Genomic DNA, 55,766 nt, shown 5'->3' on the forward strand with positions numbered 1-55,766 from the left:
CAAGGCCCGATTCTCCCGGAAATCGCCAAGGTGCTTCCGGAAGCGCACGCGGCACGGATCAAGCGTCCCGGTGTGGTCAATGCCTGGGAATATGCCGACTTCCACAAAGCAGTGCTGGCCACAGGGCGCAAACATCTGATCATGGCCGGTGTGACCACCGACGTTTGCCTTATCTTTCCGGCAATCGATGCCGCGCTCGAAGGCTTTGCCGTACAGGCCGTGATGGATGCTTCGGGTTCGCCGAGCGATCTTTCCGAGGAGTTTGCCCGTCAACGCATGCACGATGCCGGCGTCGTGCTCACCGCCACCAATACGCTCATGGCTGAAATCGGCCAGGATTGGTCCACACCTATCGGACAGCAGCTGATTGGCCTGTTGTTCACCGATGTATTCCCGGCCCTGGGTGCTGGCATCCAGTAAACCGCGATCCCGTCGCGCTGCTCGAAGCGCATGGCACTTCGGGCAACGCGAAGGTTCCCGGATCAGTTGGCTGTCGCATAGCGAAGATATTCGGCGCTGATCCGATTTGAATGGCTGACCAACCCGCGGACGAAGGGTAATCGTGCTTCTTCATAGCGGGCCAGCACTGCGGCAATGGATGCTTCTGCACCTCGCTCTGCGAGCTTTCCCGCCAGCATCGCGGCATCTTCCACTCCGGTCAAAAAGCCGCGCCCGGTCATCGGTGACACAACGTGGGCGGCGTCCCCGATGATGGCCAGTGCGCCACGTGCCAACCGCTGCGGCTTGTATTCGGCAATCGGAGCACCGCTCAATACATTCGCTGAGCGCACACCGACTGTCACCACCTCGGCCCACATCGCCGGCCAGACCCGTGGGACCTGGGCGACCAAGCCAGACCTGACGTCTTCATCGATCGTGCCGCGTCCGAGTGTGCCGACGATGTGGCCATCGGCGGTCAGGCAGCCGGTGCGCCGGAGCAAGGCTTCCTGATGCACATCGAACCAGGCGAAGGTGATTTGCCGCTGACCTGGCTCCAACGAGCCGTCGCGCCCCGGAAGTACAGCGGCGACCAGGCGATATCCGCCGACGAACTCAATCCATAGGCCGCCATCCGACGGCCAGGGTACGGGACGTGTCAGTGTTCGCTCCTCGACCAGCCCACGCCACACGAGATAACCGGCATAGCTGGCAAGCGGCGCATTCGGTGTGATCGCCTGGCGAACGATGCTGCGATAGCCGTCCGCCCCGATCACCGCGGCGGCGTCCCGCTGGGTTCCGTCGGCCAAGGCGATTTGTGCCCGATCGCCGAGGTCTGCGACCGAGGTGACGGTTTTGCCTTCTTCGAGGACGATGCCAGGTGTTGCGACAGCCCGCTCCCGTAGCCAGCTGTAAAGCGCTGGCCAGGTCGTCAGTTCGCGATAGGCGGGTACCACGGGCAAAATGGGCGCGGCACGCGGATCATGGCCAACCGTCGCCGCGAGCAGGTCAAGATCGATGCTCAGGCTATCGCCACCGTGCACGCGCCCGACAGAGCGCTCAACGACACGAACGGACACGCCCCTGGCCGCGCAGGCGAGCGCCAGCGTGAGGCCGGCAAGGGATCCGCCGACAATAATGATTTCCGGGGAGGTGGCGTTCATCGCGTGTCAGCACTCATGGCATCAAGGTTCGAGAAAGTATTCCGGTTTATTTGAAGGTCTTCTGCATGACCGAAATGATGAGCGCAATCAGCGCCACGCCGATCACGACCCAAAAGTATTCCAGGCTGGCGACCAGGGTCGATTGCTGCTGCAGCATTTGTGCGTGCATCGCTACCGAGATTTGATTGGCTGTCGTGGTGCCGACTTCGGATGACAAGGCTTGCGCCAGCTGTTGAGTCTGCTCCACATAGAGAGGGTCGCTGGCGCTGAAATGCACGTTGAGGTTGTTGTATTGCGTGGTGCTGCGCCATTGCAGAAACAGTGTGGCCGCCGTGGTGCCCATCGCCATGGCGATCTGCCCCATCATGCTTTTGATCTGGTAGGCATGCGCGAACAGCTTCTCCTCTTGCATCACGTCCCGAAAGGTTTGCATGGCGGCAGTCGGCAGGACCAACATCACAAAGCATCCATTGAGAATCAATGCCGGCAAAATGTTCAACCACATATTGGCGCTGGGCGTCAGCGAGGACAGCAGGCTGGCAGAGCCACCCAGGGTGACGAATCCGAGAATGAAGAACTTCTTCGGGGCAGGGTACTTTGGAATGATATTGGACACGATTGCCCAGGTGAACAGGGAGCCAGTCAGCCCGATGGCCTGGAAGGTACCAATGGTATCCCATGAATAGCCCAGTCCCGTTTGCAGCAGGTACGGCAAGATGTAGTTATTGGCGCCCAGTACAACGTAGGCATAGCAAAACAGCGCCACGCCCTGGAGGTAACGTGGCTGCATCAAGTCCCTGACGTTCAGGAAGGGCGTTACCTTGTTATGCTCGGCATGGAAGAAGCTGTACACACCCAGTGCTGCCAAGAGTGCGCAGCCGAAGAGGATGAAGGTTTCGTTATAAAAGTCGTAGTAGGACCGCTGTAATATGTAGAACAGAAAGAAACTGCTGACCGACAATAAAAGAATACTCGCCAGGCTTGAGGGGGTTCGGTCCCGCTCTGGGATAGGTGTGGTAGGCAGAAAGCGTACACAAAGTGCTGCGGCGACCAGAGCGCCGGCAATCAATATCCAGAAGATGGCGTGCCAGGTGTTTTCGGCAACGACCCACGATGAGATAAAAGGCGCCGCGGCCGTCCCGCCGGAGAGCCCGGTGGCAAATACCTTGATACCCGTGAACCGGCCAGGGCCAGGGGGGAGCAGGTTGATCATGAGGCGTGCCGAGGTCATGAATGAGGCCCCACCCAAGGCCATGACCACTCGGCCGACGGTGAAACTGGTCAAATCAATGCTCACGCCACAGACGAAGGCGCCCAGCACGTAAATGCTGATCGAGCCGAGCATGAAGTTGCGCCAGCCCAGGCGCTTTATCAGCCAATACTGTTTCGAGATCACCGCCACGGCAATACAGGCATACAGGGCGGTAACCAGACTGAACTCTTCAGGGCTGGCCTCGATTTCGCCGCGAATCGGTGCAGAGGCAAAAGCAATCATGCCCGCCTGCAAAAACTCCAGCGCACAGAGCAGGCCCACAGTGAACAACAGGGCGGCGTGTTTTCTGTACATGATCGCCCCGTCAAAATTTCAGGTTTTTGGGGTCATGGTCACTGCCTTCATTGGCACTGATCACGCGCTCCACCATTTCATTGGCGTCCTGCAGTTCGTTTTTGAAAATCTCGGTGCTGTAAATCGGTTGCTGTGCGACCGTCTTGTTCAGGACCGGGCCATGGCGATCGGAGGTATCGACCGTAACCCGCATGGACAACCCCAGGCGCAACGGGTTCTGTGCTATTTCCTGCGGGCGCAAGGCGATCCTTACTGGCACCCGTTGGGTCACCTTGATCCAGTTGCCGGTCGCGTTCTGGGCCGGCAGCAAGGAGAAAGCGCTGCCAGTCCCAGCATCCAGGCCGACAATGGTTCCGTGGAATATGACGCTGCGGCTGTAGGCATCCGCGCGCAGTTCAGCGGGTTGGCCAATGCGCAGGTGCTCTATCTGCGATTCCTTGAAATTGGCATTGACCCAGAGTTGATCCATGGGTACCACCGACATCAGCGCGACGCCCGGGTTGATTCTTTGTCCGACCTGGACACTGCGTTTGGTGATGACACCTGCAACCGGTGAATGGATTTGCGTGCGCTGCAAGGCGATGTAGGCGTCGCGCAGGTTGCTTGCCGCGACCAGGACATCCGGGTGAGTACGCAGCGTGGTGTTGTCGACCATCGCGAGCCGCACGGCGAGGGCGTGTTTGCTGCCTTCAAGTCCTGCGATTGAGTTTTTCAAGACCTCGGCGGTGTGACTGATCTCTTCCCGAGAGACGGCACCGCTGGCGGCGAGCTGGTTGCGTCGACGCGCATCGTCCTGGGCCTTGCGCACGTCGTTCTGACGCTGCTCGACTTCAGCCTGCAGCTGCTGGGCTTGATAGTATTGGGTACGGGCCTGACGAACCGCGCGGGCCAGGTTCGACTTGGCGCGCTCGTACTGGATTTCGGCATCCACGGCGTTCATGGTGACCAGTAGCGAGTTGCTGTCAACCTGATCGGTGTTGTCGCCGCCGATTGCCGTCACGGTACCGCTGACTTGTGAGGTCACCTGAACAACGTTGCCGTCGACATAAGCATCGTCCGTGGATTCGGAATCCAGTCTCAGCAGGTAGCCGACGCCCAGGGCAACGGCCAGCAGGACCATGGCCACGATCAGCAGCAATGTGGGACGGTACGACGTTCGTTGTTGAGGGGGCGTGGCCGGGGAAGGCGTATCTGTGGTCATAGCGTCATTTACCTGCCCAAGAGGAAGTGGTGTTGTCGGGAGCAGGGATTTCGGGTGTGTAGCCGCCTCCCAAAGCCAGGCTCAGGTTGGCTTGAAGGGATAGCGCTTTCGATTTCAGATCGACCAGTTGGCGTTTTTCAGTCAACGTCGAGTTTTGACTTGCCAGTACCTGCAGATAGGTTGCCAGCCCCGCTGCGTACCGTTTGTTCACCAGGTCGGCGGCGGCCTGAGCGGTGGCTACTGCTTCATGCTGCTGGGCCAGACGTTCTTTTATCCAGCGCAGGGAGGACAGCTGGTCGGCGATATCGCGCAGGGCATCGATGACCGTCTGGTTGTAGTTCTCGACGGCCAAGTCGTAAGCCGCGTCCTGGGCGCCCAGGTTCCCACGCAATCGACCGCCCTCGAAGATCGGCAGGCTGATCGCGGGGGCGAATCCCAGTATGCGGCTGCTGTGTTCGCTGAAGGTATCGAAGCCAAGACTTTGCAGGCCGATGAAAGCCGTCAGGTTAACGTCGGGATAGAAGCGAGCTTTTGCCACATCGATTTCATGACCCGAGGCTTCGACGCGCCAACGTTGCGCAACGACGTCCGGGCGATGCCCTATCAACTCGGCTGGAAGGTTGGTCGGCAGCGCCACGGTATCGCTGGAGTGAAGATGGGGCCTGGTAATCGTTCGTCCGCGGTCGGGTCCTCTGCCCAGCAAGGACGCCAGCTTGTTCTGGTTGAGTTCGATCAACTCCTTCAGCGCGGCAATGTTGGCCCTGCTGGCGGGCAGAGAGGCTTGGGACTGCTTGATGTCGATCTGGGTATCCAGTTCGGCGGCGAATCGCAGTCGGGTCAGTTTTTCGATGTGCTCTTGCTGCGCCAACAGTGTTTGCGCCACATCCATTTGTTCGTAGGTGTTCTGCAATGCAATGTAGGCTTGCACGATCGATGCAGTCAGCATCAGTGCCGCCGCATGCTCATCGACTTCAAGTGCATGTCGACGGCCTATGGCTGCCTCGACAGCCGAACGATTTTTGCCCCAGAAATCCAGCTCGTAACCCACATTCAGGGTGGCCTGATCGACGTTCTGCCAAGTGCCCCTCACCGGCGAAGGTGTGGTGCCGTTGGAGCTGAAGCGCTCGCGGGTCGTGCTCATCGCTGCGTCGACATGAGGCAGTAGCTGAGCCCCTTCGATCGTTTCCAGGGCGCTGGCTTGTCGTACTCGCGCGGCTGCTGATCGCAGGGTAGGGCTGCCCGTCAGGGCTTCCTTGATCAGAGCGTTGAGTTGCGGATCCTTGAAGCTGGCCCACCAGTTTTCAGCAGGCCAGGCTGCCGGGGACAGCGTGACTGTGCTGTCGGCGAGTGTCTCGTTGACATCGCTGGGCGCGAGCAGGCGCGACTGTGGCTTCAGGTCATTGAAAGAGCACCCGCCGAGCACGACCAGCAGCATCGCCAACGACGCTCGTGGGGTGAGCCAATGAGGGGATCGAACAACCGTTGTACCCTGTGGTTCTGGACTGTTCATGAACGATATTCTCTGGCTCAGAAACGCCCTGGACCTGGGGCTCTTTCGATCATTCAACGAGGTTGCAGCTTTCCGAACGCACCACGTCGGTAGCCTTCAACGGCCTCGGCCAATGCTTGTGGGGAGGCTAGCGCCAACGGCCCTTGCCAATACACGGGTTGAATCAGGTTGCGGTTGCCCAGCGCGTCGCGGTTATCAATGCCGGTCTCGGAATCAAGAAACAGATAGGACACGGCTGAGAAACCGGCATGTGGGTGTGGTGGAAAGGTGGGTCCGCTGATCCAGGCATGATCAACCGCGAGGAAGGGGTCGATAGGCTTGGCGAACTGATCTCCACGCAGATTGAAAGCTCGGAACTGACTGCCGTGATTCATGCGCTGCAAACGTGCGATGGATAACATCGTCAGGCTCCTCAGGAGTGATGGGACCATCATTGATCAATCCGGACCCGGGATAAACCCGGTAAAACTGAAATGACTAATCCACTGGTGGGATAATTCCTCTCCTGCCAAAGGGGGCTCCGCTGAGCCCTCTTCAGTTCATTTTGCGATTGGCCTCAGGTCGATAGACGCTTGTTGAACATCGAAACAAACGGCTCCACTTTTCCTGAGGGGCCGTTTAGAGTCGTTGGCTTTTGGGGAGGGTGACAGGCTTTCCCCTGACTGCTTAGGGAAGAGAGTCATGCAACGCTTTGATCGCAGTTCCGTGCCACCACCGAGTTTGTTGCAAGGTCCGGAGGCCAGGGCCAACAGGGAAGCGCTGGCCAAGTACTTTCAGGCGGCCCAGATGAAGAGGGCACAGACTCGGGCTCCAGAGTTGATCCTCGATCTGGATGATGCATCCGTTCACGCTAGCCTGAGCCGGTTGTTTCATGACAAGTGCGCGTTCTGTGAAAGCAAGGTCCCCACGCTTTCTTACCGATTTCGTCCTGGTACAGGTGTCAGTCCAGTCGAGCAAACGCCAGATGCCCATCTGTATTACGTCTGGCTGAGCAGCGTCTGGGAGAATATCTATCCCCTATGCAAGGATTGCAGGCCCGACCGGCCGGACTACTTCCCTGTTCGGGGCAAACGTGCGCCTTTGCCGACAGCGCTTCAGCTTAGAGGTTATGTGGCGGAGAGTTTGGGGACATGGCATGACTATCCGCTTAAGGAGCATCACCTCCTGCTCGATCCTTGTGAGCGAGTCAGTCTGGCCAATCACCTATCTGTCGATCTTTCGGGTGAGCTATTTGCGCTGACAGGGCGCGGACGTGAAACGATCTCCCACTTCAAGCTCAATCGCAGTCAGTTGGTTGAGCGGCGTAGAAGCAGACTGCAATTATATTTCGATGAGCTGTTCAACTTCGAGCTCCCTCAAGCGGAGGAGGATAAGGTGTCATTTCCGCCGGTCCTTGACTTTTCCACACTGGAGTTCGGAGGTCTTTGGTACTTGCTGTGCCGTCGTATCCTTTTGGCGCTTTCTCCGGAAAAACTCCAGCCGCTGGCACTTTCGCGTCGTCGTATTAACTGGACGTTTCACACCATTGCTCTAAATCCAGGTTTTGAATATTGGAGTGAAGGACTTGAAGCCAGACTGGCACTCGCGGTTGTGAAAACGTCCGCACAAACGCCGAAACGGCCGCAATCCTTGCCTCGGGAGCACTCACCCCTGGCATCGATTCACTTGAGTAACTTCAAGGGAATCGAGCAACTCGAACTGGTGATGCCACTTGCGCAGGAAGGACACGCGCCGAACTCGAAGCCCACTCGACCCGCCCTGCTGATCCTGGGTGAAAACGCCGCCGGCAAAAGCTCCATCCTCGAGGCCACGGCCCTGGCGCTCTGCACCGAAGAAGCACGCGCGCAACTACCGGTCGACATTGCCTCGCTGCCCCTCGATCCCGAGCTGTTGGGCGCGGGGCAGGTCCCGCGATGCACCTCGGCGACGGTGACCGTTACCTTCGAGGATGCCAGCCAACGAGAGCTGACCATCGCCGGCGCAGGCTACTGGCCCGCAGGTACGCCCATCGCGCCGCCGGTGTTTGCCTACGGCGCCTTCCGCCAATACCAGAAACAGGTGCGGCGCTACAGCCCGGGCAAATCGGTCATCAACCTTTTCGACGCCACGGCCCTGCTGTCCAACCCGGAGAAATGGCTGTTGGGTCTCAAGCAGGTCGAGTTCGACAGCGTGGTGCGCGCCTTGCGGGATATCCTCTCCATCGAGGGCGGGTTCGAGGTCATGGAACGCGATTTTGCCAACCAACGCTGCCTGATCGTCACGGCGGCTGCCGGTAGCCAGGCCCTGTGTCGAACCCCGCTGAGCCTGGCGTCATCAGGCTATCGCTCGGTACTGGCGATGGTCTGCGACATCATCCAGGGCCTGATGAACCGGCGCATCAATCCCTGCTTCGACAGCCTGGAAACTGCCCAGGCCGTGGTGCTGATCGACGAGGTCGAAGCCCATCTGCACCCGCGCTGGAAAATCCAGATCATGAGCGCGCTGCGCAGCGCCTTGCCGAACGTCACCTTCATTGCCACCACCCACGATCCGCTGTGCCTGCGCGGCATGCAGGACGGCGAGGTGATCGTCATGCAAAGGGTCGCCAGCGAGGCCAATCCCGACAGCGATTGGCCGGTGATGGTGGAGCAGGTGATCCGCCTGCCCAACGTCAGCCAGCTGACCATCGAGCAATTGTTGACCTCGGACTTTTTCAGCCTCACCTCCACCGACCAGCCGGACACCGAGCGCGAGCTGGCGATGTTCGCCGACCTGCTCGCCGCCCGGGAGCAGGGTCAGCCGCTGAGCGAGGCGCAGCAGCACGCCTGGAGCCGCTTCCAACGGGATATCAGCGACGCCTTGCCGGTGGGGGCCAGCGAAGTCCAGCGGCTGGTACAGGAAGCAGTGGTGGAATACCTGCGCAACCGCCGCCAGGCCAGTGCGCTCAAGCTCGGCGAGCTGCGCAAGGACGCCAAAAAACGGATCCTCGCGGTCCTGGAGGGGATCTGAAGCATGCGCGCCGTGACCCGCAACACTGCCAAGGCACCGGAGGCTCTGTCCGGAGCCGACTCGCCCGCCGCCAAGGAATTGCAAAAGTTCAAGGCCTGGTTCGCCGCGCCCAACGGCAGCCCACCGGCCTTCGCGGTGTACAAGGCCGACAGCGTCAAGCAGCAGCTCGACGCACTGTTCCACGGCAAATGCGCCTATTGCGAAAGCTTCTTCGCCTCGACCGCGCCGGTGGATGTCGAACACTACCGCCCCAAGGGCGCGGTGTCCGAAGACGCCAGCCATCCTGGCTATTGGTGGCTCGCCATGGACTGGGACAACCTGTTGCCCAGTTGCATCGACTGCAACCGCAAGCGCAAGCAGGTCAGCCCCAGGCTGTCGGCCAAGTTGCTGACCCTGCGGGACGACCGCCAGGGTTTCAACCAGGGCAGCCTGCTGCTTTCCGGCAAGAAAGACAGCTTCCCGATCCTCGGCCAGCGGGTCATGTCCGCCACGCAGGACTTTGCCGACGAGTACCCGCTGCTGCTCGACCCGTGTCGCGACAACCCGGACGAACACCTGAAATTTCATATCGACCGGAGCAATCTGATCGGCCTGGTGCTGCCCAGGCCGCACACGGGAGCCGACCTGCCACCCATGGCTGCCGCCCTGGATGGCAACGTCGAGGAAGCCTTGGCGGCCGGCTTGAGCCTCAAGGGCAGCGTCTCGATTCATGTCTACGGATTGAACCGGCTGGGCCTGGTGCAGGAGCGCACGCGACTGCTGCGCCAGTTGGAGTTCCTGGAAATGCTCGCGTTGGAAGTGGGGGCGATGGCGGACGAGCTTTTACCGGATCCCGAGGCGCCGCCCTCCGCCAAACTGGTCAGTATCGCCAAGCGCCTGTACTTCCTCCAGGACCAGATTCTCGGGGAAATGAAACGCATGGCCCGGCCCGAGGCGCCTTATTCCGCCATGGTCCGGGCCTGGATCGAGGACTTCAAGGTACGGCTCCAGGCCTGACTAGGGCGCTGTTTCGACGCTGCGCAGGCCCTGGTGCTCGGCCACCACGCGCAAGGTCCTGAGGCTGACCATCGGTGCATCGATCACAAACTGATTGGCCAGCCAGGACGGGATATCGCCGGCCGGCTCGGCTTGCAGCTCATAGGTCACGCGGGTTTGCGTGTCGCTTTCCGGGTGCAGGGTCCAGGTGCCTTTCATCTGCCTGACGCGGATCTGTCCCGGCACGCTGGGTACGAAGCCGGGCACCGCCTCCAGATGCCGGGTCAGGCTGCCGTCGTCGGCGCGCTCACTGTGTACGTGAATCACCATGTCGCGGGTCTGCGCCGGCCACGGCAACGCGGTGGTCAGATAGACCCAGGTGTCGTCGCCGTCATTTTTCAGCAGGCGCATATCGGCGCAGGCGTACAGCCATTTGCAGGCGACCCGGAGGTTTTCCTGCAGGTTGCTCAGGGTGCCGACATCGGCGTTGATCCGCGTCACGCCGCGAAAGCTCTGGTAGCGCGAGCCCGGGACGTGGCTCAGGTACACCTGGATGCCGTCTTCGTCCTTGGCCAGGCGCCAGTCCGGGGGCGCCGCCAGTGTCGAGGTGCAGAGGAGGGCACTGGCCAGCGCGGTCGCAGATAACAGGATGTTCATTCGGATCTCCGGGTTGCACGGCCGATTGTGCCTGGCTACCCGGATATAACACCCCTGGCCCGGGTTTTATTCAATGGGCGCCAGCGGCTTTATTCAAATCGCCTTCGCTCCATTGGGTATAGACGCAGGCATCGGCGCTGGCCCAGCGTACCCGCAGCGGATCGCCGGCCTTGAGTGGCATGCCGGTGGCCGACAGCGCCTTGACCGTCATCGCCGTGCCGCCGTCGGTGACCACGCTGCAGGTCTGGCTTTCGCCGAGGAAGAGCATTTCGCCGACCTTGGCCGGCACCTCGTTCCAGCCCGCCGGCAAGGGTTCGGCGGCGGCCTGTTCGAGGCTCAGTGCCAGGGCCTTCTCCGGACGCACCATCAGCAGCAGCGGCTGCTCGCTGGACACCCCGGAAGTCGGCCGGATCGCCAGGGCCTGGCCCTCGAAGTCCGCCACGGCGTTGCCGCGGGCCTTGAGCTTGAGGAAGTTCGAGTTGCCGAGGAACGAGGCGACAAAGGCGTTCGGCGGGTTCTGGTAGAGGTCGTAGCCGCTGCCCAGGCCGACGATCTTGCCATGGCTGAAAATCGCGATGCGCTGGGACAGGCGCATGGCTTCCTCCTGGTCATGGGTCACATAGACGATGGTGATGCCCAGCCGCCGATGCAGCTGGCGCAGCTCATCCTGCAAGTCTTCGCGCAGCTTCTTGTCCAGGGCACCGAGGGGTTCGTCCATCAGCAGGATGCGCGGTTCGTAGACCAGCGCCCGGGCAATCGCCACGCGCTGTTGCTGGCCGCCGGAAAGCTGCGAAGGGCGTCGATGGGCAAAGCTTTCCAACTGCACCAGCTTGAGCATGGCCTCGACCCGGCGCTCGCGTTCGGCGCTGCTGAGCTTGCGCAGGGTCAGCGGGAAGGCGATGTTGTCGCGTACCGACAGGTGGGGGAACAGCGAGTAACGCTGGAACACCATGCCGATATCGCGTTTGTGCGGCGGGACCTTGACCAGGGACTGTCCGCCCACCAGGATTTCGCCGCTGCTGGGCGTTTCGAAACCGGCCAGCATCGACAGGGTGGTGCTTTTGCCCGAGCCGCTGGAGCCGAGGAAGGTGAGGAATTCACCCTCCTGGATATCCAGGGAAATATTGTCCACGGCGGCGAAGTCACCGTAGTGCTTGTTCAGGTTGCGCAAGCTGACCAGGGGGCGGTCGTGGGACTGCGCGGGGTCTTTGATCACGGCACTCATGTTTTACTCCAGGGCGCTCAGGGGCGCAGTTCATTGCGCCGGCGCAGGGCGGCGGCGAGCACCATCACCAGCACCGACAGGGCGATCAGCAGCGTCGACGCGACGGCGATCACCGGGGTCAGGTCCTGGCGCAGGGTGGTCCACATTTTCACGGGCAAGGTTTGCAGGGTCGGGCTGGCCATCATCACGCTCAGCACCACTTCATCCCACGACACCAGGAAGGCGAACAGCGCGCCGGCGACCATGCCGGGACGAATCGCCGGGAAAGTCACTTTGAACACCGCCTGCAGGCGTGAAGCACCGCAGATCACCGCGGCATCCTCGATCGACTGGTCGAACAGCTTCAGCGAGTTGATGATCGAGATGATGGTGAAGGGCAAGGCGACGATCACGTGGCTGACCACGAAGGCGAACAGCGTCCCGGTGTAGCCGAGCTTGAGAAACAGCGCGTACACCGCCACGGCGATGATCACCAGCGGCACGATCATCGGCAGGGTGAACAGGCCGTAGAGCAATTCCCGGCCGGGGAAGCGCCCACGGACCAGGGCGAAGGCGGTCGGCAGGCCAAGGGCGACGGCGCAGAAGGTGGTCAGGATCGCCACCTTCAAACTGGCCAGGGCGGCATTCATCCAGTCCGGGTTGGAAAAGAACTGGGCGTACCATTTCAGGGTCCAGCCCGGCGGCGGAAACACCAGCCACTGCGAGGAGCCGAACGACAGCAGGACAATGAACACGATCGGCAGCAGCAGGAACAGGGCGATCAGTCCGGTGGTCAGGTAGAGGCCCAGGCGCAGGCGCCGGCTCATGGCATTGGGAGTCAGGAGCATGACGACTTACCTCGCGTTACTGGCGCCAACCGGGGATTCCGGCTGGAGTTTCAGGTAGAAGTAGAACAACACCAGGGTGATCAGCACCAGCAGGGCGGCACCGGCGCTGGCCAGGCCCCAGTTGAGGAACGACTGCACCTGTTGAATGATGAACTCCGGCAACATCATGTTCTGCGCGCCGCCCAGCAGGGCGGGAGTGACGTAGTAACCCAGGGACATGACGAAGACCATCAGCCCGCCGGAAAACAGCCCCGGCCGGCACAACGGCAGAAATACCCGCAGGAAGTTGCGCCAGGGACTGGCCCCGCAGATGGCGCCGGCCTGCAGGATCATCGGGTCGATGGCCTGCATGGTCGCCTGCAACGGCAGAACGATGAACGGGATCATGATGTAGCTCATGCCGATCACCACGCCGGTCAGGTTGTGCACCATCTCCAGTGGCTGGTCGATGATGCCCATGGCCATCAACGCCTTGTTGATCACCCCCGAGGCCTGCAGCAGCACCAGCCACGAATAGGTCCGCGCCAGCAGGCTGGTCCACATCGACAGCAGCACGATACTCAGCAGCCAGCGGCCCCAGCCACGCGGCACCAGGGTGATCGCCCAGGCCAGGGGAAAGCCCAGCAACAGGCTGAACAGCGTGACCAGCCCGGCCACCGAAAAGGTGTTGAGCAGGACCCGCGCGTAGGCCGAGTTGGCGAACAGTTGCTGATAGTTCTCAAGCCCGGGCGTGGGCTCCAGCACGCCGCGCAGCAACAGACCGATCAGCGGCGCGAGGAAAAACAGGCCGAGGAACAGCAGGGCGGGTAACAGGTTGCCCGCCCCCCGCCAGCGCTGCGCATACGTGGAAGACTGCTGCATGACCGCCGCCTTGCTGCTGGCCAGGCCGGCAGCACCAGGGGCGCTCCCGGTCGGACGGGTGTCAGGGGAAAGCGTGGCCGCCAATTTCATTTGACCAGCCATTCGTTCCACCGTGTCGCAATGGCCGGACCGTTCTTGGCCCAGTATGCGAAGTCGAGGGTGATCTGATCCTTAGCGTAGGCAGTCGGCAGGTTCGGTGCCAGTACCGAGTCCAGGCGCGCGACGCTGTCGACGTTGACCGGGGCATAGGCGGTGAGGTTGGAGAAATCGGCCTGGCCCTTGGCGCTGCTGGCGTTGGCCAGGAACTTCATGGCCGCCGCCTTGTTTTTGGAGCCTTTAGGCACGACCAGGATGTCGGCCATGACCAGGTTCTGTTTCCAGCTCACACCCACTGGTGCGCCGTCCTGCTGCAGGGCGTAGATCCGACCGTTCCAGAACTGGCCGAGACTGGCTTCACCGGAGGCCAGCAGTTGCTGAGATTGCGCGCCACCGCCCCACCAGACGATGTCTTTCTTGATGGTGTCGAGTTTCTTGAAGGCGCGATCCAGGTCCAGCGGGTAGAGCTTGTCGGAGGGGACGCCGTCGGCCAGCAGGGCCAGCTCCAGCACGCCGGGGCTCGGCCATTTGTACAGGGCACGTTTGCCCGGGTAGGTCTTGGTGTCGAACAGCGCGCTCCACTCCTGCGGCTTGCCGGCGCCCAGCTTGCCTTCGTTGTAGCCGAGTACGAAGGAGAAGTAGAACGAACCGACGCCGTGGTCGGAGACGAAGCGCGGGTCGATCTTGTCGCGTTGGATCTGGCTGAAGTCCAGCGGTTCGAGCAGGCCTTCGGCGGCGGCGCGCAGGGCGAAGTCGGCTTCGACGTCGACCACGTCCCACTGCACGTTACCGCTTTCGACCATGGCCTTGAGCTTGCCGTAGTCGGTCGGACCGTCCTGGACCACGGTGATGCCGCTGGCCTTGCTGAACGGGTCGGCCCAGGCCTGTTTCTGCGCGTCCTGGGTGCTGCCGCCCCAACTGACGAAGTTGACGCTGTCGGCGGCCATGGCGAAGGAACTGCCGATTGCCAGGAAACCCGCGAGCAATGTCGCGCTTGCAGCTTTGTTCAACACCATTTTCACGCCCTCATTTGTTGTGTTTTTGAGCGGGTTGTTGATGCCCGCCTATCGGGAGCAGTAGGTCCATCGGGGCCTGTTAAGGCGACCGTGCCAAGGGCATTTTCTTGTGCTTTCCCTGTCGGGGGCACTTGGCAAATATCTCCGGTCTACGGAATATCATATTATGGTATTCCAAACTTTCTGCAAGCACTTTGCCTTACCGGTGATCCGGCCTTGACGCTTTTTTGTGGGAGCCGGCTTGCCGGCGATGATGTCTGGACAGTCGATGCAAGACTCGCGGTCCTCATCGCTGGCAAGCCAGCTCCTACAGGGGGGGCGGGGGTGACGCTATCTTGCTGTGCACCAGGGCCTAATGTGGGAGCCGGCTTGCCGGCGATGACGTCTGGACAGTCAGTGCAAGACTCGCGGTCCTCATTGCTGGCAATCGAGCGTCGACCGGCGCTCCCACAGGGTGACGGTGGTCTCAGGGTTGCGGGAAGGGGATGCTCTCCACCACCTGCAGATCGTAGCCGGTCAGCCCGGCATATTTGAGCGGCGGCCCGAGGTGGCGCAGTTGGCCGACACCGAGGTCCTGCAGTATCTGTGCCCCGGTGCCGATCTCCGAATAGATCCGCGATTGCGAACGGCTGTATTGGCGCGGCGGCCGGGTCAGTTGCGGTACACGTTCAAGCAGGGCCTGGGACGATTCATGGTTGGCCAGCACCACCACGACGCCACAGCCTTCCTCGGCGACCCGTTGCAGCGCGGCCCACAGCGTCCAGTTGCTCGGCCCGTGGTACTCGGCGCCGACCAGGTCACGCAGCGGATCGATGACGTGAACCCGCACCAGCGTCGGGGTATCGCGGCGGATATCGCCCATCACCATGGCCATGTGCACGCCGCCTTCAATGCGGTCCTCGAAGGTGATCAGGCGGAAGGTGCCGTGCACCGTCGGCAGTTCCCGTTCACCGATCCGCAGCACTGTGTGTTCGGTGCTGAGGCGGTAGTGAATCAGGTCGGCGATGGTGCCGATCCGGAGGCCGTGTTGACGCGCAAACACTTCCAGGTCCGGACGTCGGGCCATGCTGCCGTCATCGTTCATCACTTCGACGATCACCGAGGCCGGGGTAAAGCCGGCCAGGCGCGCCAGGTCGCAGCCGGCCTCGGTGTGCCCGGCGCGAGTCAGCACGCCGCCTTCACGGGCACGCAGGGGGAAAATATGCCCGGGTTGTACCAGGTCTTCGGCGCGGGCATCGGCGGCCACCGCGGCTTCGACGGTGCGGGCGCGGTCGGCGGCGGAAATACCGGTGGTCACGCCGTGGGCGGCCTCGATGGACACGGTGAAGGCGGTGCTGAACGCACTGCCGTTACTCGGCACCATCTGTTCCAGGCCCAGGCGCCGGCAATGCTCGTCGGTCAGGGTCAGGCAGATCAGCCCGCGCGCCTCACGGGCCATGAAGCTGATAGCCTGGGCGTTGCAGCAGTCGGCGGCGATCAGCAGGTCGCCTTCGTTTTCGCGATCTTCGTCGTCCACCAGCAGGACCATCTTGCCCTGGCGGTAGTCGTCGATGATGTCCTGGATACGGTCAAAGGCCATGCCGGTGCTCGCTTTGTATGAAAGTGTGGATTATGGTATACCATAATACAAAATAAACCCGCAATGAGGTCATTGATGAAGGCTTACTGGATTGCCCATGTGGATGTCACGGACGCCGAGCAATACACCGAGTACACCCGCCGCGCGCCAGCGGTATTTGCCCTTTACGGCGGACGCCTGCTGGCACGGGGCGGACGCGCCGAGGCGTTGGAGGGGCGGGAAACGCCACAGCGCAATGTGGTGATCGAGTTCGATTCCTACGATCAGGCGCTGGCCTGCTATCGTTCGGCGCAATATCAGGAGGCGCGCGGACACCGCGAAGGCGCGGCGCGGGCTGAAGTGATCATTGTCGAGGGGATGGCGCCCTGAAGGCGCTCAGCGGATAAAGTGAATCTTGCCGCTGTCGTCGTTGCCGATGTAGATGCCGTAGACCCCGGCCTGGCGTTCCTCGATGTAGCGTTCGAGGATCTGCCGGATCGCCGGGTAGTAGATGCTGTCCCAAGGAATATCCTCGGGCGCGAAGAATTGGTAGTCCAGGGTTTCCGGCCCGAACTGGCCGGTGATCTCCAGCGCGATGGCGCGGAAGATGATGTACACCTCGCTGATTTTCGGCACGCTGAAGATCGAGTAGGGCGAGAGGATTTCCGCGCGCACGCCGCTCTCTTCCCAGACTTCGCGCAGGGCCGCCTGCTCGGTGGTCTCGCCCGCTTCCATGAAACCCGCCGGCAGGGTCCAGGTGCCGGGCCGTGGCGGGATCGCCCGTTGGCACAGCAGGTACTGGCCGTCGCGTTCGATGATGCAGCCGGCGATGATTTTCGGATTGACGTAGTGAATGTAGCCGCAGCCCCCGCACATCAGGCGTTCATGGCTGTCGCCCGGCGGCACTTGCCGGCCGAGGTCGGCAGCGCCGCACTGCGGGCAGAAGCGTGGGCTGGACATGTCAGCGGCCCATGCGTGGTTCTTTGAGGGCGATGGGGGCGGTGATCTCGGGGGCCGGACCGGCTTCGTCCTGCTTGCGCTTGAGGTACTCCAGCGCCACCTTGGCCGCCGCGCGCACGTGGTCAACCGAGGCCTGGTGGGCGGCCAGCGGGTCGCCGCTCTTGATCGCCTCGACGATGCGCTCCATTTCCTGGTTGCTCGCGCCGCGCCGGTTTTCCTGGGACACCGAGGTGGCCCGCAGGTAGCTGATCCGGGCCTGCAACTGGCGCAGCTGGGTGGCGGCAACATGGTTGCCCGAACCTTCGAGCAGCACGTCGTAGAAGCCTTGCACCGAATCGATTACCTGTTGCAGTTCGCCCTCCTTGAGGGTCTTGCGATTGACCTCCAGGGCCTTTTCCAGGGCCTTGATGTCCTTGGCCTTGGCTCGCAGGGTGAACAACTGGACGATCAGGCCTTCCAGCACGCAGCGCAGTTCGTAGATATCGACCGCATCCGCCAGGGTGATGACGGCGACGCTCGGGCCCTTGGCGTCGGCGAAGGCCACCAGGCCTTCGGACTCCAGGTGCCGCAGGGCTTCGCGCACGGACGTGCGGCTGACGCCGAGGCGTTCGCACAGATCGCGCTCGACCAGGCGGTCCCCCGGCATGAGTTGGAAGTTCATGATGGCGCTTCGCAGCTTGTCCAGCACGATTTCGCGCAGGGTAACGGGGTTGCGATTGACCTTGAAGCTGTCGTCGAGTGGCAGGCGTTTCATGGGATCCGCTCTAAAAGTTCGTGGGGCCGATCGAGGGCCGAAATCATCGGCAAGCTTATCATGCGGCGTTCATCCGCGTCGGCTCGCGCCAGGGCAAAAGCTCAGGCCAGCGCGGGCAACGGGCCGAGCTTGCCCTTGTGGTAGATCATCGGTGTCACCGGCTGCTCGGGCAGGATCAGGTGTTTGACCGCGCCGACGATGATGGCGTGATCGCCACCGTCGTATTCGCGCCACAGTTCGCACTCGATAATCGCCGTGGCGTTGCGCAGCAGTGGATTGCCCAGGGCGCTCAGGTGCCAGTCGATGCCGCGGGCCTTGTCCTTGCCTTTACCGGCGAACGCATAGGCTTCGGCGGTCTGCTCGGCGGACAGCAGATGAATCGCGAACTGCTTGCTGTTGCGCAGGATCGGGTAGGTGTCCGAGGCGTAGTTGGGGCAGAACAGCACCAGCGCCGGGTCGATGGACAGGGCGCTGAAGGCACTGGCGGTGATGCCGACGATGCCGCCCTCGGCGTCCAGGGTGGTGACCACCGTGACGCCTGACGGGAAGGAGCCCATGACTTCTTTGTAGATACCGGGTTCGATCATTTCGTCTGCCTCCTAGCGCATCACGAAGGGGTCGGGCATCGGCGCCGACGAGAGGTTGATCCACACGGTTTTCAGCTCGGTATAGGCCAGCACCGAATCGATGCCGCTCTCGCGACCGTAGCCGCTGTTCTTGAACCCGCCGATGGGCGCCATGGCCGAGACCGCGCGGTAGGTGTTGACCCAGATGATCCCGGAGCGGATGTCCCGGGCCAGGCGATGGGCACGGCCCAGGTCACGGGTCCAGATGCCAGCGGCGAGGCCGAACTGCGAGTCGTTGGCGATGGCCAGGGCCTCGGCTTCGTCCTTGAAGCGGATCACCGAGGCCACCGGGCCGAAGACTTCTTCCTGCATGATCTTCATCGAGTTGCGGTCGCACTCGAACAGGGTCGGCTCGTAGAACCAGCCTTCACCCAGGTTCTCCGGACGCTTGCCACCCAGGCGCAGGCGCGCGCCTTCGGCCAGGGCGTCGGCGACCAGGCCTTCGACCACCGCCAGTTGCTGCGCGGTGGCCATGGGGCCCATCTCGCTGCTGTCGTCCTGCGGGTTGCCGATGCGGATACGTTGGGCGCGGGTCACCAGGCGTTCGACGAACTCGTCATAGATCTCGTCCTGCACCAGCAGGCGCGAGCCGGAGACGCAGCTCTGCCCCGACGCGGCGTAAATCCCGGCGATGGCGCCGTTGATCGCGCTGTCCAGGTCGGCGTCGGCAAAGATGATGTTCGGCGACTTGCCACCCAGTTCCAGGGACAGCTTGGCGAAGTTCTCGGCGCTGCTGCGCACCACATGCCGCGCCGTGGCGGCGCCGCCGGTGAAGGCGATCTTGCGTACCAGTGGATGGCCGGTGAGGGCGGCGCCGGTGCTCGGGCCGTAACCGGTGACGACGTTGACCACGCCCGCTGGAATGCCGGCTTCCAGGGCCAGGCGGGCCAGCTCCAGAATAGTCGCCGAGGCGTGCTCGGATGGCTTGATCACGATGGTATTGCCGGCCGCGAGGGCCGGCGCCAGTTTGATCGCCGTCAGGTACAGCGGGCTGTTCCAGGGAATGATCGCCGCGACCACCCCCATGGCTTCGTGCACGGTATAGGCAAACAGGTCGGGCTTGTCGAGGGGCAGGGTACCGCCTTCGAGTTTGTCAGCCAGGCCCGCGGTGTAGTGGAAGAACTCCGGCAGGTAACCGACCTGGCCGCGGGTTTCGCGGATCAGTTTGCCATTGTCGCGGCTTTCCAGCTGGGCCAGTTGTTCTTTGTTTTCGGCAATCAAATCGCCCAGGCGGCGCAGCAGTTTGCCGCGAGCAGTGGCGCTCAGTCCACGCCAGGCCGGGCTGTCGAAGGCGGTCTGCGCGGCTTGCACGGCGCGTTCGACGTCGGCTTCGTCGGCGTCGGGCAGTTCCGCCCAGGCTTGGGCCAGGGCCGGGTTCAGGCTTTCAAAAGTCTTGCCGGACAGGGCATCGACCCATTCACCGTCGATGCACATCTGGAAGCGGGTGAGTGTCATGCAACGATCCCCTTTATCTGGTTTGGGCGGGCGTGGGCGCTGGCAAGAAAGTCCAGCAGCACCTGGTTGACCAGGCGCGGCGACTCCACGGGCATCATATGCCGTTGCTCGGCGAGCACGGCAACCTGGGCGTGGGGAATCCGTTCGGCGAGCTGCCGGGCCATCTGCGGGGTCGAGCCCGGGTCCAGTTCGCCGGTAGCGATCAGGGTCGGCGCCTGGATGTCGTGCAGATCGTCGGCACGGTACATGTCCTGGGTGGCGAACAGCTCGTAGGTGGTCAGGTAACCCTGGGGATCATTGCCGGCCAGGGTCTGGCGGATGGCGGCGATCTGCGCTGGGTTCGCCGCCTGGTACTCGCGGCTGAACCAGCGCGACAGGGCCGCCTCGGCATTGGCATCCGGACCATGTTGCGCCGCCTGGCTGGTGCGGGCGATCACCCCGGCCCGCTGTTCGGCGCTGCGGTTGAACACGCTGTTGAGCACCACCAGACTTTGCAGCTGTTGCGGGTAGTGCAGGGCGAAGGCCCGGGCCACCAGGCCGCCCATGGAAAAACCGATCACGTGGGCCGCCGGCAACTGCAGGTGTTCGAGCAACTCATGCAACTGCTCGGCATAGCCGGGCAGCCCGCAGTCCGGGTCGGGGCGCGGGCTGGCGCCGTGGCCGAGCATGTCGTAGGCGATCACCCGGTAGTGCGGTGCCAGACCGACGACCTGGCCGCCCCACATTTCTTTGTTCAGCCCTACGCCGTGGATCAGGACCACGGGTGGGCCGTCGCCGGTCGCCAGGTAACTGGTGCCGGCCGGGGTGCGTTCAGCGGTGTGCCGAATCATGGAGCGCTCCTGCCTTTCTTGTTGATTACCGGGCTTTCTCGGCGGCCAGTTCTTCCAGGTCGATATAACGGTTGCCGATGCGCGGGTGCAGGCGGCCACCGTCGGCGCAACCGAGGACGACGACGATCTCGTCGGCACGCGGGGCGTCTTCGATGCGCATTTCCAGGGTGATGTAGTGCGAGCGCAGGCCTTCGTCGTCCTTGTGCATCATCGGGATCTGGATCGAGGTGCCGGGACCGCCGCGCTTGTTGGTAAAGCTCAGGTAGCTCTTGGCCTGGACCGCTTCGCGGTAGTGGTTGCCGAAGCGCAGGGTGTGGATCACCGCCGAGGCGTGTTCGATTTCGCCGTCGGCGCCGACCACCGCGGCCTTGCCGTAGGCTTCGATGCGTTCGGCCCCGCCGATGGCCGCCACCAGGCGCTCGACCATCATGGCGCCGAGGTCGGAGCAGTTGGCGCGGATTTCCGGCTTCAGGTCTTCGACGAAACCGCGACCCAGCCAGGGGTTTTTCATCACCACGGCGAGGCCGATCATGGTCACCGGTTTGTCCGCGGCCTTGCCGCCTTCGATCAGGGTCTGTTCGGCATAGCTGACGATCTTGCGGATTTCGAAACTCATAAGGGGGCTCCTGGGTGCACGTTGATCAGATGGTATGATGGTATACCATAATATTGACTGTGCAAGCCCCCTCTGTAAGTTTGTGAGTCCTGTCTGCGTGTGGGATTTTGAAAATGCCCAGAAACCGGTAGGAGCCAGCTTGCTGGCGATGAGGCCTGTCAGTCTTGTACCGACTTCGGGGCCGTCATCGCCAGCAAGCTGGCTCCTACAGGGGGGGCGGTGTTTTTTAGCGACAGCCGGTCAGCGTGACCTTGCAGGTCGAGGGCGTTCCGCCCGATTCCGCGGCGTAGCGCTGGCAGTTACCCATCGCTTTGGCACTGGCGTTTTTCACGTTCGGTCCCCAGGCCAATCCGCCATCCCCCTGCGTCGGTACCGCCTTGGCGTAGCAGGCGTAACCTTCGACCGGGGTTTGCGAACCTCTCCCCGAGCAGCCGGCGATCATTGAACATCCGATCGCCAGCATCAGCAGGCAGAACAGGGGCGGGGCGCTTCGTGAAAGCTGTACGTTCATGTCTATTGTCGCTGTTGCAGAGTAAGTCCCGCTTATTGTCCCGCCTTATTGATGACTCGGATAGTCCCTTTGCAAAGCCAGGTTCAGGGTCAGCACGTTGACTCGCGATTCGCCGAACAGCCCCAGCGTCGGTGCCTGGGTATTGGCCTGGACCAGCGCCAGCACATTGTCCAGCGCGGTGCCACGTTGTTGCGCCACGCGGGTGGCCTGCAAGGCGGCATTGGCCGGGCTGATGTCCGGGTCCAGGCCGGAGGCCGAGGTGGTCAGCATATCGGCGGGCAGGGGCTGGCCGGCCAGTTCCGGCTGGGCCTGTTCCAGGGCATGCCGGTCGGCGCTCAATCGATCGCTCAGGGCCTGGCTGGTCGGCCCCAGGTTGGAGCCCGAGGAACTGGCCGCGTTATAGGGCGACGGCACGGTTTTCAGCGGGTCCTTGGGATCGGTGTCGGTAGTGGCCGATGGCCGCCCATGGAACCACTGCGGGGCATCCCATTGCTGGCCGATCAGTGCCGAGCCGATGACCTGGCCTTCGGCGCTTTTCACCAGGCTGCCGTTGGCCTGTGCGGGAAACAGCAGTTGCCCGATTCCGGTGACGGCGAAGGGGTAGATCAGGCCGCAGAGCACGAAGGTGACGGCGGTGACACGCAGCGCCGGTGACAAGAACTTGATCATGAGCCGATCCTCCTACAGGAAGGGTGCCAGGCACAGGTCGATCAGCTTGATGCCGATAAAGGGCGCAATCAGCCCGCCGACGCCGTACACCAGCAAGTTGCGATAGAACATGGTTTCCGCGCTTTTTGGCATGAAGTTGACGCCGCGCAGGGCCAGGGGAATCAGTGCCGGAATGATCAGCGCGTTGAAGATCAGCGCCGACAGGATGGCGCTTTGCGGCGTCGCCAGGTGCATCAGGTTCAATGCCGCGAGGCCCGGCAGGGCGACCATGAACAGCGCCGGCAGAATGGCGAAGTACTTGGCCACGTCGTTGGCGATGGAGAAGGTGGTCAGGGCACCGCGGGTGATCAGCATGCGCTTGCCGATGGTGACCAGGTCCAGCAGCTTGGTCGGGTCGGAGTCCAGGTCGATGATATTCGCCGCTTCCTTGGCCGGCATGGTCCCGGTGTACATGGCCAGGCCGACATCCGCCTGGGCCAGGGCCGGGGCGTCGTTGGTGCCGTCGCCGGTCATGGCCACCAGGTGCCCGGCCGCCTGTTCGCTGCGGATCAGCTTGAGCTTGTCCTCGGGGGTGGCCTGGGCGACGAAGTCGTCGAGGCCGGCCTGGGCGGCGATCACGCTGGCGGTGGTCGGGTTGTCACCGGTAACCATCACCGTGCGAATCCCCATGGCGCGCAATTGCGCGGCCCGTTCGCGGATCCCCGGCTTGAGCACATCGGACAGGTTGATGATGCCCAGGATTTGCCCGTCGATGGCCACCGCCAGGGGCGTCGCGCCTTGCTGGCTGACGCCGAGGGCAAGGCGCTCGAGGTCGGCGGGAATGGCGCTGCCATAGCTGTCCCTGACGTAGCTGACCAGGGAATCCACCGCGCCCTTGCGCACGACACGACCGTCGGCCAGGTCCGAACCACTCATGCGAGTTTGCGCCGAGAAGTCCATGCCCACGGCTTCTTCCAGACGGCTTTCCTCGTGGATGCCCTGGGCCTTGGCAAAGGCCGTGGTGGACTTGCCTTCCGGGGTGCTGTCGAACAGCGAGGCGAGGTAGGCCGCCTGTTGCAGTTCCTGGCGGGTAACGCCCCTGACCGGCAGGAACTCGGTGGCCTGGCGGTTGCCGATGGTGATGGTGCCGGTCTTGTCCAGCAGCAGGGTGTTGACGTCGCCGGCGGCTTCCACGGCCTTGCCGGACATCGCCAGCATATTGAAGTGCAAGGTGCGGTCGATACCGGCGATACCGATGGCCGAGAGCAGGGCACCGATGGTGGTGGGAATCAGCGCGACGATCAGCGCCACCAGGTCGGCGACGTTGATCTGCGCATTGAGGTAGCTCGCCACCGGGGCAATGGCGGTGACCACGATGACGAAGATCAGGGTCAGCACCGAGAGCAACACGGTGAGGGCGATCTCGTTCGGGGTTTTCTGTCGTTTGGCGCCTTCCACCAGGCTGATCATGCGGTCGAGAAAGGTGTTGCCCGGCGAGGCGGTGACCAGGATCACCAGTGAATCGGAGATCACCTTGGTACCCCCGGTCACGCTGGAGTTGACGTCCGAGCCGGACTCCTTGATCACTGGCGCGGATTCACCGGTGATCATCGACTCGTCGACATAAGCGGCGCCTTCCACCACTTCGCCGTCCATGGGAATCAGCTCGTCGCGGTTGACCTTGATCAGGTCATCCTTGCGCAGTGAAGCGGCGGACACCACTTCCATACGACCGCCGGGGAGCAGCCGCGTGGCACTGAGCTGCGTGGTGGTTTGGCGCAGCGACGCCGCCTTGGCCTTGCCGCGACCCTCGGCCATGGCTTCGGCGAGGTTGGCGAACCACACCGTGATAAACAGGATGAAGGTCACCACGCCGTTGTACAGCGAGGTCGCATTCGACGGCCCGAACAGTTGCGGGTTGAGGGTCAGCGCGGCGGTCACCAGGGTGCCGATCCAGACCACGAACATGACCGGGTTCTTGATTTGTACCCGCGGGTCGAGCTTTTTCAGCGGTTCGACCAGGATCAGCCGCAGACTTTCCTGGCGGTCGTCTGCGCGCGGCGCCTTGCGGGCTGCGACAGGGGGCGACAGCGGGGCCAGTGGCAATGCTTTTTCAACTTTCATCTCAGTCTCCTCACCCTTAGAACAGCAAGTGCTTGTTCATGGCGAAAAACTCGGCGATCGGTCCAAGGACCAGCGCCGGCAGGAAGGTCAGTGCGCCGACGATGACGATCGTCGCCAGCCACCAGATGCCGAACAGCGGGGTATCGGTACGCAGGGTGCCTATGCTGGGCTGCAGGGTCGGCTTGGCGGCCAATGAGCCGGCGACCGCCATCAGGAAGATGATCGAAGGGTAACGACCGATGATGATCACGCAGGCGATGGCCAGGTTGTACCAGGGCGTATTGGCGTTCAGGCCGCCAAAGGCCGAGCCGTTGTTGGCGGCGGCGGAGGTGAAGGCATAGAGCACTTCCGAATAGCCATGCACCCCGGCGTTGCCCAGCGCGGCCACACCGTAGGGCATCACCATCGACCAGGCCGAGGGCGCGAGGATCACCAGCGGGTGAATCAGCATGGCCAGCGAGACCAGGATAATTTCCCGTTTCTCGATCTTCTTGCCGAGAAACTCCGGGGTGCGCCCGACCATCAGGCCGGCGACGAAGATCCCGATCAGGCCGTAGATCAGGAAATTGAGAAAGCCCACGCCCTTACCGCCGAAGACGCATTGCAGCATCATCTGCACCAGGGTCGAGAGGCCGCCCAGCGGGGTGAAACTGTCGTGCATCGAGTTGATCGAACCGGTGGTGAACGCCGTGGTGTAGGCGGCGTACAGTCCGCTTTCGGCGATGCCGAAACGGACTTCCTTGCCTTCCATATTGCCGCCGGCCTGCAGGGCGCTGGCGTGGGTGTCGATACCCAGCTGGCTCAGCAGCGGCGTGCCGGCCTGTTCCGGAATCACGCAGAGCAGCAGGAAACCCACCATCATCAGGGCCATGACGCTGTAGATCAGCGTGCTCTGGCGACGGTTCTTGATCATGTGGCCGAACATCACCACCAGGGCGGCGGGCAGGCTGGCCATCAGCAGGAGCAGCACGAAGTTGGTCAGCGCGTTGGGGTTCTGGAACGGGTGTGCGGCATTGACGTTGAAGAAACCGCCGCCGTTGGTCCCCAGGTTTTCAATGGCTTCCTGTGTGGCGACCGGGCCCAGGGTCAGGGTCTGGTGGCCGCCTTGAAGGGTGTCGGTCACCACGCTGGCATCCAGGGTCTGCGGTACGCCTTGCCAGATCAGGAACAGGCTCAGCACCAGCACCACCGGTAGCAGCACCCGGGTGGTGAAGCGGATCAGGTCGCGGTAGAAGTTACCGAGATTGGCGCCACCGTCAGTGACCAGCAAGGCGCGAATAAAGGCAATCGCCACCACGAAGCCGGTCGCCGCCGAGGTGAACATCGGAAAGGTGATGGCCGCCATCTGGCTGAAGTTGGACAGGGTGCTTTCGCCGCCATAACTCTGCCAGTTGGTGTTGGTGATAAAACTGATGGCGGTGTTGAACGCCTGCATCGGTTCCATGCCGGCGAAATGCTGCGGGTTGAGCGGCAGCACATTTTGGAAGATCAGCACCAGGTAGATCAGCAGGGCCATTACCAGGTTGGTCGCCAGCATGTGCAGGGTGTAGCTTTTCCAGTTCATCGCCTGGCTGCAGGCCTGTTTGCCGATCAGCCGGTAGAGCAGGTTGTCCAGCGGATCGAGCGCCCGGTCGAGCACGGTTTTCTGATCAGTCACCACCCTGGCCAGATAACGTCCCAGCACCAGGCTCAATGCCAGGGTGGCGATCAAGGTAATAATGATTTGTTGCCAGAGGTGTGACATTGCATTAACTCCTGAATCAACGGACTTTTCTGGAGTGCTCCATCAGGCAGAAACAGGGCAGTCAGAACTTCTCCGGGTTGATAACGGCGTAGAACAGGTAGATCACTACGCCGACCACCAGCGCCAGTAACAGATCAATAGCCATATCGAGTCTTCCATGTTGTCGTGCTTGAGTGGGGCCGCGGGCGAAGAGCGCCCGCGGCGGTGCTTTAAATCGCTCGGCGAGCCGTTTTCAGGGTCAGTTTCGGCTGTGCCGGTTCTGCAGCACAGGCTTGATATCCGGGGCTTTCGAGGGCGTTATGACATTATCGGCAAAGTAGACGACCAGCCCGCACAACAGATAGAAGCCGATGATCGCTGCAAACAGGAGTGCGCTGAGTAACATGACGTTAGTCCTCGATACCTGTAGCGTTAGTGGGCACTTTCAATCGGCTTTGCCGATCTCGGTGGGTACAGTTCAAGTATAAGTAGAGGCTTATTCGGGTCTGATAAGGCCTGTGTCTTTTTAGGCTTTGGCGCTATCAATTTTCCGTAAAAAAACTTGGCGAATTGATACGTGGGGTCCTAACTGACATCAAGGCTATAAACAAAGCATTCAAGGTGGCGGTCATGCTCAAACTGGAACGGCTGGCACAGGGGGTTATCGGGCCCGCGCGTGATCCACTGGCCCCCGATACACGGGCCCATACGCTGCTGGTCGGTCTGCTGGCCTGGGCGGGCCTTGGCGCCAGCGGCCTGGCTTCGGTCAGTTATGGCCCGGAGAGGGCCTATCTGGCGCTGGGAGCCCATCCTGAGTTGGGGGTGTTCCTGGCCCTGGCGACGCTGCTGACCGTTTGGGTCCTGTCGCTGGCCTACCGTCAGGTCGTCGAACTGTTTCCTTCGGGCGGCGGCAACTACAAGATCGTCTCGAAACTGCTGGGCCCCAGGCTTGGCTTGGTGGCCGGTTGCGCTTTGCTGGTCGACTATGTGCTGACCGTTGCGGTTTGCCTGGCCAGCGGCACCGATGCGTTGTTCAGCCTGCTGCCCGTGGATTTCCAGAGCCACAAGCTGGTGGTGGAAATCGGTCTGGTGCTGCTGCTGATCCTATTGAACCTGCGCGGTATCGCCGACTCGATCCGCTTGTTGCTGCCCCTGACGCTGGGGTTTGTGTTGGTGCACGTGGGGCTGATCGTCTATGGCGTTGCCTCGAAAGCCGGTGACCTGACGGGTACGCTGGTCCGCAGCTCCGCTGACACCGTGGCATTGTCCGGGGATATCGGCTGGCCGCTGCTGGTGGCCCTGTTCCTGCGCGCCTATTCCCTGGGCGGCAGTACTTACGCGGGGTCCGAGGCGATTGCCAACAACGTCAACCTGCTGGCCGAACCCCGGATCAAGACCGGGCGTATCGCTTTGCTCTCGGTCGGTTTTTCCCTGGCGTTCATGGCCGGCGGCATGATTCTTTTGTACAGCCTCTGGGGCGCGCAACCGACCTATGGGCAGACCCTGAACGCGGTGGTGTTCAAGTCCGTTATCGAGCAACTCGGAGTCGCCCCGGGCGTCAGCCACGCACTGCTCCTGCTGACCCTGGCGCTGGAAGGCGCGATTGTGTTCGTGGCGGCCAATTCGATCCTGATCTTCGCCCCCTCGCTGCTCGGTCGCATGGCTGCCGATTCCTGGCTGCCTCACCGTTTCTGCAACTTGTCCAACCGCCTGGTCAAGCAGAACGGGGTGGTTTTCGTCGGGGCCTGCGCGCTGTTTATCCTGTTGTTGTCCCGGGGATCCCTCGGGTTGTTGGTGGTGCTCTACAGCATCAATGTGTTCCTCAGCCTGGCCCTGGCCAAGGCCGGGTTGTGCCGGCACTGGTGGCAGCATCGCCGCGAAGGGCCTTGGCTCGGGCGGATGCTGGTGGCGGTCACCGGCTTTTGCGTGGCCTCGGGCATTCTGCTGGTGACCCTGACGGAAAAATTCTTCGAAGGCGGCTGGGCGACCCTTTGCCTGACCCTGCTGGTGATCGGCGGTTGCGCCCTGGTTCGGCATCACTACGCCAAGGTGGAAACCCTGCGGACGCAGATGGATAGCGAATTCACTCTGCCGGCGCAGGTGCTGGCAACGGTCACCCGCATCGAGCCCTCGCCGGATGCACCGACGGCAGTGATCCTGGCCACCGAACATTGGGGCGCGGCGATCCATACCTTGCTCTGGGTGCAACGCCTGTTCCCGAATCGTTTCGCCAACGTGGTGTTTGTCGGTATCGTCAAGGTGGAGGGCCATGTGTGGGGGCGGATTGACGGTGTGCAACGGCGCAAGACCCGGCTCGACGAATCCATGGATCAGTTGGAGGCCTTCTGTGCCCAGGCCGGTATCAGCGCCACACGGCGGATCGGCTACGGCACCGACCCGGTCGCCGAACTGCAGAAGCTGCTGGGCGAGGCGACCCGGCACTACCCCGGCTGTGTGTGCTTCAGCAATAAGCTGATCCTGCAGGACAGTTGGGGCTTCAGCGAGTGGTTGCACAACCAGACGCCGCTGTTATTGCAACGCCGGCTGCACCTGGATGGCATTCCCTTGGTGATTTTGCCCCTCAGATTGAACGGGTCCGAGCATAAGAGTGTGATGGTCTGAGTGCTCCGGAATGTTTATTTTGCATTAAATGTAAAAAATAGACAGTTTGTATAATTCTGCGTATTCTCAGTCCAAGGCCTGTTGTCCCTGACACGAGGGCCGTGACTTGAATCGACCTGGGGAACAACGCATGGCCACACTTCCGGATTTTCGACTGGAGACCTACTTTTCCAAGTGGGAATTCTCCGCGCGCTACCATATGACCGCGTCCGATGCGCAAAGCCTGACCATCAAGGACCTGCTGGCGCTGGCCGACGCGCCGGACCGCGAAGCCTTCGAGACGCTGTCCCTGGGCTACACCCAGACATTCGGCGCGCCCGAGCTGCTGGACGTGATCGCCTCGACCTACGAGCGCCAGACCCCGGCCAACCTGCTCTGCTTCGCCGGAGCCGAGGAAGGGCTCTACGTGGCCATGCATGCGCTGCTGGACAAAGGCGACCATGCCATTGTGGTGACGCCCAACTACCAGTCTTCGGAAACCATCCCCTTGAGTCTCTGCGAGGTGACGGGCGTGGCCCTGGACCCGGAGCAGGGCTGGACGCTGGATATCGATGCGCTGGCGGCGGCGATTCGCCCCAACACCCGGCTGATCTCGATCAATTTCCCCCATAACCCCACTGGCAAGATCCTCGAACGCGAGCGTTTTGACGCACTGGTCAACCTGTGTCGCCGGCACGGTATCTACCTGTTCAGCGACGAGGCCTATCGCTTGCTGGGCTTGGGTGAGGGCGGGCAGTTGCCGGCGGTGGCCGATGTCTACGAACGCGGCCTGTCGCTGGCGGTGATGTCCAAGCCCTATGGCTTGCCGGGGTTGCGGATCGGCTGGATTGCCTGCCAGGACCGTGAGTTGCTGTCGCGCATGGAACGCATGAAGCACTACCTGTCGATCTGTAATGCGGGCCCCAGTGAAGTGCTGGCGCGGATCGCGCTCAAGGCCCGCGAGCCGATCCTGGCGCGGATTCACCAACTGATGCGCCACAACCTCACGCTGCTGGACGGGTTTTTCCGTGAGTTCGAAGGGCTGTTCGAGTGGTATCGCCCCGATGGCGGTTGTATTGCCTACCCGCGTTACCTGGGTGCCGAAGGGGTCGAGCGTTTCACCACCGACCTGGTGGAACGCACTGGCGTGCTGTTATTACCGTCGAGCATCTATGAATCGGCACTGGGGCCGGTGCCCCAGGATCGCTTCCGCATCGGCTATGGCCGGGCGCATATGGAGGAGGGGCTGGAGGTGTTTGCCGACTACCTGCGCGGTCGTCGCCCATGAGCCCGATAGCGCTGCCGGTCTACGGCTTGGGCGAGTTGCGCGACGTGCTGCTGCGCAAGGATATGTTGCGAGTGGTGCGTGAGGCTTTTATCCGTCATGCCGAGGGTGAAGTCGTCGCGCCCGGTGGCGGTGAGTTGCTGTTCCAGGATCCGCCGGGGGATTGTCATATCAAGTTCGGCCATTTTCGCGGTGGCCAGATGTTGGTGGTCAAGGTGGCGATGGGCTTCTATGAGAACGCCGCCAAGGGGCTTGAGACCAACAACGGCCTGATGTTGGTTTTCGATGCACGGACCGGGGCGACGTTGGCTGTGCTTAATGATGAGGGCTGGTTGACCAGTTGGCGGACCGCCGCGGCCGGGGCGTTGGCGGCCAAGGCCGGCGCGCCGTCGAAAATTTCGGCGCTGGGCATTGTCGGTACGGGGCATCAGGCCGAACACCAGGCGCGCTGGGGCGCCGAGATGCTCGGCATCGACCGGGTGTTTATCTGGGGCCGAAGCCCGGAGAAAGCCGCGCGGCTGGCGGCCAGTCTCAGCCATCAGGGCTTGATCGCCCAGGCGCTGCCGAGCGTGGAGCAACTGTTCGAGTGTTGTAACGTGGTGATCACCTGCACGCCTTCGACGGCAGCGCTGGTCCCGGCTTCGGCGGTGCGGCCCGGCACCCATATCGTCGCGCTGGGGGCCGACAGCCTTGGCAAGCAGGAACTGGACCCGGCGATTCTGGCCCGGGCCCGGGTGATCATGACCGATGATCGTCATCAATGCGCCGAGCGGGGCGAGTTGGCCCATGCCCTGGCGGCGGGGCTGGTTGAGTCCGGGGTCGATGTTTCACTGGGGCAGGTGCTGGCGGGCAAGGTCCCGGGACGCTTCAGCGACGAGGACGTGACCGTGGCCGACCTGACGGGATTGGCGGCCCATGACATCGCCATTGCCAGCCTGGCGATCGAGTCGCTGCGCAACGCCGAGCGCTAGGCGCCGTTGTAGGCGCAACCGGTCGACGCTCGATTGCTCGCGATGGGCTCAAGAGCGCCGCGTGTACCTGATAAACACGCGTTATCGTTAACGACCATCGCGAGCAAGCTCGCTCCTACAGGGGGCATTGCGTACAATTTCCACTTATTTTCAATGGCCCGGCTCCTCTATGGTCGATATCGCCTTTATGAACGCCGCCGCCGAAGGCTTTGCGGCGTTGCTGTTTCCCGACCTCGAAGCGGTGGTCCACGATGTTCGCAGCGCACGGATCACTCATATCGCCAATGGCTTCTCCCGGCGCAAGGTCGGCGATCCCTCGCTGCTCGACGACCTCGCTGAACTGGAGCAGGGCGCGGACGTCATCGGCCCCTACGAAAAAAACGGGGCCAACAACCGCCAGTTGCGCTCCATCAGCATCGCCGCGCGCGCCGACAGCGGTGAGATCGTGGCCCTGCTGTGCCTGAATTTCGATGTCACGGCCCTGTCCCAGGTGCAGAAGTTGCTCGGCGGCTTTGCCGCCGGCCTCAAACCACAACCACGCCCGCAGGCGTTGTTCAACGCCGACTGGCGGGAAAAACTCAACGATATCGTCGAGGCGATCTCGGTCCGCCAATCTGTGCGCCGCAGCGATTTCGGCCGTGGGGAAGTCCGCCTGGCGCTGATCGAGGCCAAGGCCTGCGGGCTGCTGGATATCCGCAATTTCGTCGATTATTTCGCTGAATACTTCGAGATTTCCCGGGCGACGGTTTACAACTACCTGAAAGCCATTGCCGCCGACGACGGAAACGGATGATCCAGCGGGCGCATTAATGGCATCATGGCGGACTGTCGAGGCGCACTGGCTTGTGCGCTTATCTTTAGAGCCTGGAGAGTTGATGAATGGCTGTGCAGCAAACCCTCACCGTGATCCCGCCGAACGCGCCCCTGAACGGAAAGGTGACGCCGCCCGGTTCGAAGTCGATCACTAATCGGGCCTTGTTGCTCGCCGCCCTGGCCAAGGGCACCAGCCGCCTGTCCGGCGCGCTGAAAAGCGATGACACCCGCCACATGTCCACCGCCCTGCGGCAGATGGGCGTGCAGATCGACGAGCCGGACGAAACCACCTTCGTGGTCACCGGCAATGGCAAGCTGCAAGTGCCGGAGCAACCGCTGTTCCTCGGCAATGCCGGGACCGCGGTGCGCTTCCTGACCGCGGCGGTGACCACGGTGAACGGCCGCGTGGTGCTGGACGGCGACCACTATATGCGCAAGCGTCCGATCGGCCCGCTGCTCGAAGCCCTGCAACGCGGTGGCCTGGATGTCGCCAGCGAGACCGGTTGCCCACCCGTGATCGTGAATGGGCGTGGTGGCGTGCAGGCCAAGCGTTTCGAGATCGACGGCGGCCTGTCCAGCCAGTACGTATCGGCATTGCTGATGCTGGCGGCCTGCGGCGAGGCGCCGATCGAGGTGGCGCTGACCGGCAAGGACATCGGTGCCCGCGGTTACGTCGACCTGACCATCGCCTGCATGCAGGCCTTCGGTGCCCAGGTCGAAGTGCTCGACGAGACCCTCTGGCGCGTCGCGGCCACTGGCTACCATGCCTGTGACTACCGGATCGAGCCGGATGCTTCGGCGGCCACTTACCTGTGGGCGGCGCAAGCCCTGACCGACGGCCATATCGACCTGGGCGTGGCCGGCGAAGACTTCACCCAGCCGGACGCCAAGGCGCTGGAAGTGATCCAGCAGTTCCCGCATATGCCGGCGCTGATCAACGGTTCGCAGATGCAGGACGCCATCCCGACCCTGGCGGTGCTGGCGGCGTTCAATACAACCCCGGTGCGTTTCGTCGAGCTGGCGAACCTGCGGGTCAAGGAATGCGATCGGGTCCAGGCGCTGTTCGATGGCCTCAACGGCATTCGTCCGGGCCTGGCGAGCGTGGAAGGTGACGACCTGCTGGTGGCTGCCGATCCGGCCCTGGCTGGCACCACCTGCGATGCCCTGATCGACACCCACTCCGACCATCGCATTGCCATGTGCTTTGCCCTGGCCGGTCTGAAAGTGGCGGGTATCCGTATCCAGGACCCCGATTGCGTGGCCAAGACCTACCCGGATTACTGGAAGGCCCTGGCTTCGCTGGGCGTACAGTACGCCTGACGGATTCGCTCAGGCCTGGACCAGCGCCAGGCCCTGATCGTTGATATCGATGGCGACCTGGCGGTAATCGGCCAGCACCCGGTGCGGGGTTTCCATCGGGTGGGCGTGGGTGGCACTGATCACCACCACCCGGGCCTCAGCCGCTTCGCCGGCGCTAATGCCCGCCGGGGCATCTTCAAATACCAGGCAGTCTTGTGGGCGAACGCCCAAGCGCCGCGCCGCCAGCAGGTAGCAATCGGGCGCCGGCTTGCCGTGGGCGATATCCTCGGCGGTGATTACCAACGCTGGAAAGTCCAGGCCGGCCGCGGCCATCCGGCGTTCGGCCAGGGCCCGTGGCGCCGAGGTGACAATCGCCCAGCGCTCCGCTGGCAGGCTGGCGAGAAAGGCTTTCGCGCCCTCGATGGCGATCACACCTTCGACGTCGTCGATTTCGGCCTGGGTGATCGCCGCGGCTTCACGCTCGGGATCGACGCCCGGCAGGTTCTGGCGGCGCACGGTCTCGATACTGCGGACACCGTGAATGGTCGGCAGGAAAGTTTCCACATCGAGGCCGTGGCGCTCTGCCCACCGGGCCCAGACGCGCTCGGCGGCGGCGATGGAGTTGAGCAACGTCCCGTCCATATCGAATAGAAACGCCGCGAATCGCTGACCTTCAACCATCTCTGTTCTCCATGATCAGCCCTTGCCTCAGGGCAAAACGCTATGCTAACACGGGCTTTTCAGATGTTTTTTGGCGGCCGGCCACACAGCAACCTGTGCCTGCATTGCCTACACTGAAATTGACAGCCCGGGTGGTCCGGGCTGCTGACGCGAGGTGCGTATGGACACTCAACCTGCTTCCCCGTTCACGGCATTTGCGTATTCGCGCGTCCAGGCCATGCCCTGGCGCCAGGTGCCGATCCCGGATGAGGATCAAGAACCGCCCAGTGAGAGCCCGAGCGACGAAACCGATGAGCAGGTGCCACCGCAAACCTGGAAACACCCCGACGACGGCAAGAGCCTGTCGGAGCTGGATGAAGAACTGCCGCTCAAACCCTGAGGCACACGGCCCGGCGCAAAGCCGGGCGGTGCCGTTGGTCTGCCGCTGAAAACCCGGACCCGATCAACGCCGCGCCCGTGGCGAATGCGCTCCTTTGACTTGAAGGCGCCGGGGCAAGGGCTCATGATCGCACACGACCTCATCTCCCTTGATTCCAGGAAATTCCATGAACCATGAAATTCGTGTTGTGGCCATCCTTCATGCCAAACCGGGCAAGGCCGCGGAGCTGGAGCCCCATCTCAGGGCGTGCGTAGTACCTTCCCGCGCCGAGCCCGGCTGCCGTGAATATATCCTGCATGTCGATCAGGCCGACCCCGAGCGTTTCGTCTTCGTCGAGCGCTGGATCGATCAAGCTGCCATCGAACACCACCGCAACACCGCGCACTACCGGGTGATGGCCGTGGCAATCGGCGATTTGTTGAGCGCGCGCCAGGTGCTGCAGCTGGATGAGGTCCCTGGGCAGTAACGCGGATGAACCTGGCTGGCAAGCGCCAGGTTCGCGGTCGGTTTTCTAGAAGCGCACCGTTGCGCCGACGTTCGGCCTGCTTGCCGTAGAGCTGCCAATTGGACGGATAGCGCACCAGATGCACCGCGTTTTCCCGGGCCCAATCCTCGATTTCGCTGCCCAGGAACTGGTTGCCGCCGTGGATCAGCACGCCCATCTTGTGGGTCCGGTGATAGGCCTCCAGGATCTTCCGGCACATGGCGGCATTGAGGTCGTAGCGCCCGGCGCAGATCAGGATGCGCATGGGTAGTTGTCCTTGTCGGTCAAGCGCTCGTGGTGGAGTTCAAGGCCGTGCCCGGGCCCTGGCGCCGGCGCGTTCGCGCCCAGGGGCCGGGCTTCCAGGGCGCGTTCTCCCGAGCGTTCGAGAACCGGATAAGCCAGCGCCGCGATGTGGTGGTGCACGCGCCGGTAATCGCGCAGCACCCGCTGGAAAATATCTCCCGATTCGGCCCAGGTGCTCTTGTCAGCACTGAGTTTGCGAAAGTGCTCGCGGCTGGCACTGGCTTCCAGGCGGCGAATCACTTCCTTGCGCTCGACCAGGCGGTGGGCGGTAACGATGTCTTCGCGCAGGAACACCGTGACCGCCAGGCTGAGGCTTTCGCGCAGTTCCTCGTGCAGCGGATAGATGTGCGCCAACTCGAACGCCGAGAAGCGTTCGCCACGGCGGCGCCGACGTGCCGCCAACTGGGCGAGATTGCTGGAAAGAATGTCGCCGGCATGTTCCAGGTTGATCACGAACATGAGGATTTCCTGGGCGCGGTCGGCATCCTCGTCGCTCAGGCCGTCCTGGCCGATATCCGCCAGATAAGCGCGGATCGCCGCGCTGAGCAGGTCCAGGGACTGGTCGAGCTGACGGATATCTTCGGCCGACACTTCGCCGGGTTTCTGGAACAGTTGCAGCACCCGGTCGAGCATCACCGCGAGCATGTCGGCGATCCGCAGGGCTTCGCGCACGGCGTTCGACAGGCCGATATTGGCCACTTCCAGGCCGGCCTCGTCGAGGTACTGCGGCATGCCCGGGTCGGCGGCCTGCTCCGGTGTTGGCAGCAGCCGGGTCAGGCCGTTGGCGAGCCAGTCCACCAGGCCGATAAAGCCCAGGCCCAGGAGCAGGTTGAAGGCGATATGCAGGTAGACCACCAGATGGGCGGGAGCGACGGCGGTGTCGGCCAGGCTTTTGCCGAGCAGCGAGGCGAACGGCAGCACCAGCAGCGCGCCGAACAGTCGCACCAGCAGGTTGCCCAGGGGCAGGCGTCGGGCGACCGGGGTCGTGGCATTCATCACCGAGGGCAGGGCGCCGCCGATATTGACCCCGAGCACCAGGGCCAGGGTGGTGACCGGCGACATCAGCCCGGTACCGGCCAGGGAGGCGATCAACAGGATCAGCGCGACGCTGGAATGGCACATCCAGGTCAGCACTACCGCCACCAGCAGGGCGATCAACAGGTCGCCGTCCAGGCCTTGCATGAGCACATGGAACAGTGGCGTGCTTTCCATCTGCCCGAGGGCGGCGCTGAGCAGGCTCAGGGCGAGCAGCATCAGGCCCAGGCCGATCAGGGCACAGCCGACGCTTTCATAGCGCGAATCGTCGCGCAGGCGAAACACCACGAAGCCCGCCAGCAACACCAGGGGGATGGCGATCGAGGTGTCGAAGCTGAGCAGTTGCACGACCAGGGTCGAGCCGATATTGGCCCCGAGCATCACCGCCAGCGCCGGAGCGAGGCTGAGGGTGCCGGCGGCGGTGAAGGAGGTGGCCATCAGGCTGACCGCGGTGCTGCTTTGCAGCACGCTGGTGATGCCGATGCCGCAGAGCAGGGCCTTCCAGCGTTTATCCAGATTGCGGCCCAGGCCATTGCGCAGCTGGGTGCCAAAGCCGCGTAGCAGGGCGGTTGAAATCATATGGGTGCCCCACAGCAACAGGGTTATGGCGCCGGCGAGGTGGATCAACAGAGCGGTTCCAGACATGAGGATTCTCCACGTACTGGTTTTTTACTTTCCGGAAATACAATGGTGTGAACGCCACGAACCCTGTAGGAGCCAGCTTGCTGGCGATGAGGCCGGGGAGTCTTGCATCGACCTTGCGGACGCTATCGCCAGCAAGCTGGCTCCTACAGGTTCGGTGTCATCCTTGGCGTCGCGTTAGAACCACTGCTTGAAGCGGCGGATATAGAACGTCTTCATGCCCTGGGCCACCACGCAGTAGGCCAGCAGGGTGCCCACCAGCCATGGGAAATAGGCCATCGGCAACGGCACCAGGCCCACCAGCGTGCCCAGTTGCGAGAACGGCAGGTAGATACCGATGGACACCGCGAGGCAGGTCATGACGATGATCGGCAACGAGGCGGTGCTCTGGAAGAACGGGATTTTCTGGGTCCGCAGCATATGCACCACCAGCGTCTGCGACAGCAGGCCTTCGATAAACCAGCCGGACTGGAACAGTGCCTGGGCTTCCACGCTGTTGGCGGCGAACACGTACCACATCAGGGCAAAGGTGGTCATGTCGAAGATCGACGAGGTCGGCCCGATCCACAGCATGAAGCGGCCGATGTTCTTCGCATCCCACTTGCGCGGCTTGCGCAGGAATTCCTTGTCCATCTTGTCCCACGGCAGGGCCAGCTGGGAGATGTCGTAGATCAGGTTCTGCAGCAGCAGGTGGATCGACAGCATCGGCAGGAACGGGATAAACGCACTGGCCACCAACACCGAGAACACGTTGCCGAAGTTGGAACTGGCGGTCATGTTCAGGTACTTCATGATATTGCCGAAGGTTTCGCGGCCCTTGAGCACGCCTTCTTCCAGCACCATCAGGCTCTTTTCCAGCAGGATGATATCGGCCGATTCCTTGGCGATGTCCGTGCCGCTGTCCACCGAGATGCCGACATCGGCATCGCGCAGGGCCGGTGCATCGTTGATGCCGTCGCCGAGGAAACCGACGGTGTGGCCGTTGGCTTGCAGGGCCTTGAGCACCCGGGACTTCTGCAGTGGGGTCAGTTTGGCGAAGACCGTGCGTTCCTCGACCCGCAGCTTGAGGGTCGCCTCGTCCATGTGTTCGATGTCCTGGCCGAGCAGCGGCAGGCCCGGCTCCAGACCGACTTCGCGGCAGATCTTGCAGGTGACCACGGCGTTGTCGCCGGTCAGCACCTTGACCGTGACACCGATATCGCGCAGGGCGGCAATCGCCGGCCCGGCGGTTTCCTTCGGTGGATCGAGGAAGGTCAGGAAGCCACGGATGACCAGCTCACGCTCATCGGCGGTCTTGTATTGCGCCTTGGTTTGCGGCTGGAGAATGTCGCGGGTCGCCAGCAGCAGGACGCGGAAACCGTCCTTGTTGTAATCGTTGGCCAGGGCCAGCAGGGTCTTGCGGCGCTGCTCGTCCAGGGCCACGACGTTATTGCCTTCCATGACGTGGCTGGAGATGGCGAGCATTTCCTCGACCGCGCCCTTGCACACCAACAGGTGATCGTTGCGGCTGTCCTTGACGATGATCGACAGGCGCCGACGGACAAAGTCGAAGGGCAGTTCATCAACCTTGCTGTAGGCGAGCGGTTCCTGGAAGTTGGGATTCTCCCGGGAGAACTGCAGGACCGCCTGGTCCATCAGGTTCTTCATGCCGCTCTGGTGATAGCTGTTGAGCCAGGCCAGCCCCAGCACTGCTTCGTCGCGTTGACCGACGGCGTCGACGTGGTGCTCGAGGATGATCTTGTCCTGGGTCAGGGTGCCCGTCTTGTCGGTGCACAGCACGTCCATGGAACCGAAGTTCTGGATGGCGTTCAGGCGTTTGACCACCACCTTGCGTCGGGCCATGGCCATGGCGCCCTTGGCGAGGTTGGCGCTGACGATCATCGGCAGCATTTCCGGGGTCAGGCCCACCGCGACCGCCAAGGCGAAGAGCAGGGCATCGCTCCAGTCGCCTTTGGAGAAGCCGTTGAGCAGGAACACGATCGGCACCATCACCAGCATGAAGCGGATCAGTAGCCAACTGACGCTGTTCACCCCGCGGTCAAAGGCGGTCTGCACCCGCGAGCCGACAATTGCCTTGGCCAGCGAGCCGAAGTAGGTGCGCGCACCGGTGGCGACCACCACGGCTTTGGCGGTGCCGCTGACCACGTTGGTGCCCATGAAGCAGATGTTCTGCAGGTCCAGCAGATTGCTCTGATCGGTGTTGGTGGAGGCGGACTTTGCCGCGACATCGCCGAGGGTGTCGTACTTTTCCACCGGCAAGGCTTCGCCAGTGAGCACCGCCTGGCTGATAAACAGGTCACGGGACTCGATCAGGCGGATATCCGCCGGAATCATGTCACCGGCCGACAGGTGCACGATATCGCCGGCCACCAGGTCGCGCATCGGCACTTCGCGCAGTACCGGCTTGTTGCCCAGTTGTTCGCGACGCAGCACGGTGGCGGTGGTGCGGACCATGGCCTTGAGGGCTTCGGCGGACTTGGCCGAACGGTGTTCCTGCCAGAAGCGCAGGGTACTGCTCAGGGTCACCATGGTCATAATGATGATGACCTTGGTCAGGTCACCTTCTTCGCCAGCACGCTCGGCCAGCCAGAAATCGGTGAAGAAGCTGATGCCGGCGAGGATCAGCAGTACGTAGATGAAGGGGTTGTTCAGCGCCTGGAGGAACTGGACAAGCGCGTGTGGCGGCTTGTCGTGGGCGACTTCGTTGAAGCCTTCGCGTTGCAGGCGGCCGGCGGCATCCAGTTCGGTCAGGCCATCACGGCTGGCGTTGACGTTGCTGAAGGTGGTGGCGAGGGTGTGTTGGGCTTCACGAGCGGCGCGCATCGACAGCTTGCTGTCTTCCTTGGCGCGGTTTGCGGTTGGCCGGATAGGGTCTTTGACTGCGTTCATAGCGATGCCTCTGTCACCTCTGCGTGACCGGGCATATAGACGACTCACCTATTCAACAGGCGAACGAATACAGGCCGAGTCACGCCGGGGCGATGGATTCGAATAAGAGGGTTTATAAGGTTTTAACGTTCGCTGCCCGTCCACGAAAGAGTAACGGACAGCGAACCGTCTACTGGCTTCGTCCATAATGAAGTGCTCAAGTTTTAATAATTAAGGATATGACAATGCCGTGCACTTCCAAGTTGGAAATGCTGTTGCGGTAGTTGTCAGTGTCAGCGCCAGGCGATTAAGCGGCGCGGGCCTCGACATACAGGTTCAGGGTCAGGCCGGCGCGCTGGAACAGCTGCGCAAGCCCAAGACTCTGCGGGTCCTGGCTGTCATCGAAATTCCAGCGTTGCTGCAGCTGACCGGTGGCCGGGCAGATACGCCAGCCGATGGAGGCGCGTGCGCAAGCCTTGGAGGAGGCGGGGGCGGCGAACAGGGCATGGCCGCGCGCCGATTTCACCGGTTCGCGGGACAGTTTGACGCGCATGTTCGAAGCAAAGGCGCGAACGCCGGGCATTACAGAGGATTTGAAAGTCATAACACACCTCGCGACCGGACTGGCGCCGGCAGAGGCGAGTTACGGAAAGAGCATCAAGCCCTGGCGCAGCTCACCCGACCTGTGCGTCGAGTCCCGTCATTTTCTGGGTTAAGCGTCCGGTGAGCCGCATACGCGGGAACCGGACAGCGTCTAGATACTGTGTCCATTGGGTTCTTTTGTGAGTTAAAAAAAGGCCTGAGCAGCAGGCAGGGGAAATTTACTCAACGAAGTGCTTGAAGTCAACATCCAATGTGGCGTTTTGTTGGAGTAACCTGAATATAAGCTGACGTGATGGAAATGAGTTTCGGGCATTGAGTTCTGAAGTTGTTTTGTTGCCATGAAATGAATATGTACCGAGCTGTTTGGGTGCATATTCATGGGGACGTTTAACCAGGCTGATGTTTTCAGCCTGGCAGCGGATCATTTTCGCGGTTGCAGCAACAAGGCCACCAGCGCGCTCCAACCGGTCTGATGGGAGGCGCCGAGGCCGCGTCCGCTGTCGCCGTGGAAATACTCATGAAACAGCACCAGGTCGCGACTCGCCGGGTCGGCCTGCAACTGTGCATAGGCCGCCATGGTCGGCCGCCGGCCGTCCTCGTCCAGCAGGAACAGCGAGGTCAGGCGCCGGCCCAGGCCGTCGGCGACTTCGCCGAGTGACGACAGGTAGCCGGAACCGCTGGGGTACTCCACGGAAAAGTGATCATCGTAGTAACGGTGGAATTCGCGCAGCGATTCGATCAGCAGGTAGTTGATCGGCATCCACAACGGCCCGCGCCAGTTGGAGTTGCCACCGTACAGGCGCGAGTCGGACTCCGCCGGCTGATAGCGGGCGCTGAGGAGCTTGCCGTCGAGCTGCAGGGCCAATGGCTGTTCGGCAAATGCCTTGGACAGCGAGCGGACGCCGAAGTCGGAGAGAAACTCGGCCTCATCGAGCATGCGCTTGAGCAGGTTCTTGGTCCGTTCGCCGCGCAGCAGGGCCAGCAGCAGGCGATTGCCGTCGCCGGGTTCGTTCCAGCGCGAGACCAGGGCCGCGAGATCCGGCCGGTGGTGCAGGAAGCCCAGCAGCCGCTCACGCAGGCCGGGCAGGCCTTCGTGTTCGCGCTGCTCCAGCACCAGCACGGCGAACAGTGGCATCAGCCCGACGATGGAGCGCAGGCGCACCGGTTCGCTGCGCCCATCGGGATGTTGCAGCACGTCGTAGAAGAATTCGTCCTGGCTGTCCCACAGGCCTTCGGCGCTGTCATCGACCCGGTTGATCGCCCCGGCGATATAGAGAAAGTGCTCGAAGAATTTCACCGCGATATCGACATACACCGGATTGCGCTTGGCCAGTTCCAGGGCCATGCGCATCATGTCCAGGGCATAGGCGGCGACCCAGGCGGTGCCGTCGGCCTGATCCAGGGTGTCGCCGGGCGGCAGGTCGTCGGAGCGGTTGAACAAGGCAATATTGTCCAGCCCCAGGAAGCCGCCCTGGAACAGGTTGCGGCCCTCGGCGTCCTTGCGGTTGACCCACCAGGAGAAGTTCAGCAGCAGCTTGTGGAAGATCCGTTCGAGGAAATCCAGGTCGCCGGTCCCCATCAGTTCCTTTTCCCGCTGGTAGACCCGCCACGACGCCCAGGCATGCACTGGCGGGTTGGCGTCGTCGAAACGCCACTCGTAGGCGGGCAACTGGCCGTTGGGGTGCATGAAGCGGTCTTTGACCAGGAGCAGCAACTGCTGCTTGGCGAAGCCCGGATCGATCAGGGCGAAGGCCACCGCCTGGAAACCCAGGTCCCAGGAGGCGTACCAGGGGTATTCCCATTTGTCCGGCATGGAGACAATGTCGAAGTTCGACAGATGCCGCCAGTGTTTGTTGCGGATATGCAGGCGTTCGGCCGGCGGTTGCGGTTGTGTCGGGTCGCCGTCGAGCCACTGGTTCACGTCGAAGTAATAGAGCTGCTTGGACCACAGCAGGCCGGCCAGGGCCTGGCGCTGGACATTGCGCGCGTCGGCGTCGGCCAGGTCATGTTGCAGGGCGGCATAAAAGTCATCGGCTTCCTGGCGGCGCTTGGCGAACAGCTGACGGGCATTGATTTTTTCGCTGTCGGGCGCGGCGAAGCGCAGGTAGACCGTGCGGGTTTCATCCCCTTGCAGTGTCAGGGAAAAGTGCGCCGCCACCCGTGTCCCGGCATCGCGGCGAATGCTCTCGGCGCCGTCGACCACATGGTCGTTGATGCCATCCTTGAACGGGCCGTCGGCTTGCGAACCGTTCAGTCGCCGGGTGTTGGTTTCGTTTTCGCAGAACAGCCATTCGAAGCTGCCATCGCCCCAGGCACTGGCTTGCATCGGGTCACAGCCGGCGTGCTGGGCGATGACCCGGTCGCCTTCCAGGGTCAGGCTCGGCCGCCGGGCATGGAGGCTCCAGCTCCAGTCATTGCGCGCCCAGAGATGCGGCAGCACCCGCAGGCGCGCGGGTAGGTGAAAGCGGTTGTGCACGCTGACCCGCATGACGATGTCGTTCGGCCCCTGCTTGGCGTACTCCACCGTGATATCGAAATAGCGATTGTCCTCGAACACCCCGGTATCGAGGATCTCGTACTCGGCATCGCCCAGGCCGCGCCGGGCATTTTCCGTGACCAGGTCGTTGTAGGGGAAGGCCGCCTGCGGGTATTTGTAGAGCATGCGCATGTATGCGTGGCTGGGCACGCCGTCGAGGTAGAAGTACAGCTCCTTGACGTCTTCACCGTGATTGCCTTCGGCGTTGTTCAGGCCGAACAGGCGCTCCTTGAGAATCGGGTCGCGCTCGTTCCAGAGGGCCAGCCCGAGGCACCAGTGCTGGGACCTGTCGGAGAACCCCGCCAGGCCATCCTCGCCCCAGCGATAGGCGCGGCTGCGGGCGTGATCGTGGGGGAAATAGGCCCAGGCATCGCCGTCGGCGCTGTAGTCCTCGCGTACCGTGCCCCATTGCCGTTCGCTCAGGTACGGTCCCCATTCGCGCCAGCGGGCGGCATCCTCGCCCGCCAGGCGCTGGCCTTCAAGGGTGTCGAGAAGCGTCGCTGCTGGTTTGGCCGTCATCGGGTCTTCCGTCGCTGGGGGACTGAGCAGCAGTGTAGAACGCACCGGCTCCCTTGCGGGAAGTCGGTTGCCGTCAGGCGAGCACCGCCACTGATTTGATCTGCGCCCAGAGGGCCTGTCCCGGCGCCAGCTTGAGCTGGTCGCGCGAGTAGCGGGTGATCCGCGCCAGCAACGGCGTGCCCGCAGCCTCCAGCCGGACCAGCACGTGGGCGCTGTTGTCGGCGGGGGCTTCCCCGGTGATGGTCACCGGCAACAGATTGAGGATGCTGCTGTGTTCGCCTGGTTGCCGGCTGAGGCTGACGTCGCGGGCCTGAATCTTGATGCGCAGACGCTTGCCCGGGGCCAGCGGTGCGTGGGCCACCCGTACGTTCAGCAGGCTGTCGGGCAATTGCAGGGTCAGCAACTGATATTGGGGGTCGTAGGCGCTGACCGTGCCCTCGATCACCACGCCGGCGTCGTCGCCCAGGGCCAGGGGCAGGTCGAGCCGGGCCAGGGTGTCGCCGATGGGGCCGCTGGCCAGGGCCTTGCCTTCGCTGAGCAGGACGATATGGTCGGCCAGGCGCGCCACTTCGTCCTGGGAGTGACTGACATAGAGCAGCGGGATATCCAGTTCGTCATGCAGGCGCTCGAGGTACGGCAGGATCTCGTTCTTGCGCTGGCTGTCGAGCGCCGCCAACGGTTCGTCCATCAGCAGCAGTTGCGGGCTGGTGAGCAGCGCCCGGGCAATGCCGATGCGCTGGCGCTCGCCGCCGGACAGGTGCTGTGGCTGGCGGTCGAGCAAATGGCCGATCCCCAGCAACCCGGTGGCGTGGGCCATGTCGACCCGGCGTTGGGCGCGGGGTATGCGGCGCAGGCCGAATTCCAGGTTGGCGCGGACCGATAGGTGCGCGAACAGGCTGGCTTCCTGGAACACATACCCCAAAGCGCGCTTGTGCGGCGGGACGAACAATTGGCGGCTGCTGTCCTGCCAGACCTGGTCGTTGATCTGGATAAAGGCCTCGGGGGCTTTTTCCAGACCGGCGATACAGCGCAGGCAGGTGGTCTTGCCCGAGCCCGAGTGTCCATACAGGGCGGTGACGCCACGGCCGGGCAGTTGCAGGTCGAGATCCAGGGAAAAGTCCGGATAACTCTGGCGCAGACGGACCTGTATCGAAGACGTCATGGTTCAACTCCAGCCCATTTTGGTCTTGCGGCTCGAGTACAGCGCCAGCAACACGAGAAAGGAAAACACCAGCATGGCGCCCGCCAGCCAATGGGCCTGGAGGTATTCCATGGCCTCGACGTGGTCGTAGATCTGCACCGAGACCACCCGGGTCTTTTCCGGGATATTGCCGCCGATCATCAGGACCACGCCGAATTCGCCTACGGTATGGGCGAAGCCGAGAATCGCGGCGCTGATAAAGCCCGGTCGTGCCAGGGGCAGGACCACGCTGAAGAAAGTGTCCCAGGGATTGGCGCGCAAGGTCGCCGCCACTTCCAATGGGCGAGTGCCAATGGCACTGAAGGCGTTTTGCAGCGGCTGCACGACAAAGGGCATCGAGTAGATCACCGAGCCGATCACCAGCCCGGTGAAGCTGAAGGTGAGGGTGCCCAGCCCGATGGACTGGGTGAACTGGCCGATAAAGCCGTGGGGACCGAAGGCGAGCAGCAGGTAGAAGCCGATCACCGTCGGCGGCAGCACCAGCGGCAGCGCCACCAGCGCGCCGACCGGTCCGCGCAGCCAGGAGCGGGTACGGGCCAGCCAGAGCGCAATCGGAGTGCCGATCAGCAACAGAATCAGCGTGACCAGGGACGCCAGTTTCAGGGTCAGCCAGATGGCGGTGAAGTCGGCACTCAAGAGCGGCATTTAGAGCTGATAGCCATAGGACTTGATGATGGCGGCGGCTTTCGGGCCTTTCAGGTACTCGACCAGCGCCTTGGCGGCGGCGTTGTCCTTGCCCTTGGCCAGAATCACCGCGTCCTGCTTGATGGCCTCATGCATATCGGCCGGGACGATCCACGCCGAACCGCTGGTGACCTTGCCGTCCTTGTAGATCTGCGACAGGGCGACAAAACCCAGCTCGGCATTGCCGGTGGAGACGAACTGGTAGGCCTGGGTGATGTTCTGGCCGGTGACCAGCTTGTCCTTGACCTTGTCGGTCAGGCCCAGTTTGGCCAGGACCTGGGTGGCGGCCAGGCCGTAAGGCGCGGCTTTCGGGTCGGCGATCGACAGATGCTGATACTGGTTGTCCTTGAGCACCTGGCCCTTGGCGTCGACGTAAGCGTCCTTGGCCGACCACAGGGCCAGGGTGCCGGTGGCGTAGGTGAAGCGCGAGCCGGCGACGATATCGCCTTCTTTTTCCAGCTTGGCGGGGGTGCTGTCGTCGGCGGCGAGGAACACTTCGAACGGTGCGCCGTTCTTGATCTGGGTGTAGAACTGGCCGGTGGCGCCGTAGGCCGCGACCAGCTTGTGGCCAGTGTCTTTCTCGAAGTCAGCGGCGATGGCCTGGATCGGCGCGGTGAAGTTGGCCGCGACAGCCACCTGGACTTCAGCGGCCTGGGCTGCGCTGAAAGCAACTACGCTGAGCAGGGCGGCCAGACAAGTCGGGGCAAAGCGTGAGGCACGAATGATCATGAAGCGGCTCCGTTCAAAGGAAAGGGACAGGTAAATGCACCGCTTGTTATAAGACGTGCGCGGCGCTTAGAGGGATGAATCGCTATATAAATAAATATATAGCGATTCTATTCCTGTGGCGAGTGGGCATGCCCTAATGCCGTTCAGGCTTCCTTGGCTGAACGACATTAGGGCCGATCCGCGCAGTTCGTTACCGTCCTTTCAAGATCGTCTGGGCCCGTTCCGCCAACTGCCGGGTCAATGCCTCGGCCGGCAATTCCACGCCCAGGCGCAACGCCTGGCCCGACCACAGGTTGCTGAAGTCCGCCTCGCCCTTGGCCCGCAGTGGCAGCAACGCGCCGCCGGCCAGGGGAAACGCCGGCGCCATATCGCTGATCGGCCCCAGTTCGCGCATCACCCGGTTCATGATGCCCCGCGCCGGCCGGCCGGTGAACAGGTTGGTCAGGGCCGTCTCGCTTTCCTTCGCGCTGCGCAGCGCCTGGTGATGCGAGGCCGAGATCTTGGCCTCCGGGGTGAACAGATAGGCCGTCCCTAGCTGTACCGCCGAGGCCCCGAGCATAAAGGCCGCCGCGATGCCACGGCCGTCGCCGATACCGCCGGCGGCAATCACCGGAGCATCCACCGCATCGGCGATCTGCGGCACCAGGGCAATGGTGCCGACCTGGGTGTTGAGGTCGTTGCTGAGGAAAATGCCGCGATGGCCGCCGGCTTCATTGCCCATGGCGATGATCGCGTGGCAGCCGCGTTCTTCCAGCCAGCGCGCTTCATCCACGGTGGTGGCGCAGCCGATAATCGTTGCGCCGGTGGCCTTCACCCGCTTGAGCAGGGCCTCGGGCGGCAGGCCGAAGTGGAAACTGACGATCTCCGGCTGCAGCTCTTCCACCAGTTGGCAGCTGGTTTCATCGAAGGGCGCACGGCTGGACACCGGCGTCGGCGCATTGAAGTCCACCCCCAGTTCACGGTAGTAGGGCGCCAGGCGCTCTTTCCAGCGTTTTTCCCGTTCGGGGTCCGAAGCCGGCGGTTGGTGGCAGAAGAAGTTGACGTTCAATGGCGCCTGGGTCGCGCTGCGAAACACCTGCACTTCCTGGCGAATCTGCTCCGGGGTCAGCATGGCGCACGGCAGGGAGGCGAGGCCGCCGGCCCGGGCCACGCCGATCATCATGGAGGACGTGGTCGCCCCGGCCAGCGGCCCCTGGATGATCGGGAGGTCGATGCCGAACAGGTCAAGAATACGGGTATCAGGCCAGGTGCTCATGACGACTTTTCTCCGGGGCAGATAAAAGGATAACGACGAGAACAGGGCTGGTTTGTATCAGGAATAAGGTCTGCAAGGCCAGCGGCCGTCTTATTTGCATACGCAAAAAATGCTCCCGGGTGACGGCGCCGCAGAATCCACCTAAAGTTGTCGCACTTCAAAACACCCGCTCAGGAGCACAATTCAGATGGATGTGAAACGCATGGAAGTGGCGGCTTTCCAGGTCTCCGGCCCACAGGTCCGCACCCGCAATCAGGATGAACAGCAACCTCGGACGGCAAGGATCGGCGGGCTGTGGGGCAGCTTTTTCGCCGAGGGATTGGCCGAGCGCATCAGTACCCGGCAGCCCGACTCGCCGGTGTATGGCGTCTATTCCGGTTACGAATCCGATGCCAGCGGCTATTTCGATGTGACGGCCGCGGTGGCGGTCAGCGCGCCCGCACCGGGCTATAAGACGCTGCTGGTACAGGCGGGTCCCTACCTGGTCTTCGAGGGCCGTGGTGCCATGCCGCAAACCGTGATCGACACCTGGGGCCGGATCTGGTCCTACTTCGAGCAGCATCCCGGGCAGCGCCGTTTTGCCACGGATTTCGAAGTCTATACCGGGCCTGACAGCGTGGCGGTGTATATCGGCGTCGTCGATTGAGCCGGGACTCTATCTTTGGTCGTATGTATTTTGTAGTCAGTCGGTCTATATTGTCTCCATGACCTCGATAACCCCTGCACCGCGCAAGCCTGGCCGTCCGCCGAAGATCCCCCGGGAGAACCTGCAAACCCGCGAGATGCTGATTCGTTGCGGCACCGAGATCCTCACCGAGCAAGGTTTCATGGCCACGGGGATCGATACCGTGCTCAAGCGGGTGGGGGTGCCCAAGGGCTCGTTCTACCATTACTTCGACAGCAAGGAAGCGTTTGGCCAGGCAGTGCTTGAGAGTTACGCCGGGTATTTTGCCCGTAAGCTCGACCGCTGGCTGCTGGACGAGTCCATGGCGCCGTTGCAGCGCCTGCGCGGTTTTGTCGACGAGGCCAAGGCCGGCATGGCCCGGCATGAATTTCGTCGCGGTTGCCTGGTGGGCAATCTCGGGCAGGAAGTGACGCTGTTGCCGGACAGTTACCGCGAGCAGCTGGAGGCGGTGTTTCGCAGTTGGGAGTTGCGTCTGTCACGCTGTTTGCAAGCGGCGCAAGCCGCGGGCGAGTTGGCGGCGGATGCGGATTGCGAGGCCTTGGCGAGTTTTTTCTGGATCGGCTGGGAAGGTGCGGTATTGCGCGCCCGGCTGGTGCGCAGCGATGCACCGTTGGAAATTTTCATGCAGGGATTTGTACGCAGTCTGGCAGGTTGATTTTTTGGGTTTATTTCTAGGCGATCGGTCTAAATTGGAGGCAAGCATGTTCAGTGGCATCTTGATCGAAAAGGACGCGGACGGTTATCGGGCCAACCTGGCGTCCATCAGCGAGGCTCAGTTGCCGGAAGGCAATGTGACGGTGCGGGTGGCCTACAGCACCTTGAATTTCAAGGATGGCTTGGCAATCACCGGCGCAAGCCCGGTGGTGCGACAGTTTCCGATGGTGCCGGGTATTGATCTGGTGGGAACGGTGGAGCAGAGCAGTCACGCCGATTATCGGGTCGGCGATGGGGTGCTGCTCAATGGCTGGGGTGTCGGCGAAGGGCATTGGGGTGGCCTGGCGCAGAAAGCCCGGCTCAACGGTGACTGGTTGATCCCGATGCCAGCGGGCTTCACCCCGGCGCAGACCATGGCCATCGGCACCGCGGGTTTCACCGCCATGCTCAGCATCCTGGCCCTGGAGCGCAATGGCCTGACGCCGGATCAGGGCGATGTGCTGGTGACCGGGGCCAACGGCGGCGTCGGCAGTTTTGCCGTGGCCTTGCTCGCGCGGCTGGGCTATCGGGTGGTGGCCTCGACCGGACGTACCGCCGAGCATGCCTACCTGCAACAGCTGGGCGCGGCCGAGATCATCGATCGCGAGACCCTGTCGCAGCCGGGCAAACCACTGGCGAAAGAGCGTTGGGCGGCCGCTATCGATTCGGTGGGCAGTCACACCCTGGCCAACGTCTGCGCCGGTATCCGCGCCAACGGCACGGTGGCCGCTTGCGGCCTGGCCCAGGGCATGGACTTTCCGGCCTCGGTGGCCCCCTTCATTCTGCGCGGCGTGACCCTGGCCGGGATCAACAGCGTGACGCAACCCAAGGCGCAACGAATCCTCGCCTGGGAGCGCCTGGCAAAAGATCTCGACCGTGGGCTGCTGGCGCTGATCAGCCAGGAAATCAGTCTGAGCGAGGCGCTTGAACTAGCACCGCGATTGCTCGCCGGGCAGGTGCGCGGCCGGGTGGTGGTGGACGTCAACCGCTAAGCCACAGGCGGCTAACCGGCGCTGCGCAAGGTGAAGTTGAGGCGTTCGGCCCCCATCTGTGGGTGGTGACCTTCCTTGATCGGCAGGACGCCATGAAAGCGCAGTCGGTCGACGCCGCCCCAGACCACGACATCGCCGTGAAACAGCGGGGTGCGTTGGGATTTGTCGCTGCGTTCATGGCCGCCAAACAGGAAGATCGCCGGCAGGCCCAGTGAGACCGAGACCACGGGCGCGCTGAAGTCGCGCTCGTTGCGGTCCTGGTGCAGGGACATCTTCGCCCCTGGCAAATAGCGATTGATCAGGCAGGCATCGGCACAAAAGTGTGCAAAGCCCGCGGCCTGGGCCGCCTCCAGCGCCAGTTGGCGGAACACCTCGGGCATTGCTGGCCAAGGCCGGCCGCTCTGCGGGTCGACGCGGGTGTAACGGTAGCCGTCGCGGTCGGTGGTCCAGCCCCATGTGCCGCAACTGCTCAAGCTGGCGGACATGGTAAAGCCGCCCGGGGTGACCATCTGCCGAAACGGCGCCTGTTCCAGCACCTCGGCCAGGGCCGGCAGCAGACGCTCGACCCAGGGCAGGGCAAAGCCGCGCAGCACGCAGGACTGTGCGCCGATGGCTTCGAAGCGTTCGGGTTGCTGCAGGTCGGCGTCGGCAAACAGGTCGAGGGTCATGGCAGACGGTCGCGCGTTCTTACAGCGCCTTGCTGGCTTTCACGTCGCTGATGACCGCGTCACTGTCACCATGAATGGCTTTCAGCGCGGCCAGGGCTTGTTCGTCGCTGCCGTTTTCCAGTTGGGCGAATTCGAAGCGACGCTCACCGTTGAGCTTGTATTTGATGACGTATTTGGTGGTGGGTGTGGTGTTCACGGCGATTCCAGTAACGAGAAGATGGACAGCGGTGGCGATTCAGCGCAGTTTCGAGCTGGAACGACGGATGATGCGAATCGAGTGCGTCAGGTTCGGCTTGCGGGTGACGCTGATGGCGCGCTTGGTCACCACGGTATCAATGGTAATGTTCCAGAAACCGGTGCTCGGGATGGTGATTTTCGCCGGAAAGGTATCAAATGCGCCGCCGTGGTAAGTGTGACGACCGCCATTCTTGAAGCTGCGAAAGTTGGCGTCGTTCATCAGGCGGATGTTGCACGTCTGGGAGCATTCGATCACGACGATGTCGTCTTCGTTGAGGTGCTCGCGCTGGTGGATGAATTTCAAGGGCGTCTCCAGAAGGCTTTTTCTACAAAATCAAAAAGATAGCATGTGGAACAGGGTGTTTTTAGCACGGTAGCCGATTTATTCGACCGCTACGCCTCCCAGTCTGACGGATTGCGTAGCCTTGTCGCCATAAAGTTTGGATTAAATCCTTGGGCGCGGGAGAAAAATCGCCCGGACGCTGTCCTACCGTCTTTGTCGGAGATTTGCTTATGAAGTGGGGTGTGTGGGCATTGGTTGCTCTGGTCATGAGCGGATGCGCGAATGTATCGGATATCGAGCAGTCACCGCCGACGATGGCCGTGATCTCCGGCAAGAAGCCCATGGCCTATGCGCAGTGCTTCGATTCGCGGCTGGCCAAGGACCGTGGGCCTTCATTGATCGAGCCTTATCACAAGGACGGGGTCAAGGTGATCGTGCGTGACCGTTTTTCCACCCATCCGTCGGCGGTGCTGTTTATCGAGGAGCGCTCCAGCGGCAGCAGCATCAAGGTCTTCGAGAGCATGTCGAATTTCCCGTTGCGCTCGCGAGCCGTGCTCGATGCGGCGGAGCACTGTATTTCAGGCTGAAGCACCTGGCGCCTGGCTATTTACACACCACCGTCACTGTGCGGCTTTTGAAATTGCCGACATCGATGCCCAGGGTCTTGTCGCTTTCCTTGGGCGAGGGGGTGCCATCGGTGCCGACGATGGTGTAGCCGGTACCGGCACAGGAGGCATCGGCCTTCTCATAGCACTTGGCCCAGGACATGGCTTCGCCCGAACAGTCGATGGCCAGGCCCTGCTGGCCGTTGTTCAGGTAGGTCTTGGACGCCGTGGCGCAGCCGCCCAGGGCCAGCAGCGCAATCAATACCAGGAATTTGTTCATGCCGGTATTCAGTCCTTGTTGCCACGACGCCGGGCGGCGGGGGCGGGGGTATCTTCGAAGACCGAGGCCACTTCAATGGCCAGTGTTTCGCTCGGAAAGGGGCCGGCGACCGGTTCGCCATCGGCACCGGTCAGCCACCACTGGCCGTCTTTTGCTTGATTGATCAGGTAACCGTTCACGTTCTTTGCTGCCGACATCGATCTGTCTCATGGGCTGATGAAAGGTGCTGATGATAGCTCAGATCAAGGCATAAACCGTCAATAGCCGCTAGAGTTGATGGCCGAAGCACAAAGACCGACGATTGACCCGCTCGGTGAGCGCCAGATGTAGCAATATTTGACACAATCCCGGAACTATCTGCCGTCAGGTTTCTCTATGTTGGCGTCAGTCTGCTATCAGCCGGGCATTGTAAGGTGGCCGCTGCCTGATTAGACTGCGCCGAAACTTGTACACACCGCCCTTTCAAGGACTTATATGATCAAGAAATGCTTGTTCCCAGCAGCCGGTTACGGTACTCGCTTCCTCCCAGCGACTAAAGCCATGCCCAAAGAAATGCTGCCGGTGGTGAACAAGCCACTGATCCAGTACGGCGTCGAGGAAGCGCTGGACGCCGGCTTGACCGAGATCTCGATCGTGACCGGTCGCGGCAAGCGCGCGCTGGAAGACCACTTCGACATCAGCTACGAGCTGGAAAACCAGATCAAGGGCACCGACAAGGAAAAATACCTGGTCGGTATCCGCAAACTGCTGGACGAGTGCTCGTTCTCCTACACCCGTCAGACCGAAATGAAAGGCCTGGGTCACGCGATCCTGACCGGCCGTCCATTGATCGGTGACGAACCCTTCGCCGTGGTACTGGCGGACGACCTGTGCGTCAACCTCGAAGGCGACGGCGTCCTGACCCAGATGGTCAAGCTGTACAAGCAGTATCGCTGCACCATCGTCGCGATCCAGGAAGTCGATCCGCAGGAAACCAACAAGTACGGCGTGATTGCCGGCGACCTGATCGGCGACGACCTGTACCGCGTACGCAACATGGTCGAGAAGCCGAAGCCGGAAGATGCACCGTCGAACCTGGCGATCATCGGTCGTTACATCCTGACCCCGGACATCTTCGCCCTGATCGAACAGACCGAGCCAGGCAAGGGTGGCGAGATCCAGATCACCGACGCCCTGATGAAACAGGCCCAGGACGGTTGCGTGATTGCCTACAAGTTCAAAGGCAAGCGTTTCGACTGCGGTGGCGCTGAAGGCTACATCGAAGCCACCAACTTCTGCTTTGAGCACTTCTACAAGACGGGCAAGGCTTACTGATAAGGCCTGTTGTTTTATAGAAAAAAGCCACCTCACGGTGGCTTTTTTATGGGCGCTGCTTCCAGGCTTCTTGTAGGCGCGAGCTTGCTCGCGAAAAAATGGCCAACGATGACGCGGGCGAGCTGACGGGGTGCGGTGCGGCGGCTCTCTTTCGCGAGCAAGCTCGCGCCTACCGTTTTATATTTCATCTGAATGCCCTTATAGACTCCTGACGCTGACCCAGAAGGCTACAGCGGGTATGCTGTGCACCTGCCGAGGAGATTGAAATGGCCTACGATTTTGACCTGTTTGTGATTGGCGCCGGTTCCGGCGGTGTGCGTGCGGCGCGGTTTGCCGCCGGGTTTGGCGCCAAGGTGGCGGTGGTCGAAAGCCGCTATCTGGGCGGGACCTGCGTCAACGTTGGCTGTGTGCCGAAAAAACTCCTGGTGTACGGCGCGCATTTCGCCGAGGACTTCGAGCAGGCCCAGGGCTTTGGCTGGTCACTGGGTGAGGCGGACTTCGACTGGGCGACCCTGATCGCCAACAAGGACAAGGAAATTCATCGCCTCAATGACATCTACCGCAGCTTGCTGGTCAACAGCGGCGTGACCTTGCTCGAAGGCCACGGCAAGCTGGTGGATCCGCATCAGGTCGAAGTCAACGGCCAACGCTACAGCGCCAGGCACATCCTGATCGCCACTGGCGGCTGGCCGCAGATTCCGGATATCCCCGGCAGCGAACACGCCATCAGTTCCAATGAAGCCTTCTTCCTCAAGGAACTGCCCAAGCGCATCCTGGTGGTCGGCGGCGGCTACATTGCCGTTGAGTTTGCCGGGATCTTCCACGGGCTGGGCGCCAAGACCCAACTGCTCTATCGCGGCGACCTGTTTCTGCGCGGTTTTGACGGTTCGGTGCGCCGTCACCTGCAGGAAGAACTGACCAAGCGCGGCCTGGGCCTGAACTTCAACGCCGATATCGAGCGGATCGACAAACAGGCCGACGGCAGCCTCAAGGCCACCCTCAAGGACGGTCGCGAGCTGGAGGCCGATTGTATCTTCTACGCCACCGGCCGACGGCCGATGCTGGACAACCTGGGCCTGGAAAACACTGCGGTGAAGCTGGACAAGAACGGCTTTATCCAGGTCGACGAGCAATACCAGACCAGCGAACCGTCGATCCTTGCCCTGGGCGATGTCATCGGTCGTGTGCAACTGACCCCGGTGGCCCTGGCCGAAGGCATGGCGGTGGCCCGGCGTCTGTTCAAGCCCGAACAGTATCGTCCGGTGGACTACGCGATGATTCCGACGGCGGTCTTCAGCCTGCCGAATATCGGTACCGTCGGCCTGAGCGAAGAGCAGGCGCGGGAGCAGGGCCACGAGGTGCAGATCTTCGAAAGCCGCTTCCGGCCGATGAAGCTGACCCTGACCGAGTGCCAGGAGCGGACCCTGATGAAGTTGGTGGTGGACGCCAAGACCGACAAGGTGCTGGGTTGCCACATGGTCGGGCCGGAGGCCGGGGAAATCATCCAAGGGCTGGCCATTGCCTTGAAAGCTGGCGCCACCAAGCAGCATTTTGACGAAACCATCGGTGTGCATCCGACGGCGGCTGAAGAGTTCGTCACCCTGCGCACACCGGTTGCTGGCTGAACCATGGCGCTGGCTACACCGCCGGACCTGAGCGACACCGACAGGCCGCTGCAACCCCTGGCCCGGACTTACCCGCGGGGCTTGTTTATCGAGCCCCACGCGCATGTCTGGGGCCAGTTGCTCTATGCGATGTCGGGGGTGATGTGGGTCGAGACGCCCCACGAGGCCCTGGCGGTCCCTCCGCAGCGCGCGGTGTGGTTGCCGCCCGGCGTTCCCCACGGGATCCGGGTGGTGTCGGACCTGCAGATGCGCAATATCTATCTACGTCCGACGTTGGCCGAAACCCTCGAAGACACGGTCCAGGTGATCGAGGTCGGCGGGCTGCTGCGCGAGTTGATCGTGCAGTTGGTGGCGTTGGCCGAGGATCCCCAGGGTGACTATTACGAAACGCTGGTCAACCTGGCGCTGCTGGAGCTGAAGCGGGCGCGGCGTGCGTTTCTGAAAGTTCCGATGCCGTCGGACAGTGACCGTCGGCTGATGAACCTGTGCCAGGCAGTCATGAGCGCACCGTCGTTGGATATTTCTTTCGAGCAGCACGCGCAATCGGCCGGGGCCAGCGTGCGGACCTTGGCGCGCTTGTTTCAGGGCGAGTTGGGCATGGGCTTTGCCGAATGGCGGCGCCAGGTGCAATTGGCGACGGCCGTGGTGGAGCTGATCCAGGGCGTGCCGGTCAGTCGTATCGCTCGGGAGTTGGGGTATTCGCCCAGCAGCTTCAGCGATATGTTCCGGCGTGCACTGGGCGTGGCTCCATCCCACTATCCGGCGAGCTAGCGACTGCCCTCCAACAATAACGCGTACGGTCTGCCCCTGTAGGAGCGAGCTTGCTCGCGATGGTGGTCCGGGCACCGCGGGGTATCAGGTTTTCCGCGTTATCGTTGACGTCCATCGCGAGCAAACTCGCTCCTACAAGTTACGTAAGCGCTTTGGCCGAAATACAGAAGCCTTTGACCGACGCCCACGCTTTGCCGGTCATAGACTCTGGGTATTCCCTCATCGAGCCCGGCGTTGATCATGAGCTACCTTATCTCTCTCGCTATCGGCATCGCCGTCGGCCTGCTTTACGGCGGGCTCGACTTCCGTTCCCCGGCACCGCCCGCCGTGGCCCTGGTCGGCCTGTTGGGCATGCAACTGGGCGAAAAGGCCTGGCCCCTGGGCAAGCAACTGGTC

Annotated in this window: 55 protein-coding genes and 2 pseudogenes (1 of these 57 running past the window's edge); 19 read left to right on the top strand and 38 right to left on the bottom strand. The window is 62.5% G+C overall.

Going from position 1 to position 55,766, the window contains the following annotated elements; all coding sequences use genetic code 11:
• Positions 1 to 420 (top strand): isochorismatase family protein (locus AC07VG_RS32055; RefSeq protein ID WP_495022472.1); only part of this gene is annotated, 420 nt, incomplete at its 5' end.
• A gap of 62 nt (positions 421 to 482) precedes the next feature.
• Here AC07VG_RS32055 and AC07VG_RS32060 read toward each other — a convergent pair.
• The 5 genes and pseudogenes from AC07VG_RS32060 to AC07VG_RS32080 all read right to left on the bottom strand — a co-directional run.
• On the bottom strand, positions 483 to 1,601 hold the full coding sequence (locus AC07VG_RS32060; protein ID WP_495022473.1) for an FAD-dependent monooxygenase: 1,119 nt from the start codon (positions 1,599 to 1,601) through the stop codon (positions 483 to 485).
• A gap of 46 nt (positions 1,602 to 1,647) precedes the next feature.
• Entirely contained in the window at positions 1,648 to 3,168 is a 1,521-nt protein-coding gene (locus tag AC07VG_RS32065; RefSeq protein WP_495022474.1) for an MFS transporter, read from the bottom strand.
• Between the two features lie 10 nt (positions 3,169 to 3,178).
• Complete coding sequence (locus AC07VG_RS32070; RefSeq protein WP_495022475.1) at positions 3,179 to 4,369, bottom strand: HlyD family secretion protein; 1,191 nt, start codon at positions 4,367 to 4,369, stop codon at positions 3,179 to 3,181.
• Between the two features lie 4 nt (positions 4,370 to 4,373).
• Complete coding sequence (locus AC07VG_RS32075; RefSeq protein WP_495022476.1) at positions 4,374 to 5,879, bottom strand: efflux transporter outer membrane subunit; 1,506 nt, start codon at positions 5,877 to 5,879, stop codon at positions 4,374 to 4,376.
• Positions 5,880 to 6,025: 146 nt separating this feature from the next.
• Positions 6,026 to 6,280, bottom strand: a pseudogene (locus AC07VG_RS32080) (cupin domain-containing protein); the annotation flags it as partial.
• Positions 6,281 to 7,544: 1,264 nt separating this feature from the next.
• Between AC07VG_RS32080 and AC07VG_RS32085 the strand changes: the two are divergent.
• Positions 7,545 to 8,867, top strand: coding sequence for an AAA family ATPase (locus AC07VG_RS32085; RefSeq protein WP_495001687.1), 1,323 nt, complete (start codon positions 7,545 to 7,547; stop codon positions 8,865 to 8,867).
• 3 nt (positions 8,868 to 8,870) lie between these two features.
• Positions 8,871 to 9,863: an HNH endonuclease family protein gene (locus AC07VG_RS32090; protein WP_495022477.1), complete on the top strand. Its 993-nt coding sequence runs from the start codon at positions 8,871 to 8,873 to the stop codon at positions 9,861 to 9,863.
• Here AC07VG_RS32090 and AC07VG_RS32095 read toward each other — a convergent pair whose 3' ends face one another.
• The 6 genes from AC07VG_RS32095 to ribBA form a co-directional block, all read right to left on the bottom strand.
• Complete coding sequence (locus AC07VG_RS32095) at positions 9,864 to 10,499, bottom strand: START domain-containing protein (RefSeq protein WP_495001689.1); 636 nt, start codon at positions 10,497 to 10,499, stop codon at positions 9,864 to 9,866. It lies immediately after the preceding gene.
• Between the two features lie 70 nt (positions 10,500 to 10,569).
• Positions 10,570 to 11,724 (bottom strand): ABC transporter ATP-binding protein, encoded by a 1,155-nt coding sequence (locus AC07VG_RS32100; protein WP_495001690.1) that lies wholly within the window; start codon positions 11,722 to 11,724, stop codon positions 10,570 to 10,572.
• A 17-nt stretch (positions 11,725 to 11,741) separates the two neighbouring features.
• Positions 11,742 to 12,551, bottom strand: coding sequence for an ABC transporter permease (locus AC07VG_RS32105; RefSeq protein WP_248796337.1), 810 nt, complete (start codon positions 12,549 to 12,551; stop codon positions 11,742 to 11,744).
• Between the two features lie 6 nt (positions 12,552 to 12,557).
• On the bottom strand, positions 12,558 to 13,502 hold the full coding sequence (locus AC07VG_RS32110; RefSeq protein WP_495001787.1) for an ABC transporter permease: 945 nt from the start codon (positions 13,500 to 13,502) through the stop codon (positions 12,558 to 12,560).
• On the bottom strand, positions 13,499 to 14,524 hold the full coding sequence (locus AC07VG_RS32115; RefSeq protein WP_495001691.1) for an ABC transporter substrate-binding protein: 1,026 nt from the start codon (positions 14,522 to 14,524) through the stop codon (positions 13,499 to 13,501). The genes AC07VG_RS32110 and AC07VG_RS32115 overlap by 4 nt, the downstream gene beginning before the upstream one ends.
• A gap of 466 nt (positions 14,525 to 14,990) precedes the next feature.
• On the bottom strand, positions 14,991 to 16,103 hold the full coding sequence (gene ribBA, locus AC07VG_RS32120; RefSeq protein WP_495001692.1) for a bifunctional 3,4-dihydroxy-2-butanone-4-phosphate synthase/GTP cyclohydrolase II: 1,113 nt from the start codon (positions 16,101 to 16,103) through the stop codon (positions 14,991 to 14,993).
• Between the two features lie 75 nt (positions 16,104 to 16,178).
• On the opposite strand from ribBA, the gene AC07VG_RS32125 reads away from it, so the two are divergent.
• A complete protein-coding gene (locus AC07VG_RS32125) occupies positions 16,179 to 16,472 on the top strand; it encodes a DUF1330 domain-containing protein (RefSeq protein WP_495001693.1) in 294 nt (97 codons plus the stop codon).
• A gap of 6 nt (positions 16,473 to 16,478) precedes the next feature.
• Here AC07VG_RS32125 and AC07VG_RS32130 read toward each other — a convergent pair whose 3' ends face one another.
• From AC07VG_RS32130 to AC07VG_RS32185, 12 genes are all read right to left on the bottom strand, one after another.
• Positions 16,479 to 17,042, bottom strand: coding sequence for an NUDIX hydrolase (locus tag AC07VG_RS32130; protein ID WP_495022478.1), 564 nt, complete (start codon positions 17,040 to 17,042; stop codon positions 16,479 to 16,481).
• 1 nt (position 17,043) lies between these two features.
• Positions 17,044 to 17,796 carry a GntR family transcriptional regulator gene (locus tag AC07VG_RS32135; RefSeq protein ID WP_495001695.1) on the bottom strand — a complete coding sequence of 251 codons (753 nt, stop codon included), beginning with the start codon at positions 17,794 to 17,796 and terminating at the stop codon, positions 17,044 to 17,046.
• 101 nt (positions 17,797 to 17,897) lie between these two features.
• Complete coding sequence (locus AC07VG_RS32140) at positions 17,898 to 18,383, bottom strand: flavin reductase family protein (RefSeq protein ID WP_495001696.1); 486 nt, start codon at positions 18,381 to 18,383, stop codon at positions 17,898 to 17,900.
• Between the two features lie 12 nt (positions 18,384 to 18,395).
• Complete coding sequence (locus AC07VG_RS32145; protein ID WP_495022479.1) at positions 18,396 to 19,877, bottom strand: aldehyde dehydrogenase; 1,482 nt, start codon at positions 19,875 to 19,877, stop codon at positions 18,396 to 18,398.
• Complete coding sequence (locus AC07VG_RS32150; protein ID WP_495022480.1) at positions 19,874 to 20,707, bottom strand: alpha/beta fold hydrolase; 834 nt, start codon at positions 20,705 to 20,707, stop codon at positions 19,874 to 19,876. Before AC07VG_RS32150 ends, AC07VG_RS32145 begins: the two co-directional genes overlap by 4 nt.
• Positions 20,708 to 20,732: 25 nt before the next feature.
• Positions 20,733 to 21,323, bottom strand: coding sequence for an amino acid synthesis family protein (locus AC07VG_RS32155; RefSeq protein WP_495001699.1), 591 nt, complete (start codon positions 21,321 to 21,323; stop codon positions 20,733 to 20,735).
• Positions 21,324 to 21,549: 226 nt separating this feature from the next.
• Complete coding sequence (locus AC07VG_RS32160) at positions 21,550 to 21,834, bottom strand: hypothetical protein (protein WP_495001700.1); 285 nt, start codon at positions 21,832 to 21,834, stop codon at positions 21,550 to 21,552.
• A gap of 45 nt (positions 21,835 to 21,879) precedes the next feature.
• Complete coding sequence (kdpC, locus tag AC07VG_RS32165; RefSeq protein ID WP_495001701.1) at positions 21,880 to 22,503, bottom strand: potassium-transporting ATPase subunit KdpC; 624 nt, start codon at positions 22,501 to 22,503, stop codon at positions 21,880 to 21,882.
• Between the two features lie 12 nt (positions 22,504 to 22,515).
• The gene (kdpB, locus tag AC07VG_RS32170) at positions 22,516 to 24,606 is read right to left on the bottom strand and encodes a potassium-transporting ATPase subunit KdpB (protein WP_495001702.1); all 2,091 of its coding nucleotides are present in this window, start codon (positions 24,604 to 24,606) and stop codon (positions 22,516 to 22,518) included.
• Positions 24,607 to 24,622: 16 nt separating this feature from the next.
• The gene (kdpA, locus tag AC07VG_RS32175; protein ID WP_495022481.1) at positions 24,623 to 26,350 is read right to left on the bottom strand and encodes a potassium-transporting ATPase subunit KdpA; all 1,728 of its coding nucleotides are present in this window, start codon (positions 26,348 to 26,350) and stop codon (positions 24,623 to 24,625) included.
• 61 nt (positions 26,351 to 26,411) lie between these two features.
• Complete coding sequence (kdpF, locus tag AC07VG_RS32180) at positions 26,412 to 26,495, bottom strand: K(+)-transporting ATPase subunit F (RefSeq protein WP_100943765.1); 84 nt, start codon at positions 26,493 to 26,495, stop codon at positions 26,412 to 26,414.
• A 93-nt stretch (positions 26,496 to 26,588) separates the two neighbouring features.
• Positions 26,589 to 26,735: a hypothetical protein gene (locus tag AC07VG_RS32185; protein ID WP_495001704.1), complete on the bottom strand. Its 147-nt coding sequence runs from the start codon at positions 26,733 to 26,735 to the stop codon at positions 26,589 to 26,591.
• A gap of 224 nt (positions 26,736 to 26,959) precedes the next feature.
• On the opposite strand from AC07VG_RS32185, the gene AC07VG_RS32190 reads away from it, so the two are divergent.
• From AC07VG_RS32190 to AC07VG_RS32210, 5 genes are all read left to right on the top strand, one after another.
• Entirely contained in the window at positions 26,960 to 28,951 is a 1,992-nt protein-coding gene (locus AC07VG_RS32190) for an APC family permease (protein WP_495022482.1), read from the top strand.
• 130 nt (positions 28,952 to 29,081) lie between these two features.
• Positions 29,082 to 30,218, top strand: coding sequence for an aminotransferase class I/II-fold pyridoxal phosphate-dependent enzyme (locus AC07VG_RS32195; protein ID WP_495001706.1), 1,137 nt, complete (start codon positions 29,082 to 29,084; stop codon positions 30,216 to 30,218).
• Positions 30,215 to 31,186 carry a Rossmann-fold NAD(P)-binding domain-containing protein gene (locus AC07VG_RS32200; RefSeq protein WP_495001707.1) on the top strand — a complete coding sequence of 324 codons (972 nt, stop codon included), beginning with the start codon at positions 30,215 to 30,217 and terminating at the stop codon, positions 31,184 to 31,186. The genes AC07VG_RS32195 and AC07VG_RS32200 overlap by 4 nt, the downstream gene beginning before the upstream one ends.
• A 169-nt stretch (positions 31,187 to 31,355) precedes the next feature.
• Positions 31,356 to 31,979, top strand: a complete 624-nt coding sequence (locus AC07VG_RS32205; protein ID WP_495001708.1) for a helix-turn-helix transcriptional regulator — start codon at positions 31,356 to 31,358, stop codon at positions 31,977 to 31,979.
• 86 nt (positions 31,980 to 32,065) lie between these two features.
• The gene (locus tag AC07VG_RS32210) at positions 32,066 to 33,319 is read left to right on the top strand and encodes a 3-phosphoshikimate 1-carboxyvinyltransferase (protein ID WP_495001709.1); all 1,254 of its coding nucleotides are present in this window, start codon (positions 32,066 to 32,068) and stop codon (positions 33,317 to 33,319) included.
• Positions 33,320 to 33,328: 9 nt separating this feature from the next.
• Here the strand turns inward: AC07VG_RS32210 and AC07VG_RS32215 are convergent, their stop codons facing one another.
• Positions 33,329 to 33,979 (bottom strand): HAD family hydrolase, encoded by a 651-nt coding sequence (locus AC07VG_RS32215; protein ID WP_495001710.1) that lies wholly within the window; start codon positions 33,977 to 33,979, stop codon positions 33,329 to 33,331.
• Positions 33,980 to 34,139: 160 nt separating this feature from the next.
• Between AC07VG_RS32215 and AC07VG_RS32220 the strand changes: the two genes are divergently transcribed.
• A complete protein-coding gene (locus tag AC07VG_RS32220) occupies positions 34,140 to 34,358 on the top strand; it encodes a hypothetical protein (RefSeq protein WP_495001711.1) in 219 nt (72 codons plus the stop codon).
• A gap of 166 nt (positions 34,359 to 34,524) precedes the next feature.
• Complete coding sequence (locus tag AC07VG_RS32225) at positions 34,525 to 34,824, top strand: putative quinol monooxygenase (protein ID WP_495001712.1); 300 nt, start codon at positions 34,525 to 34,527, stop codon at positions 34,822 to 34,824.
• A gap of 34 nt (positions 34,825 to 34,858) precedes the next feature.
• Here the strand turns inward: AC07VG_RS32225 and AC07VG_RS32230 are convergent.
• The 9 genes and pseudogenes from AC07VG_RS32230 to AC07VG_RS32270 form a co-directional block, all read right to left on the bottom strand.
• Positions 34,859 to 35,107: pseudogene (locus AC07VG_RS32230) on the bottom strand (DUF2493 domain-containing protein); the annotation flags it as partial.
• Positions 35,095 to 36,825: a Na/Pi cotransporter family protein gene (locus AC07VG_RS32235; protein ID WP_495022483.1), complete on the bottom strand. Its 1,731-nt coding sequence runs from the start codon at positions 36,823 to 36,825 to the stop codon at positions 35,095 to 35,097. The pseudogene AC07VG_RS32230 and the gene AC07VG_RS32235, both read right to left, overlap by 13 nt.
• Before the next feature lie 174 nt (positions 36,826 to 36,999).
• Positions 37,000 to 39,711 carry a magnesium-translocating P-type ATPase gene (mgtA, locus tag AC07VG_RS32240; RefSeq protein ID WP_495001714.1) on the bottom strand — a complete coding sequence of 904 codons (2,712 nt, stop codon included), beginning with the start codon at positions 39,709 to 39,711 and terminating at the stop codon, positions 37,000 to 37,002.
• Positions 39,712 to 39,997: 286 nt separating this feature from the next.
• Positions 39,998 to 40,294: a hypothetical protein gene (locus AC07VG_RS32245; RefSeq protein ID WP_495001715.1), complete on the bottom strand. Its 297-nt coding sequence runs from the start codon at positions 40,292 to 40,294 to the stop codon at positions 39,998 to 40,000.
• A 420-nt stretch (positions 40,295 to 40,714) separates the two neighbouring features.
• Complete coding sequence (locus AC07VG_RS32250) at positions 40,715 to 43,348, bottom strand: MGH1-like glycoside hydrolase domain-containing protein (RefSeq protein WP_495022484.1); 2,634 nt, start codon at positions 43,346 to 43,348, stop codon at positions 40,715 to 40,717.
• Positions 43,349 to 43,421: 73 nt separating this feature from the next.
• Complete coding sequence (gene modC / locus AC07VG_RS32255) at positions 43,422 to 44,510, bottom strand: molybdenum ABC transporter ATP-binding protein (protein WP_495001717.1); 1,089 nt, start codon at positions 44,508 to 44,510, stop codon at positions 43,422 to 43,424.
• 3 nt (positions 44,511 to 44,513) lie between these two features.
• The gene (gene modB / locus AC07VG_RS32260) at positions 44,514 to 45,194 is read right to left on the bottom strand and encodes a molybdate ABC transporter permease subunit (RefSeq protein ID WP_495001718.1); all 681 of its coding nucleotides are present in this window, start codon (positions 45,192 to 45,194) and stop codon (positions 44,514 to 44,516) included.
• Positions 45,195 to 45,962, bottom strand: coding sequence for a molybdate ABC transporter substrate-binding protein (gene modA / locus AC07VG_RS32265; RefSeq protein WP_495001719.1), 768 nt, complete (start codon positions 45,960 to 45,962; stop codon positions 45,195 to 45,197). It abuts the gene before it with no gap.
• 190 nt (positions 45,963 to 46,152) lie between these two features.
• Complete coding sequence (locus AC07VG_RS32270; RefSeq protein ID WP_495022485.1) at positions 46,153 to 47,217, bottom strand: NAD(P)H-dependent flavin oxidoreductase; 1,065 nt, start codon at positions 47,215 to 47,217, stop codon at positions 46,153 to 46,155.
• A 187-nt stretch (positions 47,218 to 47,404) separates the two neighbouring features.
• On the opposite strand from AC07VG_RS32270, the gene AC07VG_RS32275 reads away from it, so the two are divergent.
• Genes AC07VG_RS32275 through acuI form a run of 3 tightly spaced genes read left to right on the top strand, consistent with a single transcriptional unit; the run spans position 47,405 to position 49,587 of the window.
• Positions 47,405 to 47,863 carry a GyrI-like domain-containing protein gene (locus AC07VG_RS32275; protein WP_495001721.1) on the top strand — a complete coding sequence of 153 codons (459 nt, stop codon included), beginning with the start codon at positions 47,405 to 47,407 and terminating at the stop codon, positions 47,861 to 47,863.
• 58 nt (positions 47,864 to 47,921) lie between these two features.
• Entirely contained in the window at positions 47,922 to 48,557 is a 636-nt protein-coding gene (gene acuR, locus AC07VG_RS32280) for an acrylate utilization transcriptional regulator AcuR (RefSeq protein WP_495022486.1), read from the top strand.
• 46 nt (positions 48,558 to 48,603) lie between these two features.
• Positions 48,604 to 49,587: an acrylyl-CoA reductase (NADPH) gene (gene acuI, locus AC07VG_RS32285; protein ID WP_495001723.1), complete on the top strand. Its 984-nt coding sequence runs from the start codon at positions 48,604 to 48,606 to the stop codon at positions 49,585 to 49,587.
• 11 nt (positions 49,588 to 49,598) lie between these two features.
• On the opposite strand, the gene alkB is transcribed toward acuI, so the two are convergent.
• From alkB to AC07VG_RS32300, 3 genes are read right to left on the bottom strand one after another with little or no spacing between them, the layout of a single operon-like run.
• Positions 49,599 to 50,255, bottom strand: a complete 657-nt coding sequence (gene alkB / locus AC07VG_RS32290) for a DNA oxidative demethylase AlkB (RefSeq protein ID WP_495001724.1) — start codon at positions 50,253 to 50,255, stop codon at positions 49,599 to 49,601.
• A gap of 19 nt (positions 50,256 to 50,274) precedes the next feature.
• Positions 50,275 to 50,451, bottom strand: coding sequence for a hypothetical protein (locus AC07VG_RS32295; RefSeq protein WP_495001725.1), 177 nt, complete (start codon positions 50,449 to 50,451; stop codon positions 50,275 to 50,277).
• A gap of 39 nt (positions 50,452 to 50,490) precedes the next feature.
• Positions 50,491 to 50,796 (bottom strand): DUF1883 domain-containing protein, encoded by a 306-nt coding sequence (locus AC07VG_RS32300; RefSeq protein WP_100943791.1) that lies wholly within the window; start codon positions 50,794 to 50,796, stop codon positions 50,491 to 50,493.
• Between the two features lie 209 nt (positions 50,797 to 51,005).
• Between AC07VG_RS32300 and AC07VG_RS32305 the strand changes: the two genes are divergently transcribed.
• Positions 51,006 to 51,362: a hypothetical protein gene (locus tag AC07VG_RS32305; protein ID WP_495001726.1), complete on the top strand. Its 357-nt coding sequence runs from the start codon at positions 51,006 to 51,008 to the stop codon at positions 51,360 to 51,362.
• 16 nt (positions 51,363 to 51,378) lie between these two features.
• Here AC07VG_RS32305 and AC07VG_RS32310 read toward each other — a convergent pair whose 3' ends face one another.
• The gene (locus tag AC07VG_RS32310; protein ID WP_495001727.1) at positions 51,379 to 51,660 is read right to left on the bottom strand and encodes a hypothetical protein; all 282 of its coding nucleotides are present in this window, start codon (positions 51,658 to 51,660) and stop codon (positions 51,379 to 51,381) included.
• 8 nt (positions 51,661 to 51,668) lie between these two features.
• On the bottom strand, positions 51,669 to 51,857 hold the full coding sequence (locus AC07VG_RS32315) for a hypothetical protein (RefSeq protein WP_495001728.1): 189 nt from the start codon (positions 51,855 to 51,857) through the stop codon (positions 51,669 to 51,671).
• Between the two features lie 277 nt (positions 51,858 to 52,134).
• On the opposite strand from AC07VG_RS32315, the gene galU reads away from it, so the two are divergent.
• The 4 genes from galU to AC07VG_RS32335 all read left to right on the top strand — a co-directional run.
• The gene (gene galU / locus AC07VG_RS32320; RefSeq protein WP_100943795.1) at positions 52,135 to 52,974 is read left to right on the top strand and encodes a UTP--glucose-1-phosphate uridylyltransferase GalU; all 840 of its coding nucleotides are present in this window, start codon (positions 52,135 to 52,137) and stop codon (positions 52,972 to 52,974) included.
• Between the two features lie 266 nt (positions 52,975 to 53,240).
• The gene (gorA, locus tag AC07VG_RS32325) at positions 53,241 to 54,599 is read left to right on the top strand and encodes a glutathione-disulfide reductase (protein WP_495001729.1); all 1,359 of its coding nucleotides are present in this window, start codon (positions 53,241 to 53,243) and stop codon (positions 54,597 to 54,599) included.
• A gap of 3 nt (positions 54,600 to 54,602) precedes the next feature.
• Positions 54,603 to 55,370: an AraC family transcriptional regulator gene (locus AC07VG_RS32330; RefSeq protein WP_495001730.1), complete on the top strand. Its 768-nt coding sequence runs from the start codon at positions 54,603 to 54,605 to the stop codon at positions 55,368 to 55,370.
• A gap of 240 nt (positions 55,371 to 55,610) precedes the next feature.
• Positions 55,611 to 55,766, top strand: the 5' portion of a protein-coding gene (locus AC07VG_RS32335; protein WP_084615061.1) for a DUF1427 family protein. The gene runs 18 nt beyond the window's last position; 156 of the gene's 174 nt are visible here — the first part of the coding sequence; the start codon lies at positions 55,611 to 55,613; the stop codon falls past the right edge of the window.

The sequence above is a fragment of the Pseudomonas sp. GW821-FHT03C07 genome (assembly GCF_059420925.1).

Coding starts and splice junctions, on each gene's coding strand:
- AC07VG_RS32310 (WP_495001727.1), bottom strand. CDS start 51,660: ATGAACAAATTCCTGGTATTGATTGCGCTGCTGGCCCTGGGCGGCTGC.
- AC07VG_RS32235 (WP_495022483.1), bottom strand. CDS start 36,825: ATGTCTGGAACCGCTCTGTTGATCCACCTCGCCGGCGCCATAACCCTG.
- modB (WP_495001718.1), bottom strand. CDS start 45,194: ATGCCGCTCTTGAGTGCCGACTTCACCGCCATCTGGCTGACCCTGAAA.
- AC07VG_RS32275 (WP_495001721.1), top strand. CDS start 47,405: ATGGATGTGAAACGCATGGAAGTGGCGGCTTTCCAGGTCTCCGGCCCA.
- AC07VG_RS32105 (WP_248796337.1), bottom strand. CDS start 12,551: ATGCTCCTGACTCCCAATGCCATGAGCCGGCGCCTGCGCCTGGGCCTC.
- AC07VG_RS32270 (WP_495022485.1), bottom strand. CDS start 47,217: ATGAGCACCTGGCCTGATACCCGTATTCTTGACCTGTTCGGCATCGAC.
- AC07VG_RS32220 (WP_495001711.1), top strand. CDS start 34,140: ATGGACACTCAACCTGCTTCCCCGTTCACGGCATTTGCGTATTCGCGC.
- AC07VG_RS32065 (WP_495022474.1), bottom strand. CDS start 3,168: ATGTACAGAAAACACGCCGCCCTGTTGTTCACTGTGGGCCTGCTCTGT.
- AC07VG_RS32110 (WP_495001787.1), bottom strand. CDS start 13,502: ATGAAATTGGCGGCCACGCTTTCCCCTGACACCCGTCCGACCGGGAGC.
- AC07VG_RS32100 (WP_495001690.1), bottom strand. CDS start 11,724: ATGAGTGCCGTGATCAAAGACCCCGCGCAGTCCCACGACCGCCCCCTG.
- acuR (WP_495022486.1), top strand. CDS start 47,922: ATGACCTCGATAACCCCTGCACCGCGCAAGCCTGGCCGTCCGCCGAAG.
- AC07VG_RS32070 (WP_495022475.1), bottom strand. CDS start 4,369: ATGACCACAGATACGCCTTCCCCGGCCACGCCCCCTCAACAACGAACG.
- gorA (WP_495001729.1), top strand. CDS start 53,241: ATGGCCTACGATTTTGACCTGTTTGTGATTGGCGCCGGTTCCGGCGGT.
- AC07VG_RS32185 (WP_495001704.1), bottom strand. CDS start 26,735: ATGTTACTCAGCGCACTCCTGTTTGCAGCGATCATCGGCTTCTATCTG.
- AC07VG_RS32245 (WP_495001715.1), bottom strand. CDS start 40,294: ATGACTTTCAAATCCTCTGTAATGCCCGGCGTTCGCGCCTTTGCTTCG.
- AC07VG_RS32095 (WP_495001689.1), bottom strand. CDS start 10,499: ATGAACATCCTGTTATCTGCGACCGCGCTGGCCAGTGCCCTCCTCTGC.
- AC07VG_RS32225 (WP_495001712.1), top strand. CDS start 34,525: ATGAACCATGAAATTCGTGTTGTGGCCATCCTTCATGCCAAACCGGGC.
- modA (WP_495001719.1), bottom strand. CDS start 45,962: ATGATCATTCGTGCCTCACGCTTTGCCCCGACTTGTCTGGCCGCCCTG.
- kdpB (WP_495001702.1), bottom strand. CDS start 24,606: ATGAAAGTTGAAAAAGCATTGCCACTGGCCCCGCTGTCGCCCCCTGTC.
- AC07VG_RS32200 (WP_495001707.1), top strand. CDS start 30,215: ATGAGCCCGATAGCGCTGCCGGTCTACGGCTTGGGCGAGTTGCGCGAC.
- kdpC (WP_495001701.1), bottom strand. CDS start 22,503: ATGATCAAGTTCTTGTCACCGGCGCTGCGTGTCACCGCCGTCACCTTC.
- galU (WP_100943795.1), top strand. CDS start 52,135: ATGATCAAGAAATGCTTGTTCCCAGCAGCCGGTTACGGTACTCGCTTC.
- AC07VG_RS32215 (WP_495001710.1), bottom strand. CDS start 33,979: ATGGTTGAAGGTCAGCGATTCGCGGCGTTTCTATTCGATATGGACGGG.
- AC07VG_RS32160 (WP_495001700.1), bottom strand. CDS start 21,834: ATGAACGTACAGCTTTCACGAAGCGCCCCGCCCCTGTTCTGCCTGCTG.
- AC07VG_RS32060 (WP_495022473.1), bottom strand. CDS start 1,601: ATGAACGCCACCTCCCCGGAAATCATTATTGTCGGCGGATCCCTTGCC.
- AC07VG_RS32145 (WP_495022479.1), bottom strand. CDS start 19,877: ATGACACTCACCCGCTTCCAGATGTGCATCGACGGTGAATGGGTCGAT.
- AC07VG_RS32075 (WP_495022476.1), bottom strand. CDS start 5,879: ATGAACAGTCCAGAACCACAGGGTACAACGGTTGTTCGATCCCCTCAT.
- kdpF (WP_100943765.1), bottom strand. CDS start 26,495: ATGGCTATTGATCTGTTACTGGCGCTGGTGGTCGGCGTAGTGATCTAC.
- AC07VG_RS32305 (WP_495001726.1), top strand. CDS start 51,006: ATGAAGTGGGGTGTGTGGGCATTGGTTGCTCTGGTCATGAGCGGATGC.
- AC07VG_RS32195 (WP_495001706.1), top strand. CDS start 29,082: ATGGCCACACTTCCGGATTTTCGACTGGAGACCTACTTTTCCAAGTGG.
- AC07VG_RS32250 (WP_495022484.1), bottom strand. CDS start 43,348: ATGACGGCCAAACCAGCAGCGACGCTTCTCGACACCCTTGAAGGCCAG.
- AC07VG_RS32140 (WP_495001696.1), bottom strand. CDS start 18,383: ATGATCGAACCCGGTATCTACAAAGAAGTCATGGGCTCCTTCCCGTCA.
- AC07VG_RS32205 (WP_495001708.1), top strand. CDS start 31,356: ATGGTCGATATCGCCTTTATGAACGCCGCCGCCGAAGGCTTTGCGGCG.
- AC07VG_RS32115 (WP_495001691.1), bottom strand. CDS start 14,524: ATGGTGTTGAACAAAGCTGCAAGCGCGACATTGCTCGCGGGTTTCCTG.
- kdpA (WP_495022481.1), bottom strand. CDS start 26,350: ATGTCACACCTCTGGCAACAAATCATTATTACCTTGATCGCCACCCTG.
- AC07VG_RS32150 (WP_495022480.1), bottom strand. CDS start 20,707: ATGATTCGGCACACCGCTGAACGCACCCCGGCCGGCACCAGTTACCTG.
- AC07VG_RS32155 (WP_495001699.1), bottom strand. CDS start 21,323: ATGAGTTTCGAAATCCGCAAGATCGTCAGCTATGCCGAACAGACCCTG.
- mgtA (WP_495001714.1), bottom strand. CDS start 39,711: ATGAACGCAGTCAAAGACCCTATCCGGCCAACCGCAAACCGCGCCAAG.
- ribBA (WP_495001692.1), bottom strand. CDS start 16,103: ATGGCCTTTGACCGTATCCAGGACATCATCGACGACTACCGCCAGGGC.
- AC07VG_RS32315 (WP_495001728.1), bottom strand. CDS start 51,857: ATGTCGGCAGCAAAGAACGTGAACGGTTACCTGATCAATCAAGCAAAA.
- AC07VG_RS32190 (WP_495022482.1), top strand. CDS start 26,960: ATGCTCAAACTGGAACGGCTGGCACAGGGGGTTATCGGGCCCGCGCGT.
- AC07VG_RS32090 (WP_495022477.1), top strand. CDS start 8,871: ATGCGCGCCGTGACCCGCAACACTGCCAAGGCACCGGAGGCTCTGTCC.
- AC07VG_RS32330 (WP_495001730.1), top strand. CDS start 54,603: ATGGCGCTGGCTACACCGCCGGACCTGAGCGACACCGACAGGCCGCTG.
- modC (WP_495001717.1), bottom strand. CDS start 44,510: ATGACGTCTTCGATACAGGTCCGTCTGCGCCAGAGTTATCCGGACTTT.
- AC07VG_RS32125 (WP_495001693.1), top strand. CDS start 16,179: ATGAAGGCTTACTGGATTGCCCATGTGGATGTCACGGACGCCGAGCAA.
- acuI (WP_495001723.1), top strand. CDS start 48,604: ATGTTCAGTGGCATCTTGATCGAAAAGGACGCGGACGGTTATCGGGCC.
- alkB (WP_495001724.1), bottom strand. CDS start 50,255: ATGACCCTCGACCTGTTTGCCGACGCCGACCTGCAGCAACCCGAACGC.
- AC07VG_RS32135 (WP_495001695.1), bottom strand. CDS start 17,796: ATGAAACGCCTGCCACTCGACGACAGCTTCAAGGTCAATCGCAACCCC.
- AC07VG_RS32130 (WP_495022478.1), bottom strand. CDS start 17,042: ATGTCCAGCCCACGCTTCTGCCCGCAGTGCGGCGCTGCCGACCTCGGC.
- AC07VG_RS32210 (WP_495001709.1), top strand. CDS start 32,066: ATGGCTGTGCAGCAAACCCTCACCGTGATCCCGCCGAACGCGCCCCTG.